Annotated in this window: 60 protein-coding genes, 1 tRNA gene, 2 rRNA genes and 1 pseudogene; 52 read left to right on the top strand and 12 right to left on the bottom strand. The window is 62.4% G+C overall.

Going from position 1 to position 46796, the window contains the following annotated elements:
* The 10 genes from ATB1_RS05310 to ATB1_RS05270 form a co-directional block, all read left to right on the top strand.
* Positions 1-668: ribosomal RNA gene (locus tag ATB1_RS05310) — 23S ribosomal RNA — on the top strand; the annotation flags it as partial.
* A 111-nt stretch (positions 669-779) separates the two neighbouring features.
* Positions 780-901: ribosomal RNA gene (gene rrf, locus ATB1_RS05305) — 5S ribosomal RNA — on the top strand.
* Positions 902-1077: 176 nt separating this feature from the next.
* A tRNA-Cys gene (locus tag ATB1_RS05300) sits at positions 1078-1154 on the top strand.
* Positions 1155-1223: 69 nt separating this feature from the next.
* Positions 1224-1556, top strand: a complete 333-nt coding sequence (locus tag ATB1_RS05295; protein ID WP_042662578.1) for a hypothetical protein — start codon at positions 1224-1226, stop codon at positions 1554-1556.
* On the top strand, positions 1553-5317 hold the full coding sequence (locus tag ATB1_RS05290; RefSeq protein ID WP_052367761.1) for a transcriptional regulator: 3765 nt from the start codon (positions 1553-1555) through the stop codon (positions 5315-5317). The genes ATB1_RS05295 and ATB1_RS05290 overlap by 4 nt, the downstream gene beginning before the upstream one ends.
* Positions 5318-5401: 84 nt before the next feature.
* Entirely contained in the window at positions 5402-5665 is a 264-nt protein-coding gene (locus ATB1_RS05285) for a MarR family transcriptional regulator (RefSeq protein WP_042662577.1), read from the top strand.
* Between the two features lie 137 nt (positions 5666-5802).
* Positions 5803-6318 carry a hypothetical protein gene (locus ATB1_RS05280; protein WP_042662576.1) on the top strand — a complete coding sequence of 172 codons (516 nt, stop codon included), beginning with the start codon at positions 5803-5805 and terminating at the stop codon, positions 6316-6318.
* 8 nt (positions 6319-6326) lie between these two features.
* Positions 6327-6551, top strand: a complete 225-nt coding sequence (locus ATB1_RS21400) for a hypothetical protein (protein WP_128081404.1) — start codon at positions 6327-6329, stop codon at positions 6549-6551.
* A 95-nt stretch (positions 6552-6646) separates the two neighbouring features.
* Positions 6647-7330 carry a hypothetical protein gene (locus ATB1_RS05275; RefSeq protein WP_052367758.1) on the top strand — a complete coding sequence of 228 codons (684 nt, stop codon included), beginning with the start codon at positions 6647-6649 and terminating at the stop codon, positions 7328-7330.
* Positions 7314-8675 carry a terminase large subunit domain-containing protein gene (locus tag ATB1_RS05270; RefSeq protein ID WP_052367756.1) on the top strand — a complete coding sequence of 454 codons (1362 nt, stop codon included), beginning with the start codon at positions 7314-7316 and terminating at the stop codon, positions 8673-8675. Before ATB1_RS05275 ends, ATB1_RS05270 begins: the two co-directional genes overlap by 17 nt.
* 54 nt (positions 8676-8729) lie before the next feature.
* On the opposite strand, the gene ATB1_RS05265 is transcribed toward ATB1_RS05270, so the two are convergent.
* Positions 8730-9734, bottom strand: a complete 1005-nt coding sequence (locus ATB1_RS05265; RefSeq protein WP_128081403.1) for a hypothetical protein — start codon at positions 9732-9734, stop codon at positions 8730-8732.
* Between ATB1_RS05265 and ATB1_RS05260 the strand changes: the two genes are divergently transcribed.
* The 15 genes from ATB1_RS05260 to ATB1_RS21965 all read left to right on the top strand — a co-directional run bounded on the left by ATB1_RS05260 (position 9724) and on the right by ATB1_RS21965 (position 17773).
* Entirely contained in the window at positions 9724-10206 is a 483-nt protein-coding gene (locus ATB1_RS05260) for a hypothetical protein (RefSeq protein WP_042662574.1), read from the top strand. The two genes, ATB1_RS05265 and ATB1_RS05260, sit on opposite strands and share 11 nt — an antisense overlap.
* On the top strand, positions 10206-10805 hold the full coding sequence (locus ATB1_RS05255; protein WP_042662573.1) for a hypothetical protein: 600 nt from the start codon (positions 10206-10208) through the stop codon (positions 10803-10805). Before ATB1_RS05260 ends, ATB1_RS05255 begins: the two co-directional genes overlap by 1 nt.
* Positions 10735-11061, top strand: coding sequence for a minor capsid protein (locus tag ATB1_RS20335; RefSeq protein WP_157837719.1), 327 nt, complete (start codon positions 10735-10737; stop codon positions 11059-11061). Before ATB1_RS05255 ends, ATB1_RS20335 begins: the two co-directional genes overlap by 71 nt.
* A gap of 10 nt (positions 11062-11071) precedes the next feature.
* Complete coding sequence (locus ATB1_RS05245; RefSeq protein ID WP_042662571.1) at positions 11072-12328, top strand: hypothetical protein; 1257 nt, start codon at positions 11072-11074, stop codon at positions 12326-12328.
* Positions 12329-12715 (top strand): hypothetical protein, encoded by a 387-nt coding sequence (locus tag ATB1_RS05240; RefSeq protein WP_042662570.1) that lies wholly within the window; start codon positions 12329-12331, stop codon positions 12713-12715.
* Between the two features lie 11 nt (positions 12716-12726).
* Positions 12727-13638 (top strand): hypothetical protein, encoded by a 912-nt coding sequence (locus ATB1_RS05235; protein ID WP_042662569.1) that lies wholly within the window; start codon positions 12727-12729, stop codon positions 13636-13638.
* Positions 13601-13978, top strand: a complete 378-nt coding sequence (locus tag ATB1_RS05230) for a hypothetical protein (protein WP_042662568.1) — start codon at positions 13601-13603, stop codon at positions 13976-13978. The genes ATB1_RS05235 and ATB1_RS05230 overlap by 38 nt, the downstream gene beginning before the upstream one ends.
* A gap of 3 nt (positions 13979-13981) precedes the next feature.
* The gene (locus ATB1_RS05225; RefSeq protein ID WP_042662567.1) at positions 13982-14359 is read left to right on the top strand and encodes a hypothetical protein; all 378 of its coding nucleotides are present in this window, start codon (positions 13982-13984) and stop codon (positions 14357-14359) included.
* Positions 14360-14361: 2 nt separating this feature from the next.
* A complete protein-coding gene (locus ATB1_RS05220; RefSeq protein WP_042662566.1) occupies positions 14362-14760 on the top strand; it encodes a hypothetical protein in 399 nt (132 codons plus the stop codon).
* The gene (locus tag ATB1_RS05215; RefSeq protein ID WP_042662565.1) at positions 14757-15149 is read left to right on the top strand and encodes a hypothetical protein; all 393 of its coding nucleotides are present in this window, start codon (positions 14757-14759) and stop codon (positions 15147-15149) included. The genes ATB1_RS05220 and ATB1_RS05215 overlap by 4 nt, the downstream gene beginning before the upstream one ends.
* The gene (locus ATB1_RS05210; protein WP_042662564.1) at positions 15139-15603 is read left to right on the top strand and encodes a hypothetical protein; all 465 of its coding nucleotides are present in this window, start codon (positions 15139-15141) and stop codon (positions 15601-15603) included. The genes ATB1_RS05215 and ATB1_RS05210 overlap by 11 nt, the downstream gene beginning before the upstream one ends.
* 7 nt (positions 15604-15610) lie before the next feature.
* Positions 15611-15793, top strand: a complete 183-nt coding sequence (locus ATB1_RS05205; RefSeq protein ID WP_042662563.1) for a hypothetical protein — start codon at positions 15611-15613, stop codon at positions 15791-15793.
* Between the two features lie 2 nt (positions 15794-15795).
* Positions 15796-17019, top strand: a complete 1224-nt coding sequence (locus ATB1_RS05200) for a hypothetical protein (protein WP_042662562.1) — start codon at positions 15796-15798, stop codon at positions 17017-17019.
* 2 nt (positions 17020-17021) lie between these two features.
* Positions 17022-17531 (top strand): hypothetical protein, encoded by a 510-nt coding sequence (locus ATB1_RS05195; RefSeq protein WP_042662561.1) that lies wholly within the window; start codon positions 17022-17024, stop codon positions 17529-17531.
* An 89-nt stretch (positions 17532-17620) separates the two neighbouring features.
* On the top strand, positions 17621-17773 hold the full coding sequence (locus tag ATB1_RS21965; protein WP_157837718.1) for a hypothetical protein: 153 nt from the start codon (positions 17621-17623) through the stop codon (positions 17771-17773).
* Here ATB1_RS21965 and ATB1_RS21395 read toward each other — a convergent pair.
* Positions 17760-18008, bottom strand: a complete 249-nt coding sequence (locus ATB1_RS21395; RefSeq protein WP_128081402.1) for a hypothetical protein — start codon at positions 18006-18008, stop codon at positions 17760-17762. The two genes, ATB1_RS21965 and ATB1_RS21395, sit on opposite strands and share 14 nt — an antisense overlap.
* 39 nt (positions 18009-18047) lie before the next feature.
* Between ATB1_RS21395 and ATB1_RS05190 the strand changes: the two genes are divergently transcribed.
* From ATB1_RS05190 to ATB1_RS21390, 12 genes are all read left to right on the top strand, one after another.
* The gene (locus tag ATB1_RS05190; protein WP_042662560.1) at positions 18048-20636 is read left to right on the top strand and encodes a phage tail tape measure protein; all 2589 of its coding nucleotides are present in this window, start codon (positions 18048-18050) and stop codon (positions 20634-20636) included.
* On the top strand, positions 20633-21091 hold the full coding sequence (locus ATB1_RS05185) for a hypothetical protein (RefSeq protein ID WP_042662559.1): 459 nt from the start codon (positions 20633-20635) through the stop codon (positions 21089-21091). The genes ATB1_RS05190 and ATB1_RS05185 overlap by 4 nt, the downstream gene beginning before the upstream one ends.
* A complete protein-coding gene (locus tag ATB1_RS05180) occupies positions 21091-24864 on the top strand; it encodes a fibronectin type III domain-containing protein (protein ID WP_042662558.1) in 3774 nt (1257 codons plus the stop codon). The genes ATB1_RS05185 and ATB1_RS05180 overlap by 1 nt, the downstream gene beginning before the upstream one ends.
* Before the next feature lie 69 nt (positions 24865-24933).
* Positions 24934-25518 carry a hypothetical protein gene (locus ATB1_RS22310; RefSeq protein ID WP_052367755.1) on the top strand — a complete coding sequence of 195 codons (585 nt, stop codon included), beginning with the start codon at positions 24934-24936 and terminating at the stop codon, positions 25516-25518.
* Positions 25519-26085 (top strand): hypothetical protein, encoded by a 567-nt coding sequence (locus ATB1_RS05170; RefSeq protein WP_042662557.1) that lies wholly within the window; start codon positions 25519-25521, stop codon positions 26083-26085. It begins immediately after the preceding gene.
* 84 nt (positions 26086-26169) lie between these two features.
* Positions 26170-26514, top strand: coding sequence for a hypothetical protein (locus ATB1_RS05165; RefSeq protein ID WP_042662556.1), 345 nt, complete (start codon positions 26170-26172; stop codon positions 26512-26514).
* Positions 26515-26765: 251 nt separating this feature from the next.
* On the top strand, positions 26766-28304 hold the full coding sequence (locus ATB1_RS05160) for a hypothetical protein (RefSeq protein ID WP_128081401.1): 1539 nt from the start codon (positions 26766-26768) through the stop codon (positions 28302-28304).
* Positions 28305-29009: a LamG-like jellyroll fold domain-containing protein gene (locus ATB1_RS05155; RefSeq protein ID WP_042662554.1), complete on the top strand. Its 705-nt coding sequence runs from the start codon at positions 28305-28307 to the stop codon at positions 29007-29009.
* Positions 29006-29458 carry a hypothetical protein gene (locus ATB1_RS05150; protein WP_042662553.1) on the top strand — a complete coding sequence of 151 codons (453 nt, stop codon included), beginning with the start codon at positions 29006-29008 and terminating at the stop codon, positions 29456-29458. The genes ATB1_RS05155 and ATB1_RS05150 overlap by 4 nt, the downstream gene beginning before the upstream one ends.
* A gap of 271 nt (positions 29459-29729) precedes the next feature.
* Complete coding sequence (locus ATB1_RS05145) at positions 29730-29984, top strand: hypothetical protein (RefSeq protein WP_042662552.1); 255 nt, start codon at positions 29730-29732, stop codon at positions 29982-29984.
* Positions 29977-30258 (top strand): hypothetical protein, encoded by a 282-nt coding sequence (locus ATB1_RS05140; protein ID WP_042662551.1) that lies wholly within the window; start codon positions 29977-29979, stop codon positions 30256-30258. Before ATB1_RS05145 ends, ATB1_RS05140 begins: the two co-directional genes overlap by 8 nt.
* A 398-nt stretch (positions 30259-30656) precedes the next feature.
* Positions 30657-31562, top strand: coding sequence for a hypothetical protein (locus ATB1_RS21390; protein ID WP_128081400.1), 906 nt, complete (start codon positions 30657-30659; stop codon positions 31560-31562).
* A gap of 12 nt (positions 31563-31574) precedes the next feature.
* Here the strand turns inward: ATB1_RS21390 and ATB1_RS05135 are convergent, their stop codons facing one another.
* Positions 31575-32183 carry a J domain-containing protein gene (locus ATB1_RS05135; RefSeq protein WP_042662550.1) on the bottom strand — a complete coding sequence of 203 codons (609 nt, stop codon included), beginning with the start codon at positions 32181-32183 and terminating at the stop codon, positions 31575-31577.
* Entirely contained in the window at positions 32176-32433 is a 258-nt protein-coding gene (locus ATB1_RS05130; RefSeq protein ID WP_128081399.1) for a MarR family transcriptional regulator, read from the bottom strand. The genes ATB1_RS05135 and ATB1_RS05130 overlap by 8 nt, the downstream gene beginning before the upstream one ends.
* Before the next feature lie 187 nt (positions 32434-32620).
* Here ATB1_RS05130 and ATB1_RS21960 point away from each other — a divergent pair, with 187 nt between their 5' ends.
* The 6 genes from ATB1_RS21960 to ATB1_RS05105 all read left to right on the top strand — a co-directional run bounded on the left by ATB1_RS21960 (position 32621) and on the right by ATB1_RS05105 (position 35330).
* Entirely contained in the window at positions 32621-32797 is a 177-nt protein-coding gene (locus tag ATB1_RS21960) for a hypothetical protein (protein WP_157837717.1), read from the top strand.
* A 1-nt stretch (position 32798) separates the two neighbouring features.
* Positions 32799-33176: a hypothetical protein gene (locus ATB1_RS05125; protein WP_052367751.1), complete on the top strand. Its 378-nt coding sequence runs from the start codon at positions 32799-32801 to the stop codon at positions 33174-33176.
* Positions 33173-33445 carry a hypothetical protein gene (locus ATB1_RS05120; RefSeq protein WP_042662549.1) on the top strand — a complete coding sequence of 91 codons (273 nt, stop codon included), beginning with the start codon at positions 33173-33175 and terminating at the stop codon, positions 33443-33445. The genes ATB1_RS05125 and ATB1_RS05120 overlap by 4 nt, the downstream gene beginning before the upstream one ends.
* The gene (locus tag ATB1_RS05115; protein WP_042662548.1) at positions 33445-33762 is read left to right on the top strand and encodes a hypothetical protein; all 318 of its coding nucleotides are present in this window, start codon (positions 33445-33447) and stop codon (positions 33760-33762) included. The genes ATB1_RS05120 and ATB1_RS05115 overlap by 1 nt, the downstream gene beginning before the upstream one ends.
* Positions 33759-34196 carry a hypothetical protein gene (locus ATB1_RS05110; protein WP_042662547.1) on the top strand — a complete coding sequence of 146 codons (438 nt, stop codon included), beginning with the start codon at positions 33759-33761 and terminating at the stop codon, positions 34194-34196. The genes ATB1_RS05115 and ATB1_RS05110 overlap by 4 nt, the downstream gene beginning before the upstream one ends.
* 69 nt (positions 34197-34265) lie before the next feature.
* The gene (locus ATB1_RS05105; protein ID WP_042662546.1) at positions 34266-35330 is read left to right on the top strand and encodes a Cdc6/Cdc18 family protein; all 1065 of its coding nucleotides are present in this window, start codon (positions 34266-34268) and stop codon (positions 35328-35330) included.
* A 5-nt stretch (positions 35331-35335) separates the two neighbouring features.
* Here the strand turns inward: ATB1_RS05105 and ATB1_RS05100 are convergent, their stop codons facing one another.
* A complete protein-coding gene (locus tag ATB1_RS05100; RefSeq protein WP_042662545.1) occupies positions 35336-35533 on the bottom strand; it encodes a CopG family ribbon-helix-helix protein in 198 nt (65 codons plus the stop codon).
* A 167-nt stretch (positions 35534-35700) separates the two neighbouring features.
* The gene (locus ATB1_RS05095; protein ID WP_128081398.1) at positions 35701-36084 is read right to left on the bottom strand and encodes a hypothetical protein; all 384 of its coding nucleotides are present in this window, start codon (positions 36082-36084) and stop codon (positions 35701-35703) included.
* A gap of 409 nt (positions 36085-36493) precedes the next feature.
* Here ATB1_RS05095 and ATB1_RS05085 point away from each other — a divergent pair, with 409 nt between their 5' ends.
* The 8 genes from ATB1_RS05085 (at position 36494) to ATB1_RS21955 (ending at position 40119) form a co-directional block, all read left to right on the top strand.
* The gene (locus ATB1_RS05085) at positions 36494-36718 is read left to right on the top strand and encodes a ribbon-helix-helix domain-containing protein (RefSeq protein ID WP_042662543.1); all 225 of its coding nucleotides are present in this window, start codon (positions 36494-36496) and stop codon (positions 36716-36718) included.
* A 301-nt stretch (positions 36719-37019) separates the two neighbouring features.
* Positions 37020-37238: a hypothetical protein gene (locus ATB1_RS05080; RefSeq protein WP_042662542.1), complete on the top strand. Its 219-nt coding sequence runs from the start codon at positions 37020-37022 to the stop codon at positions 37236-37238.
* A gap of 62 nt (positions 37239-37300) precedes the next feature.
* Entirely contained in the window at positions 37301-37720 is a 420-nt protein-coding gene (locus ATB1_RS05075) for a hypothetical protein (RefSeq protein ID WP_157837716.1), read from the top strand.
* Positions 37717-38676, top strand: coding sequence for a hypothetical protein (locus ATB1_RS05070; protein WP_042662540.1), 960 nt, complete (start codon positions 37717-37719; stop codon positions 38674-38676). The genes ATB1_RS05075 and ATB1_RS05070 overlap by 4 nt, the downstream gene beginning before the upstream one ends.
* Positions 38676-39221, top strand: coding sequence for a hypothetical protein (locus tag ATB1_RS05065; protein WP_128081397.1), 546 nt, complete (start codon positions 38676-38678; stop codon positions 39219-39221). Before ATB1_RS05070 ends, ATB1_RS05065 begins: the two co-directional genes overlap by 1 nt.
* A complete protein-coding gene (locus ATB1_RS05060) occupies positions 39214-39522 on the top strand; it encodes a hypothetical protein (RefSeq protein WP_042662538.1) in 309 nt (102 codons plus the stop codon). The genes ATB1_RS05065 and ATB1_RS05060 overlap by 8 nt, the downstream gene beginning before the upstream one ends.
* Entirely contained in the window at positions 39515-39880 is a 366-nt protein-coding gene (locus ATB1_RS19745; RefSeq protein WP_052367748.1) for a hypothetical protein, read from the top strand. The genes ATB1_RS05060 and ATB1_RS19745 overlap by 8 nt, the downstream gene beginning before the upstream one ends.
* 74 nt (positions 39881-39954) lie before the next feature.
* On the top strand, positions 39955-40119 hold the full coding sequence (locus ATB1_RS21955; protein WP_157837715.1) for a hypothetical protein: 165 nt from the start codon (positions 39955-39957) through the stop codon (positions 40117-40119).
* Here the strand turns inward: ATB1_RS21955 and ATB1_RS19740 are convergent.
* The 4 genes from ATB1_RS19740 to ATB1_RS22900 all read right to left on the bottom strand — a co-directional run bounded on the left by ATB1_RS19740 (position 40110) and on the right by ATB1_RS22900 (position 45084).
* Positions 40110-40637: a hypothetical protein gene (locus ATB1_RS19740; RefSeq protein ID WP_052367745.1), complete on the bottom strand. Its 528-nt coding sequence runs from the start codon at positions 40635-40637 to the stop codon at positions 40110-40112. The two genes, ATB1_RS21955 and ATB1_RS19740, sit on opposite strands and share 10 nt — an antisense overlap.
* A gap of 89 nt (positions 40638-40726) precedes the next feature.
* Positions 40727-41398 (bottom strand): hypothetical protein, encoded by a 672-nt coding sequence (locus ATB1_RS19735; protein ID WP_052367743.1) that lies wholly within the window; start codon positions 41396-41398, stop codon positions 40727-40729.
* 117 nt (positions 41399-41515) lie between these two features.
* The gene (locus ATB1_RS05045; RefSeq protein WP_241768070.1) at positions 41516-43975 is read right to left on the bottom strand and encodes a lipopolysaccharide assembly protein LapB; all 2460 of its coding nucleotides are present in this window, start codon (positions 43973-43975) and stop codon (positions 41516-41518) included.
* Complete coding sequence (locus tag ATB1_RS22900; protein WP_241768069.1) at positions 43972-45084, bottom strand: hypothetical protein; 1113 nt, start codon at positions 45082-45084, stop codon at positions 43972-43974. Before ATB1_RS22900 ends, ATB1_RS05045 begins: the two co-directional genes overlap by 4 nt.
* Positions 45085-45300: 216 nt before the next feature.
* Here ATB1_RS22900 and ATB1_RS05040 point away from each other — a divergent pair, with 216 nt between their 5' ends.
* Positions 45301-46155 carry a hypothetical protein gene (locus ATB1_RS05040; RefSeq protein ID WP_042662537.1) on the top strand — a complete coding sequence of 285 codons (855 nt, stop codon included), beginning with the start codon at positions 45301-45303 and terminating at the stop codon, positions 46153-46155.
* 12 nt (positions 46156-46167) lie between these two features.
* Here ATB1_RS05040 and ATB1_RS05035 read toward each other — a convergent pair whose 3' ends face one another.
* Together ATB1_RS05035 and ATB1_RS05030 are read right to left on the bottom strand one after the other, a co-directional pair.
* The gene (locus ATB1_RS05035; RefSeq protein WP_042662536.1) at positions 46168-46395 is read right to left on the bottom strand and encodes a hypothetical protein; all 228 of its coding nucleotides are present in this window, start codon (positions 46393-46395) and stop codon (positions 46168-46170) included.
* A gap of 48 nt (positions 46396-46443) precedes the next feature.
* A pseudogene (locus ATB1_RS05030) lies at positions 46444-46796 on the bottom strand (heavy metal translocating P-type ATPase); the annotation flags it as partial.

Below are 46796 nucleotides of genomic sequence, written 5' to 3'. Positions count from 1 at the left end.
ACACCGGTAGCCGGGCAGTTTGACTGGGGCGGTACGCGCTCGAAAAGATATCGAGCGCGCCCAAAGATTTCCTCACGCGAGTCGGGAACTCGTGGAAGAGCGCAAGAGCAAACGGAAGTCTGACAGTGACATTCCCAACGAGTGTCGCTGACGCGAAAGCGTGGTCTAGCGAACCTACGAGGTTCATTCATGGGACCCGTAGATGACAGAAAGCTACCTTAGGGATAACAGAGTCGTCACCGGCAAGAGCACATATCGACCCGGTGGCTTGCTACCTCGATGTCGGTTCCCTCCATCCTGCCTGTGCAGAAGCAGGCAAGGGTGAGGTTGTTCGCCTATTAAAGGAGGTCGTGAGCTGGGTTTAGACCGTCGTGAGACAGGTCGGCTGCTATCTATTGGGGGTGTTAAGGAACTTGACGTGAACGTTCGTATAGTACGAGAGGAACTACGAATGGGTGCCACTGGTGTACCGGTTGTCCGAGAGGGCAGATGCCGGGCAGCTACGCACCACGGGGTAAGAGCTGAACGCATCTAAGCTCGAAACCCACACGGAAAAGAAGTTCCACTGAGGACACTCGTAGAAGACGAGTTCGATAGACTCGGGGTGTACGCAACGAGGCAACGAGTTGTTAAGCCCGCGAGCACTAACAGTCCAAGCCACATTCATACGCACTGAGACCCGAGAACGGGTCCAGGCGCAAACTGGATTGCACGAACACATTGGTAAGACGGCCCGACCGATATTGGTATGGCAACGGTTCGATTCCGTTGGTCGGCATTAAGGCGGCCAGAGCGGTGAGGTTCCACCCGTACCCATCCCGAACACGGCAGTTAAGCTCACCTGCGTTCTGGTCAGTACTGGAGTGAGCGATCCTCTGGGAAATCCAGTTCGCCGCCCCTACTCATACAGAGCCCACTGGACTTCGGTCCAGTGGGCTTTTTTCATTTACAGCGAGCGGTAATCGCTCGCTCGCACTGCACAGACAGCGACCGCTCTCTCGGTCGAGACACCGAAAACGCCCGACTCAGGTCGCACACCGTCAGGCTTAAGCACAAGACAGGGATACCAGTAACTGCGCCAAGGTGGCAGAGTTCGGCCCAACGCATCCGCCTGCAGAGCGGAACCCCCGCCGGTTCAAATCCGGCCCTTGGCTTCCTACCGCTGGTTCACAATCCAAGATAAAAGCGACTGCTGTCGCGCGTGACCAGCGAGGTGTTTCGGCGTGAGCGCCGACACCGGCACTCGCGCGGCAGACTTCGACCACAAGGCCGCCTGTTTCACCTTCGACGCCCTCGAGAAGGTCATCGTCCAGGCGGTCGCAGCGGGCGAATTCGAAGTCGCTGCTGACTACGTCGACACGCTGTTCTTCCTCGCAGACCAACTTGACGAGTTCCACGACGAGTACCGCAGCGAGTCCGCGCGCCTCGCTGACCGCGACGCAGAGATCTCACACGAAGAGGCCAGCCTCCAAGAAGCGATTATCAAGGTCCACCGCTGGAGCGTCCAGCGCGACCACCCGGTCGCTGAGTGGTTCCAGGGAGGTGAGTCGGCGTGACGTCCTCGTTCGACTGGGAGAGTCTCCTCTGGGAGACGAGAGGGTTCCTCGGCCTCGAGGACGATGAGGCCGTCCCTCGTGGCGAACTCGTCCAGCAGGCGGTCGCGAACGGTTACCAAGAGCGGGAGACTCGGCAGGCCCTTCGCGACACGGATGCGCTTGAGCTCGCCGGCGACCTCGACGACCCGCGCGTTCGACTGGCAGATGCCGCTACAGACGCCGAGAGGCATCACTCGGCAGCCGATAAACCGGATGCCGCTTTAGATACTACTGACGACACGCCCTCCGACGACGTCGCCGAGCCCCAAGACACGACAACCACATCGTCGACGTGGGCCGACGCCGACTTCAGCGCGCCCGAGACCGGGGTGTTTCCCCCGGAACTCCTCGGGCGCGAGCAGTGGATGGGTCACGTTGAGAAGAAGCCCTTCGCACCGTGGGCTGACCGTGACGCCCCTGCACCGTGCTCGCGCGACAACCACGACGCGGAGACGACCGCGGAGTGTGACTGCGACGCCCGATGGAAGTGGGGCTTCACCGAGAACTACGTCGACGGCGAAACCATCGCGATGGCTGAGGTCGACGAGCGCCTTGATGGCCGCGCGTTCCTGCAGCAACCCGACGATCCCTACGTCTACGTCGACGGCGACGACGTTCGCGACGAGGAGACCGGGGAGATCCACCCGGCCTTCGCCGCGATCCTTGAACACCTCGGCCTCACCTACGCCGACATTTCACAGTCTGGCGCCGGGGCCCATGCCATCTACCGTGGGGACCTTCCGGACGGCGTAAAGCAGGCCGCATGGCAGCTCGACGACGAGCCTTGGGGTTCGAACGAGGATCTCCCATCGATAGAAATCTACCCCGGAAAGCGCGTCTGCGTGATGACGGGAGAGCACGTTCCCGGCACCCCGACTGAGGTCCGGAACTGGAACGGCGATGTCCTTGACGCGCTTCTGGAAGCGAACGACCAAACCACATCTGGCGGTCGGAAGAGCGTCTCGACCGCTCGCGATGACTACGACCTGGACAACTACGAGCCCGCGGCGACGACGGCAAACGAGACGACAGACGACATTCGTGATATCTTCGCAGCGCTTGACCGACTCGACGCGCGCCGGGTCGCTGACCGGACGATAGTCTTCAGTTGGAATGACGAAGCGTCGACAAGTCAGGGGAAGCGTGCTTTCGCTCCCACTTGGGGGAAGAACTCCAGCGGGACCGCTAACATCGTCGACGAGCGAATCTGGCAAGACACCGGCGACGAGGGAGGTTACGGTGGGCCTGTCATCATGGCGCTCATCGACGCCGGTGAGCTCTCCCACCGAAACGTCTCTCCTAGCGACGCCCGCGGAGAAATGTGGTTCAAAGGCATCGACCATCTGCGGGACCTCGGCTTCGACATCCCGAAGCTGGAGCGTTCATCAGGATCGTCTGACCGCGACGAGGACCTCCCCCCGCTGCTCGAGGACGCCATCGAGAGTGACGAGGACATCGACGCATCGCCGGAGTCAGCCCTTCCGCTGGCCCAGCTCGACGCGCTGTCGCCAGACGAGCGCCGGCGCGCAGCGAAGAAGCGTGGTCTCCGTTGGCCGTCGACGCGCGAAGCTCGCGACAAACTCTTCGCGAAGATCACCGAAGCGATGCGACACGAAGACGAGACAGTCATCGACGCGCCGACGTCGCTCGGGAAGAGCTACACCGTTGTCACCGAAGCGTGGGATTCCGAGCAGTACAAGAGCGTTACTGGAGGACGACCGGTTGTCCACCTCTCGGCGACGCGTGACGCGCGTGACGAGGCGATCGAGGCCGCTGACGAAGCTGGCATCAACTACTTCGCGCTTCTGAGCCGGCACGAAGCCTGCCCCGTGGCTGCCGGTGACCATGACCCCGAGCACGTCCAAGGCACCGACCGTCAGGCTGTCACGATCAACGGCGTGCCCGCTTCTGAGTGGCTCACTCGGATGTGCGAGGGGCGTGGAATCGCGTTCTCCGCGGCTCACCGTCACTTAGAGACGCACAACGACCAGAATTGCAAGCTTCCGTGCTGCCACGGGTCACCAACGACCTACGACGAGGAAGACGGTGAGTTTGAGGAAGGTGAAGCGTCGAAGTGCCCCGCGATCAAGCAGTGGGAGGACCTCCGGAACAAGGACGCCGAGGACCTCGCGGTGATCATCGCGACGCACAACTTCGCTCACGTTCCCGGGCTTCGCACGGGGAACAACGTCGTCATCGACGAGGAGCCCGACTTCACCGCCGACCTTTCGAAAGACCGGATTGCACGTGCGATCACGGCCTACCTCAAGGAAATCGACGCTCCGGTGAAGACATGGGAGTCGTTCGTCCAGCTCTCTCTCCACGAGGGGTGGGAAGGTGACGCTGCTCGCGAGCGCAACGCGCTTCGGGACCAACTTAATCGCGAGCCTGACCGCGAGTGGTACTTCGAAACTGACGGCGCTCACACGTTGGCTCCCGCGCTTGCCCGTGCGATCTTCCACGCGGAGGACCGTGGGAATGGTCGTCGCGTCGGGAAGACCCCGCACGAGCCTCCACGTCTCGATGCGCAGGTCTCCGATGACGACGGATGGAATCGCGAATGGGTGTCTGTCGTCCTCGACGAGGATAACGAAGTCCGAACAGTTCGAACGGCGCCGGACCTCTCACAGGCACGGTCGGTCATCGGTCTCGACGCGCACCCTGCCCGCCCGGTCTGGTCGGTTAACACCGTCCCTCACATCAACACGACCCCCGTTCTTGAGCCCGAAGAGCGCCAACTGTGGCGCCGGTTCGAACGCGGCCTTCGTGTCGTCCAGGTCGGAGATGCGACCCGCCCCCTTGCGAGCGGCGAGTACTTCAACGAGCGGCAGGTCGAGACCGTCGTCGAACATCTCCACGAGGAGTACGGCCACTACTTCCGGACTGCAATCACGACCGGCGCCGTCGAGCAACAGTTGAAACAGATCATGGCCGACACCGGCGTCCAGACCCCCGATACGATGCACTACGGTGAGGAGAAGAGCCGCAACGACTTCGCCCACGAGCGCATCGGGCTTATCGAAGGCTGCATCGACCCCGGTGACGACTTTGTGGTCGATCTTCTGGCCGAGCTCGACCTCGACGCGGCCCCGAAGATGGTCGACGTCGACGGCGAAGAGCAGCGAGCCCACGGTCGTGAGTTCGTCGGCGATGATGCTGATGTCGCTGGTGAAATCCTCGCATCGGTGCGGGAGAACCACACCGCACAGGCAGCTGGGCGCTACGCTCGGAACCCCGAAGACCCCGATAGCCACGCGACCGTGTTCGTACGAACCGACGCTGTTCCCACAGGGTTCGCTGACATCCAAGTCCCTGGTGTCGAGTGGTGCTTTACCGAGAAACAACGCGCTATCGTCGAACAGCTTCGGGAGTCCCCAACGACGACGTCGGCCCGAGAGCTCGCAGACGCAGTCGGCGTTTCGAAAGAGCATGTCCGAAAGACGCTGGGCCGCCTCGCCGACGGTGGGTCTGTCGATGCTTTCGACCGAGCAGGGCCGCACGGGGCTACTTTGTATGGGGATTCTGGACTCCCAGCGTCTGGAACTGTCGATTTCGGTGACAGTCAGACCGCCAACAACCCCGTATTGGACACCTATACGTGGGCGTTGGCGATATCCGACCCAGACTTCGTCGCAAACGCGGAAACGGATGAGGCTGCCACGGATGACACGGCTGACCCGGTCACTTGGGACTGGAAATCCGGGTCAACACACGGGGGATGACCCTCCGCTCACCGACGATCACCCGCTGTCGATTAGCCGAGGCTACGTCATGACTGACTATCGAATCGAGGGGGTAGGTGCAAAGTGACTCTCGCCGTCGACGACGCGGTCCGGCCTATCCTCGAGGACGAACCGGCGAACATCGTTGCCGTCTGGCTCGTTCTTCAAGAGGCTGACGAGCCCATGACGACCAACGAGGTCGCTGAAGCGTCGACGTTTTCGACGACTGCCGCCCGACGGGCCCTTCGTCGACTCCTCGATCACGGGCTTGTCACACGACGCCCCGACCCGAAAGATGGACGTCGCCCCATTCACGAGCCGAAAGTTCCGCCCACAGACGCACGGTAAGCGTAGGCTTATCATCTCACGCGACTGTCTGTTTTTCAGACTAGTACCGATTCTACTCAACGGCGTCGTACCCCACTTCGGGGAATGACCGGCGTCGGCCAGTAGCGACAGCAACTCCCAACCTCGCAGCTCGTCTTATGTCACTCACGCAGAACACACAGAGTGCCGACCGTCCCGTCCGTCCTGATCGTGCGTTCGAACGCTACGTCTGGCAGCAGCCGGGCGTCTGCAACACGTGCTTCCACCGGATCAAGCGCGACCACCGGCGGATTGCTAACGGAGTCGCCGGCCACGACGTCCACGTCCACGACCAGTTCGGCGAAGTGACCGTCCGCGATGAAACCGGCCGTGTGACTGGGACCGAACCCGTCGGCGAACACGGCGTCAACCGGACGTATGAAGCCCGAACGGTCTGTGACTATTGTGGCTCCATCGCCGGCCGGGCGCCGGACGAGACTCGATCCCGTCTTCAGATGGTCCGACGCGCCGCCGCTATCGCGGACCGTCTCGAGGAGGACGGCATTCGTGTTTCTCGAAAGGCAATGCGCCGCACGATCTGGTCGCTGAAGAGCGACGAACGGATCCAGGGCAAAGATCGGGAAATCTTCGAGCGGGCGGTGAAGCTCGCCGTCAAGCACGCCGGGCGGCACTAACTGGGCTGATGAGTACTTCTCCCGACGTCGTCGTCGAGACGCCTCGTGGGCACAGGCGTGCAGCGCACGTCGTGTCCGCGAAGCTGATCGCTTCACTCACGGGTGTCGACGAACGGCTCACCGTCGAGCTCGTGGGGGCGGGCGTCGAACTCACCGTGCTTGCAAGTGACTGCGAGCAGTTCGAAGAGCGCCGTCACGCTCGACACCACCGACCGACTTCTAGTGCAACCTGACAGACCAACGTCGACGTCGGCGTCGCCGACATCTCCGCTCACGGACCGTATTTAAAGTATAAACCACCCCGAACGCTGCAGAACGAATTCAACCGATGAGCAAGCGCGAACAACGAGTCACACGCGCCCTGAAGTGGCACTATCTTGACAACGACGACGTCGAGGCCATCCAGCGCCGCTTCGAAGAGACCGGCCACGGCTCGTTTGCAAAGTCGACCATCCGCAAGTACCTCAACGAGGAGCCCTCGGACGAGGTCATCCGGATGATCGAAGAAGAGCACGCGAACGCCCGTCTCCAAATCGCTGAGCGCGAAGAGCGCATGTGGCAGCGGGCTCGCGAAGCCGAAGACGAGGCAACTGAAGACGTCCCGATCAAGCGTGTCGTTCCGCAGACCAAGTACTGCTCGGGCGACCAGGGCGTCTTCCGGATGCCAGCGTGGGAGTTCGTCGACCCCGGTGACGACGACTGGCCAGAGTGGGCCGAGGAGGGCGACGTCATCATCCGGTTCATCGCGGCCGAGCGGACGGTCGAACCCGGCGACGAATACCCGCTACAGGCGTTCGATGGGTCACCGAAGTTCACGACTGAGTTTGTCGGTCTCAAACGCGACGAACCCGACTTCGATGGCGAGCGTGCGGCACGGATGGAGCAGTCCCAGCACCTCCAGGCGAAGGGCAACGCGCTCGGCGTCTACAAGGACCGCGTCGAGCTCTCGGGGTCGGATGGTAAGCCAATCGAGGTGACAGTCAGCCGTGAACGCTATGAGCCAGACGAGTGAGTCAATCCAAATCGGCGGGGAATACTGGAGCGCCCAACTCGAAACGTTCGACGCGCTCGAATCCGGCGACTACGACCTCGTTGTCTTCCGCGCAGGCTACGGTGGCGGGAAGACACTCCTTGGGAGCGACTTCGTCCTCGGCGAGGCGATGCAGATTCCGAACGGCCACTCGCTCGTCCTCGCACCGGACAAAACCAAAGGTGGCCCGGCGACGTACAAAGGCTTCTTCGACCGACTCCCCGGCGAGAACACAGTTCCGAACGACGCCGACGGCGACCCCGAGAACTCGCCAATCGTCGCTGGCTACCACGGGACCAAGCACCGCCTGACGCTCATCAACGGTCACATCATCCAACTGGGCGGGGCGGACATCTGGAGCCGATTCGCTGGGACCGAGTTCAATATCATCTGGTGTGACGAGGTCGCTCACTACGGCACGACTGACCTCTACGATCTCCACGAGATGTTGGTCACCCGGCAACGGACCGAACAAGGGCCGAACGTCACGCTCTGGACCTCGACGGGCAACGGCTTCAACCAGTTCTACGACATCACCGAGCGACAGATCGAGCCGGATGGGCAAGGCGGCGAACAACCGCTCCCATGGGCCGACCGCATGAAAGTTGTCGTCGGCGACACCCGCGACAACCCATTTCACAACGAACTTGAAAAGATGCGGGCTCAGTTCGAGGGGACTGAACGCGAGAAGCAAGCGCTCGAAGGTGGCTTTTCGTCTGCGAACGGGCTTGTTTACCCGTCGTTTTCCCGGGAGACTCATATCCGCCCACGGGATGAACTTGAACTCCGGGACACGCGACTCTACGGCTACGATTACGGGTTCAAAGACCCACGCGTCCTGCTTGAAATCGGGAAGACAACTGCCGGCCAGTACGCTGTCCTCGACGAGTACTACGTCTCGAAGCAACCAGTCGAAAAACTGGCCGGAACGTGGAACGGTCGCACGCTCGTTCGTGAAGGTTGGATTCAAGAACAGGACAAGACCCCTGGGCGCGTGTTCTGTGACCACGACCCCGAGCACATCGAGAAGTTCGCACGTGCTGGGTTCGAGTCTGAGGCGGCACAGAAGGACCTCGCCGAGGGTATCAACGAAGTTCAAAGCGTCCTCGAAACCGACGATGGGCGCCCCGGGCTCGTCATCATCGAGGACTGCGTCAACCTGATTCAGGAATTCCAATCCTACAAGGAGGAAGACGTCGGGACCGCGCGAGCCCAGGACCACGCACTCGACGCACTTCGCTACGCCATCATGGGCGATCGATACATCGAGACGAAGTCCACGCGTCGACGTGGTGGCAGCGCACCATCCAAAGGGAGCATCAGATAATTCATGAGTACCAACTCACTCACCGGTAGACTTCGCGGCGGCGTTGAGGCACTATCAACCCGGCTCTCCCAACAGGTAGAGTCCGTCACGCGCAACTCTCGAATCTTCATCGAGAACAGCGACGTCGACGACCTCAATCCCCCGGACGACATCGACGAGTACCACGACCTCTACCGCGAGGTCGGCATCATCCGGGCGAACATCAACCAGTTCGTCCGCGACGTGACGAAACCGGGCGTCCGGATCGAGGCCGACGACGAGACCACCCAGGCGTACTTCATGGGTGGCGAGGGCGCTCCGGACTTTGCGCCGACGGGCGGCTTCATCGACAACTGCGCGGTCATCGGCGGTGAGAAGCACAAGCCGTTCTACCCCTTCCTCGGCGTCACAATCGCCCAACGCTGGACCCGTGGCACGAACCTCATCGAGCTCCTCAAACAGGATGGGTCTGAGGAGGAGCCCGACGGCCCCATCACGGGATTCAAGCACATCCCGCCAGAGACGGTGTCGGCCCGGACCTACGCCAACACGAACATTCTCCTCGACCCCGACGACACCAAGATTGCCGGCGAGGTCACCAAGCGCGGCGAGGCAGCGGCGTACGTCCAGTTTGACGACAACTCTATCGTCGGGCGTCGGATCGGTGGGTTCGATAAAGACGAGATCGCGTTCTCGCAAAACGACATCCTCAAGCAGGTCCTCAACCCCGACATCGGGGGTGACGACGCGACCGAAGACGGCGTCTTCGGCACGTCCATCATCGAGTCCTGTGCGACGGACGCAGAGGAGTACCAAGAGATCAAGCGTGACCGGGCGCGAGCGGTCAAGACCAAGGCGTACGGCGTGTGGGACGCCCAGTTCAACACCGAGGTTACTGAGACGCCGGATGAGGTCATCCTGACCGAGTGGTCTGACGACGACCAAGACGACTGGCTGGATGGCGTCGAAGGTCTTGGGCCGGGTGACATCATCGGCCACGACGGCTCGATCGAACTGAACCAGTGGGAGCCGAGCGTCCCTGACCTTGACGACACGCTCAAGCACTACCGTGTCGGACATCCTCGCCCCGCTCCCAGCGCCGAAGTACGCGACGGCGTTCGGCGAGTCCATCGCGAATCACGTTTCCGACCGACAGGAGAATTCCTACCAGGACACGATCGAGGAAGAGCGCAAGTACCAATCCCGCTCGTGGACCCAAGCGTTCCGTGCGGTCGCCGAGCGCCATCCGGAGCTCGACCCCTCCGGCGTCAAGGTCCTCATCGAACCCGAAGAGGAAGCGTCGCCGGTCATGTCGCTCGACGACGACGACATCGAACGGTTGGAGCGATTCGCGAACGCCTTCGACAAGATCCGGGGCGACCAGCCGACCGACATGTTCGCCGACCCGGCGGTCCTCCTGCAGATGGTGCTGCAGCTCCCAGAGGAAGCGCTCCCGAGCGACCTCGACGCCGACGTCGACGAGTCGGACCCAGAGGTCCAAGCGATGGCAGAGCAGCTGACCGGGACATCCCCTCCAGGGGGTGACGACTGATGAGCGCGAGCGCGGCTGCAGACACGTCCACGACCCCGACCCCAACGGCGGCTCATGAGCGGTATGTCGAAAAGGCCCAAGAGCGCGAAGAGCCGTCTCGAACGCGGACGATTCGGGCGAACTACGCTCAACGTCTTCGGGGGCGGTGGGCGGCCATCATGGCGGCGCTCCGGCAGGGGATCGTCGACCTCGACGCGTTCGGGCTCCAGACCGAGGCGCTTGTCGAGCCGCCGCGGAACTTCGATTTCGAGACGGAGGCCCAGCAGGTGCAGGCGTTCAACCGGTGGCTCCAGCAGCAGACCGACCGCGAGATTCTCCAACAGTACGGCGACGACAACCAGTTCGTCAAGCAGGCGTACGAGCGCGGCGTCGGCGCGGCACAAACTGAGCTTCGGACGCTCAAGCTCGGGACGTCTGGTGAGGTAACGCGCCGCTCTGCAGCTCCCCGTCCACCGCGAGCAACTGCAGGCGCTCTACACGCGAAACTACGGTGCCCTGCAGGGGATGACGGACGCCACCGCAAACCAGATGCGGCGGGTCCTGACCGAGGGGCTTGCAAGCAGCCACGGGCCGAAGCGGATCGCCCGCGACCTCGCTGACCGCGTCGACCACGTCGGCAAGTACCGGTCGAACCTCATCGCCCGAACGGAGGTGATGCACTCGCACAACCGAGCTCGGGCCACTGAGTGGAAGCGGTCGGGCATCAAGCAGGTCGACATCATGCTGGCCCCTGGTGCGTGCTCGGAGTGCCGGGCGCTCGCAGCTGGCGGGCCGTATTCGATCGACGAGGCTCCAGGGCTTCTCCCGTTGCACCCACAGTGCAAGTGCAGCCTCTCGATTCATACTGGGAGGTAATTCGATTCCTATGACTGTTCACGAACTGTTCAACAGCGGTATCGCAGCCCTCGCCCACGACCCCGAGGACGCTCTGCGCGTCCATGGTGTCGTCCTCGGTGAGGGTGATGTCACGAATGGCCTCTCGGGTAAGCAGACCCGCTGGCCCGCTGACATCCTCGAATCGATGGTCGACTTGCTTGAGGGCAAGCCGATCACGATGGCCGACTCGCTCGATCCGGAGCAACACGTCGGCGTCGAGAAGACCGACGACGGTGCTCGAGCAACCGGCGCGGTCACGATGGAGGAGAAGGTCGGCGAGATCACCGCCGCAGCGTACGAACCCGGCGTCGGACTCCTCTTCGAGGGCTTCGTCTCCGACTGGGACGCCGAAGACGTGGTCGAGCGCGGGCTGGCGCAAGTGTCGCCGGTCATCGTTCGCGAGCTCGACCTCGTCGAGGGCGAGGCTGGCGAGGACGATGCGCTGTACGAGCCGACTGCGGTCTCGGCCGTGCGCGACCTCGCGATCGTCGCCGATGGTGCCGCACCATCGAACGACATCGCGCCCGGCCCGTCGGCGGACATGACGGCGACGGCCGCGGCGCTCACCTCGAACTTCGATGTTCGGGTGGAGGCGCTGGCGGACGGTGGTCTGGAGGTGACGAACACCGGGGGCGATGACGGCCAGGACGGCGGTAACGGCCAGAGCACCCCGGCCCGCGGATGGAGAGCATCCATGACAGAAGACAATCTCACTGACAAAGAGCGCGAGCTGCTCGCAGTCGCGGCGCAGGCTGACGACCCCGTCGTCGCCGAAGCCTCCGAACTGGAGCGACTCGACGTGCTCGACGACAACGAGGAACTGATCGAGACCGCGGCGGAACTCGACGACCCGAAAGTCGAATCCGCTGACGAACTCGAAGCGATGCGACGTCGGCTCGAAACGGTTGAGTCGATGTTCGACGAGGCGCTCACCGAACAGCGCGGACTCCGCGAAACGACGGTCGAAGCCATGAGCTTCGAGGCAAAAGCATCGGAATTCGAGACCGACGACGGCGACCTCGACGTCGAGGCGCTGACGCAGAACCCCGAATCGGGGAGTTCGTCCTCTTCTGGAGGTGGCAGCGGCGGACCGAGCGAGGAAGACCGCGAGCGCATCCAGCAGATCAGCGAGAAGCTCGACACCGTCGGAAACATGCTCCCCGACTCGCGTGTCGAAGCCCTGCAGGACGAAGCCGCCACGCTCGCCGGAACCGACGACTACGACGGCGCTCTGGAGGTGCTCTAAATGGGTACCAATCCGGGGCAAGGAGGCGGTGACAGCACGACGACCATCGGCTACAGCGACGCAAGCGACTCGACGTCCCCAGGCGACGCGGTCGGCATCACCGGCGGCGAGGTCGAGCCCGGGACGGACACCGAGAACCTGCTTGGTGTCCGGGCCCGTGGCCGCGCGACGGAGAACTCTGGGGTCGCCCCAATCCACGTCGGCGGCCCGTGTGTCGCCGCGGTCGAAGGCTCGGTCGCCGCTGGCGACGACCTCGACCTCGGAGCGACTGGCGCTGCGGGCGAACTCGAAACAACGGCCGGGGGGCCTGCCCACGCCCTTTCGGACGAGAACGGCACGTGGCAGGGACAGACTGCTCCCGCCGGCTACGCGTGGGTCCTTCTCTGAGGTGATCTGATATGGCACAAACTGCAGCCGACATCATCGACGACGCCGACGTTCGCGCGATCGTCGAGAAGATTCGCAACAAGAAGTACCAGAGTCGTACCGCGTTCCGCGACTACGACGCGACCAACAACGACAGCAACTCGGTCGAGTTCCCGATTTCCGACGGTGACTTCGACGGCGATGTCGCTGAAATCCCGCCGGGGAGCGAGTACCCCCGTGCGACGAAGGACTACGACAAGGTCCAGGTCGCCCACACGAAGTACGGGCTGGAAGTCGTGATTCCCGACGAAGACGTCGAGGACAACGTCATCGACATCACGATGGATCAGGAAGAGGACCTGATCCGCGCCGAGGAGACGCGCGTCGACGGCATCGCGTACAGTATCCTGTCGAACAACACCAACAGCGCCGGCGCGATCGACGCGAACAGCAACTCCAACGGCGTCATCGAGTACGAGGACATCACTCTCGCCCGACAGCTCGCGTTCAACGACGAACTGGACATGGCCGAGCTGCGCTTGCTCACCGGTGGGCAGAACATGAACGACCTGCTGAACATGGACAAGTTCACCCAGGCCTCCGATCTCGGTGATCAGGTCCTCCAGCAGGGTATCCTCCCCGGCGGGAACCTTGTCGGCCAACAGGCGTTCCTCGGCGTCGTCGGCGACATCCCCGTCTACCTCGACAACACGGGCAACTACGCCGACGGCGAGGCCTACCTCGTCGACCCGACGAACTTCGGCTGGGAGTCGACCCGGTCGCGCCCTCGACGTCTCGAGCTACTACGACGAGTCCATCGAGAGTACTGTCTGGCAGATCGACGAGCGTGTCGGCTTCGCCGCGACCCAACCGAGCGCGAACATCGCGATCGACACGTAACCGCCCATGCCTTACCTCAAACACAGCAGCGGCGGGCCGGTTGAACTCCGGAACTCGCAGATCCTCGGCAAGGACTCCCCGCTGGAGTTCGACGAGGACGGCTATGCGTTCGTCGACGACCCGATGGTCGCGAGTAAGCTGCTCGCGATGCACCGGCACATCGAGCGTGGGGGCGACGGCCCCGAAGACGCGGACACCGACGCCGCGTCGGGCGACCCAGAGGCGTTCGACGCCGAGGCGTTCGTCGACCGGACGCCCATGTCCGACGTGATCGACGACATCGAGTCCGGCGAGTTCGACGACCACCTCGGCGCCATCGAAGTCGCGGAATCGGACGGTCGAGACCGCGACGGCGTCCACAGCGCAATCGACGCGCGGGAGTAACCCATGCCAACGGCCACTCCCGACGACGTTCGCGCGGTGCTCGGGCTGGCCGCGCCGACCGATGACCCGCTTGCGCTTTCGGATGCTGACATCTCGGCGAAGCTCGACGACGCTGAGTGGGAAAACAACCGTGCGAACGACACCGACGACTGGACAGACGCACACAAGAAGCAGCTCGAGAAGTACCTCGCGGCGCTCAAAATCCGGTCGACGGTTGACCGCGCCATCGAAGAGGGGTCTCAAGAGAGTGGATCTGTCGTCTTCGAGGGCTCGTCGCTGTCCGAGCTCCGGAAAGAGGTCGCGAAGCGCGACCCCAGCGGAACGCTCGCGACCAGCGTGATCCGCGATTCCTCCCGGTCGATCAACACGACGGGTGAGTGACCATGCCGAACGCTGGCGTCACCATCATCGGCCTGAATCGCCTCCGGCACCGTTTCGACGACCTTCGCGAGACCTGGGGCGGGACTCACAGCTGGGTCGTCGGGTCCAGCGGCGTCGAGTACGCCGTCTATCTCGAAACGGGGACCAAAGACATGCCCGCGTATCCGTGGTTCCGACCGGCGGTTATCCACGTCATGCGAGCCCAAGCTGACGACATCGCAGACAGCGTCGACAGCATCGACGAACTGGTCGAAGAGCTCGCGAAGGCGATGATGAACCAGATGAAGAAGAACGTCAACGCCGGCGAGGCTGAAGACCGAAGTCCCGGAACGGACGACGAGCACCCGAAAGTGCAACTCGGAAACCTCCGGGCAAGCATCACCGCGAGGCGCATCCGATGACGTTCGAGAACCAGACATCGCGAGCGTTCCGGCGGCTCGGGAAAACCCTCGGTCGCCAGCTCACCGTGACGGTCACCGTCCCCGGCGAGGACGACCTCGGTCGCCCAGATGGAACGCAGACTGTCGAGTCGGAGACGACCTACCAAGGACGTCTCGAAACGTCGACGCAGTCCAACTGGATGCAAGACAACGGCGGGGGCGACGTGGAGATGGACGTTGAAATCTGGCTCCCCGACGACGTCGACGTCATCCCACGGGACAGCACCGGCAGCAAGAACATGACCATCACCGACGAGCGGACGGGGAAAACCTTCGTCCCACTCGACTACCACGACGAATCGAATTCGTGGGTGCGAATCGAGGCCGTGGAGGGCGCCAATGCCGAATGAAAACCCTCTGGATAGCATCGTGAAGCTCCTGCGTCGAGAGTTCGAATCGGCCGCCGTCTCTGTCCCGTTCACCCCAGACGACGATATCGCCCCGACCGACGACAGCGGGGCGAACCAACCACCGTACGTGTCGGTCTCGAATAAGTCCGAGAGCGTCGTCTCCGGTGGCGAGACGAACGCGACGGGCATGGCCGCTGACGGCTCGGGTGCCGTTCAGGTCATGCTCGGAACGTGCCTCATCGAGTGCAACGGCGGCCATCGCGAGACCGCAGGCGTCGCCCAAACCGTCGCCCACGAACTCGCTCAGGAGACGGGGCGCGTGCTTCGAGAGGCGACGACTGACGGCGAGCTCCGAATCTTCGAGCCGACGGGCCCGCAAGCGGTCCGAAAGACCGGCCGCGAGCCGCCGGAGCACGCCGAGCAGTTGTTCGCGACCTACGAGTACGAGGCCTGAACCTGAGATGTACATTCAGAACGACAACACCGCGACGCGGTCGCTCAAATGCTCGTGGATGGATGAGCCGGTCTCGTTCACCGAGGACGGGACGGGCCGCTGCCCACGCGACATCGGCGAGCGACTCGTCGACGAGTTCGACAGCATCCACGTTCACCCGACCAAACGAGAGAGCAGCTCTACTGAGTAACTATGACAGAACCAGACGAGGGAGGGATTCGTCTCCAACGGGGCGAGTTCGTCCGCGAGACCACTCGCGGCGAGGCCCCTTCCGATCCGAGTTTCGAGGCGTACAGCGATACGATCATGATGTATCCCGGCTGGGAGCCGGAAGCGAACATCGAAGCCCAGCGCGGCGTCGGCACGTACCGGCCCGAGGACTTCTTCGCCGGCCCCGAAGACCACTCCGGCATCACCATCGCCTACCACCTGCAGCGTGCGCTCGTCGACGGCAACGGCGACCCCGTCGACGCCATCACTGACGGCATCCAGCGCGATGCGGACAACCGACTGAAGAACACCCACACGTTCGTCGGGCGCGAAGAACACAACGCCGGTGGTGCCGCTGGCGGTGGGAAACGCATCTTCTACGTCGGCCACGGTGGGCTCGTCGCAAGCGGAGAGATACCGTTCGCGACGGACACCGCGCTCCCGATCGAGAACTCGCTGACGTACGACTTCGAGCGCTTCATGGTCTACGTCGTCGACCAGCCGTCGGGAAGCACGACCCTCGACGTCGAATCGACCGATCCCAGCGACACCTCGCAAACGCTCACCATCGAAGACGAGGGCGCTGGAACGACCGAAGATGTCGCCCTCAACGGGACGACGACCGAGACGACCACCGAATCCTTCCCCGGCATCGACGCACTCTCGCTCGACGCTGAAACGACCGGTGACGTCATCGTCAAAGACGGGAGTGGCAACGAGCTCGCCCGACTCGCTGGCTCCGACTCGTACGACCAGGGCGAAGGCGACCTCGGGATTCCAGCGCTCGGCGGCGGCTCGCACGCCGGCAGCGTCGGGACGCCCTTCGAGCACTTCATCGACGACTCGATCGAAGCGACGACGGGCTCGCTCGGCGGGACGAACGCCCGCATCGTCTCGTCGTCCTTCTCGTTCGACAACAACGTCGACGCCGACACCGTCGGTGGGCGCTTCCGCTCGCTTTATGAAAACGAGCAAACACTATCGCTGGACGCGGAGGTCTTCGGTCCCGAATCCAACGCGAGAGAGATCGAGGCCTACCTCCAGAACAAAGGTATCGACGTGCGGTGGACGGCCGACTCGTTCACGATGGACCTCACCGGAGGCACCCGAACAAGCTCTGGAGAGGCGAACAAAGAAGCGAACCAGGGGCGGGCGACCATCTCGCCGCAGTTCGAGTTCGCTGACATCAGTCTCGCGAGTGTGTGATCATGACTGAAGACATGCCCACGACGAACGACGGCGACGACCTCGAGCTGGCCGACCCGAACGACTGGTTCGTGCGGCGCAAGGACGGCGACAGCCGCCCCGAGCCCGTGAAGCAACGCATCCCAGGGACCGACAAGGCGATTCTCGTTCGCCCACCCTTGAATGGCCACCTGGAAAAATGGGACACCAGCCTCACCAGCGACGACCCCGACCCGGAGGACCTCGCAGAGATGTTCAACGTCTGTCTCCCACAGCTGGACTTCGAGGTCACGCCGGAGATGATCGAAGGCGACCTCGACGGCCACGAAGGCATGATCGGCTACGGTGTGATGCCGCTACGGGAGGCCATCAAGCACGCCGCGGGTTTTCGGGCCTTCCTCGGGTATCGGGAGAGCCAGGCCGAGCAAGTACGGGTGGCTCGCGGGATGGTCGAGTCGCTGGGGCTCGACGAGGAGGCCGAGAACGACAACTCGGACGATACGAAACCGCCGCTCTCCGAGAGTACATCCTGACGACCGAAGGGCCATGGGACTACGTCGGCGAGAACTCCTATCGAAACCTGACGCCACAAGAGGAGCGTCGCTGGTTCGAAGGCCGACGCGTGTTCCACGAACTGAAAAACGACCGGTCGACGTCGTCGACGCCAGAGTCGCCGTCGTCGAAGCCGACGTACGAACGCGAGCGAGAAGAACGGCGGATGCAGGCGATGCGAGAGTTAGAAGCGCAGGTTGACGACGACGTCACTCAGATTTGACCTGCTCTGTTGCAGGGACGATTTCCTTTGCGCGGTTTCTCTTTTTATTTCCAAAATAGACGAGAATGAGCCCGACTGGGCTCAGTAAAACCGAAAAGATGCACATGCTTCCAAGGATAATCATTGCACTTCCAGTTCTACTTTCAGACTTTCCAGGGTTATACCCACAGTTGGGACACACCGTCGCTTCAGCTGAAATTTCACTTCGGCACTTCTCGCAAACGTAGTCTGTCATAGTATCGGATAAGATACAAATTGTAATAAAATCTCACCCATGGTTTTCACAGGATCAGACACCGTCGAACAGCTCCGCGTCGAGATCGTCGGCGACGGCGACGGCCTCGAGACCGAGCTCGCATCGGTCGAAGGGTCGCTCATGTCGATGACGAGCGCCGCAGGCATCGCAGGTGGTGCCATTGCCGCCATGTCAGCGGTAATGGCCGGGCAGGCTGTCGATGCGGCCCGGCAGTGGGAGACTGCCCTCACTGACGTCGAAAAGGTCACGAGTGAAGCTACCGCGGACGAGCTCCGCGATAGCCTCCTTGCCCTCGGAAGTGACCTTGCTATCCCAACGAGACGTCTCGCCCAAATTGCCGAAATCGCGGGGCGTTTGGGAGTGACTGGGACGGACAACATCGAGGCCTTCACCGAGACCATCGGCAAGATGGCTGCGGCAACCGACCTTTCGGCGGAACAGGCCGCGAACGACATCGCCCGGCTGGCGAACGCGCTCTCGGTTCCCATCGAGGAGGCCGAGAACATGGGCTCGGCTATCAACGAGATTTCAAACAACGTCGCGGCGTCGTCGTCAGAAATCGTCTCTGCGATGTCACGCGCTGCCCCGGCAGCTGGAACACTCGGCGTCAAGTTCGCCGAGCTCGTCGCGATCAGCGGGACGCTCGTGGCCTCCGGTATGCAGGTGGAGCGCAGCGGGACTCGGACGAACGAGATGTTCAACCGGCTCGCAGAGAACGTTCCAGAGGTTGCGGGGGCCATCGGGATGACAGCCGAAGAGTTCCAGAGGCTCATCGAAGAAGACCCAACGGAAGCGCTCTTCCGCTATCTGGATCACCTGCAATCTATCGAGGGCTCGACCGCTCGCGTCACCGAAGCGACTGAGATATTCGGTCGGTCGGGTGGGAAGGCGGTCCTCACGCTGGCGCAGAACTTCGACTCGCTGGAGCAGTCGGTGCGGCAGTCAGAAAGCGCCTACCGCGACGCGACGTCTGTTCAGTCAGAATACGCGGCTCAGGCCGATACGCTCGATTCGCAGATCACCGAACTGCAGAACTCGGTGTTCGAATTCGGAACGACAACGGGTGAGCAGATGCTCCCGGCAGTCACGGACGCAGTCAGCGGGCTCGGCGACCTCGTCGACGCGGCCAACGATGCGAACAACGCGACCGATGGGCTGCTCGGGACGGTCGCGCTGACTGGAGGCATCTTTGGAGGAACTGCAGCCCCGATTGCTGCTTTCGTTTCCGGCCCGATTGGTTGGCTCATCGCTGGGGCCGGTGCGGCGTCGATTGCTTATCAGACGAACTTCGCGGACATCCAGACGACGGTTGACTCCTCGCTTGCTCGGGTGACGGACCTCACGCAGTCGCATCTGAGTGAGATGAACGAGATCACCGAGCGCGAGCTCGCGAAGAACAACTCCATCTGGGCGGAGGCGATGGAGAAAGGCGAGGGCATCGTCGACGTCGGCGTCCAGTCTATCTCCGGGCTGTTCATCACGGAACTTGACGCGATGCTGAGCGCGAACCGCTTCTCGCTGAGCGTGCTCACCGGCGATTGGGACCGGGCACTCGACACCGTCCAGGGCTTCACCGTCCGGGCGTTCGTCGGGCTGCTGGATTACATATCGTCGGTCGGCGGGGAGATTGGCGACGAGTTCGCGACGGGCATCCTCGACGGCGTCAACCAGTCGATCGAGGGCGTCGAAGCGTTCGTCCAACAGTATCGCGATGTGCTCAACATCATCTCGACGGCGACGGGGGTCAACGTCCAGATCTCGGAGGACTTCGAGATGGAGAAGCTGGCGCTGCCCGGCGAGGGCGGTGACTCGTTCTCGGTCCCGCGGTACGCACCTGAGACGGCGGCTCCGGGTGCCACGGGTGGGTCGTCGAACCCCACGGCTTCGGGTGCAACCCAACCGACTGCGGATCAGTACGCCGGATTCGTTGGCGGGACGGGGAGTCAGTCGGCCGGAATGCCGATGGCGGAGTTCACGCCGGCGATCGAGCAAGCGCTGACGCGGAATCGAGACACACTCCAGGAGCTCAAGGAACTCACCGAGGAGCGCAAGTCGATCAAGGAGGAGCTCAAAGAGACGCCGCCTTGGGAGGACTCTTGGGACGACCTGAAGGCCCGCCTCGAGGAGACCAACGAGCGGCGCCAGGAGCTCCAAGACCGACTCGACAGCCAAGGCATCGGTGTCTCGGGCTACGTGTCCGACCCGAGCAAGATCGAGAACACGTCGATGCAGATGACGCCAGAACTCTTCAGAGCACTCGCGAACCAGCAGGGCGGTGTCACGGCGTCCAAGGCGGGGCTCTCTGAAGCGGAGTTCGCTCGCGTCTCGAACATGGTGCTTGGTTCTGGGTTCGCTGGGGCGTCGTCAGGGAGCGTCAGCGCGACGTCGATGGGCGGGGCGACGCCGGCGGTCGCGTCGTCGATGCAGAAGCACGTCAGTTCGTTCGGCGACCACGTCACGGCGTTCGCCCGCGCTGTCGAGAACCTCCAGGCGACCGAGTGGCGCGTGACGGCGTCGGATGAGTTCGTTGTCCAGCAGCATGAGGTGGCTCGTGATGAGGTCCAAAACATCACGAGTCGGTACCGCCGGGGGGTCGGCCCATCATGACGTGGACGATTGGGACTGAACAGGGGAGCATCGCTGCGGATGTCCTGGTCGGCGAGACGATCTACACGCCGCGGGTGGCCGAGGAGATCAACCCGACGTTCCGCTTTGTCCCCAACGAGTCGTTCCCAACGCCGGAGACGCGTTTCGAGGCGCTGGCGCCGTACGTCCGCGAGACGGCGGACACGTTCGTTCGAGCGGGGCGGGCCCAAGGCGGGGCCTTCTTCCGAGAGGACACCGCCAACCTCGCGGACGTCGACTCGTTTTTGGTGTCGATTGAGGCACCGCTTCGGTACGATTTCGCGAGTGTCTGGGGCGTGATCGTCGGCGGTCGCGACGCCTCGAATCGGACTCGGACAGCGCTCCGCTGGGAGCTCGACATCGTCGTCCTCGCACCGCTGGAGGACTACGACAGCCGAGCGGATGTGAAGGCCGCACTTGAGGATGTGGTGCTCTGATGCCGACAGTATCGCACACGTTTGACAAGAACTCGGGGGCGCGGACGCAACTCACGACCGCCATCGAACTGGCTCGTGACTATCCGTCGTCGGACTCTCGGACGGTCTCGGTCGAATGGGGACGGACGGCGGCCAGCAACGCTGAGGTCTGCATCGACTACGCCGAGATTGACCAGCAAACAATCTCGGCCAGCAACGAGTGTACCATCTCGCAGGATGCCGGGACCTACGGGTCGGTTTCATACGACCCTGTCAACGACGACCTCACGCCGCTGCTCGAACTGGGAGCGGGCAACATCAGCGAGGAGTCCAACGGGACGACGCTCTATGGGCGCTTCGTCGACTCGAAGGTCGGGACGCTGTGGACCGGCTATATCGACACCGACAACGGCACCGCCTCAACCACGTACGACTACCGGCAGCACTACCCGTTCTTCAGCTCTGGCTCGTGGGACTCAGCGACGCACAGCTGGTCCGAGCCGGTTCTCTACGACTCGCTGGATATCTCGACGTCGAACGATGCAAACGGCACGATCGACATCACCGTCTCGAACGAGGCTGGCGATAGCGTCACGTTCTCGGACGTGTCGACTGGGTCGTACGACCTGTCGGGACTGGCGTTGAGCGGGAGCGTGTCCATCGACGTGTCCATCTCGACGACCGACACGTCGACAACGCCGCGGCTCGACAGCGTCTCGGTTACTGGTGAGCCGTTCCCCGCTCCGACCAACCTCGTCCCGACTGCGGCCAGCACGACGTCGATGGACTTGTCGTGGACGCGCCAGGACAGCCTCGCACGTGGGTCGTGGGAGATTTACCGCTCGACCGATGGGTCGCTCGGCTCGTTGGTCGCGACGATTGCGGACGAGACGGTCACGTCGTACACGGACTCGGGTCTCACCGAGTCAACGCGATACTACTACACCGTCCGGCGCGTCGTCGACGGCGAATCTCAGTCGACCGACCAAGTGTCGGAAGCGACAGTCGTCCCGTCGCCGACGAACATCACGGGGTCGCTCGGAACTCGTGAGATACCGGTCGGGTGGGACGATAACGCCACAAATGAAGACGGGTACCGTGTCCGGTGGAGCGATGACGGTGGGGCGACGTGGTCGTCTTCTGGCGACCTCGCGGCCAACGAGACCGGATACACAATCACCGGGCTGCTCGATGGGACCAGATACGATATCGAAATCGTCGCGTTCGGCGACGGCCGCGAGTCCGATCCACTAACTGGGTTCGCTACCACGCCGTCGGCGGCGGTCACGGACTTCGCTGCGGACGCGTCTGTCGAGGACGAATTCACCCTCACGTGGGACGACACGGCCAACGCAGGCATTTGGCACATCCAGCATCGCGTGACCGCTTCGGGTGACCCGTGGACGGATGACGGCACGGTCTCACACGATGTCACGCCGACGATCACAATCACGAATCTGTTAGATGGCGAGGAGTATGACATCAGAATCCGACACGAGACGCCTGACCGCGAGGGGTCGTGGACGACCATCAGCCCGGTCACGCTACTCCCCGCGCCAGGAAAACCCTCGATTGCGGACACCCGCCCAACGGCGTTCGACATCACGTACGCGGATACGATGGACAACGAGGACGCCGTCGACGTCGAGCTCGCGACCGGGACGACCCCGCTCGAAGACGGCCCGATGGGGTCGTTCGAGGTCGTCAAGACGCTCGCTCCGAACGACACGGACGCGACCGTCGACGGGCTCGACCAGAACACGCGGCACAAAGTCCGCGTGGTCGCGAAGACCGAGCACTCGACGGCAACCTCAGAGGCGACCGCGGTCACGACCGACTTCGAGGTTCCGTCGGAAGGCTGGTTCGCGACGTTCACCGACGACCAGGGCGAGATTGCACGCCTCGATGGATCTCGGATCGAGGGCTGGCCGATGATCCAGCCCGAATCATCGGCCGTCGGTGAGTGGCGCATCGATATTCGCCCTGACAGACGACTCCGGGAGTGGGAGCTCACTGAAACACGGATCTACCTTGGCGGGGACGTGGTCTTCCGCGGGCCGTTCCACACGTACCGGCTGAACGGCGGCGATGACGGTGTCTCCGACCGCCTCGTCGGCTTCGACGTGGTCGACAAGCTCCGTCACGGAGGCGTCGTCTACGACGTCTCCTCGGAGCGCGGCGGCGTCGCGTGGGCGGACTTCATCAACACCCACACGCCGTTCACCGCGAACGTGACGACGCCGACCGAGACGATCGTCGACGAAGACTTCCTCGCCCAAGACTCACCCGCCGACCTGTCGTTCGCGGACTTGTTCGGCGACCCCTCGAACACCGACCCCTGGAAGCGTGTCGGGAGCGGGTCGTCGGCGACGATCGTGCCGCTGCAGCGCTCATTCCTCATGGAAGGCGAGAGCGCGACCGGTTCCTATGGGACGTTCTTCTCGTCGGACTTCTCTGGCGGGGAGGCGGCGAACCTCGATACCGCGGGGCAGGCTGCCGAGTGGCCGTTTGAGCTCGACTACGACATCCCCGACGGTGAGTTCGGGCTCTTCCTCCGAATTCAGGGGACGAACGGTTCATCGCAGATCAAGTGGTCGCTCGACGGCACAGAACTCGCCAACCTCTCGATATCGACGAACGGGAGTGTGGAGTTTTACGGACTCCACACCTCTGGTGCGTGGGTCGACCCCGGCCAAGTCGACGCGGGGAGCCACACGCTCCGTGCTGAGGTGTCGTCAGAATTCTCGGAGAACTTCAACATCGACGCGGTCGACCCTGTCGACCTCCGGGCGAACCACACACTTCCGAACACACTCACGAACGGCCGCCTCGACGCCCCCGTCGACTACCCTGGCGTCACGATCCCCGGTTCGGCGTTCGACACGACGTTCAACATCGCCGCCGCGACACTCGACGTCACCGTCGACGATCCATCCGGCGCAGCCAGCCTGCAGGTCAGGAATGACGGGACCAACTGGTATCCGACAAACGGGTCCGAGACGGACACGTCGAGCGTGGCGGTCGACTTCGCAGCTCAAGACTCGCTCGGGTCGATCATCGAGGGGCGCATCACACTCGATGGCCACGGCGAGCGCGATGACGCCATCCCGCGGACGGGCTACCAGCCGAGTGAACTGTCGGACTGGGAGCTCCGGATCGACACGAATTCGATCCGCGTCATCGACGACGAAACGTTCGTCGGCAGCCCGTTCGAGATTGCCGACGCGATAGCCGAGGACTCCGGGCTCGTGTTCGTCCCTGACTACGCCGAGTCCGAGCTCGTGCTCAACGCCTTCGCGCCCGGCGAGGTCGTGAAGGACGTCGACTGGACCGTCGTCGGCCAGCCGGAGCCGGTCGACACTGATGAGGGCTTTGCGAACTCCGTGACCGTGTTCGGCCCTGAAGACGAGAACGGCGACCGGCCCGAGGTTGAGGCGGTGTCGCAGACGTCCGTCGACGACCGCGGGAAGATCGAAGCGGAAGCTGAGTTTCGACCGGATGCGAAGTCGAACGCCGAGCTCGAAAGCATCGCGCGGACCGAGCTCGCGAAGGCGCTCGCGAAGAGCACCGTCACGGGGCAGCTCGGAATCGAGGCGCAGATTCTGCAGCCAGGCTACGCGTACAAAGTCGACGCGTTCGAGGCCATCGACGACGAGACCGACCCGGCGTACGTCCTCCACGACGCCCGCTTCGAGTGGGGGACGATGAACCTCGACTTCGAGGGGAAGGACTCGCTTGCCCGAGCGCTCCGCGGGATCGAGACGATTGCCCGGACGACCAAACGCGCACTCTGAGCGGCGGCGTGATGACCCATCGGGGCGAGCGCCTTCCCAACCACCCACACCACCATTTCCAGTTATCCCATGCTCGAATCGAATCCACCCCGAGTCGCATCGCTCCTCGCGCTCGTCGCGACCGTCGCACTCCTCGCGTGGGCCGCCCGGCGAGGCGCGCTCTCAGACCCTCGCGTCGAGCGCGTCCTCGGTCGGACGTGGCCCGACCTCTGGTACGTCCGCCGCGACCTGCTTCCCCGGCTCGAACGCCGGCTTCCGTTCATCAAGTTCGAACTCCCGTTGCACGACGCCGAGATTGCAGGGGTGATCGACGACCCACCGTCTGTGGTTCGCGACCGGCTCCGGAGTCGGGAGAAGATCTTCCCGAACAACTGCGCCGCCCTGAAACGCTGGCATGGACGTCGTGAATGCGGGAGTTACGCCCATCGACCCTCGGGGTTGTTCGGACGCTGGCAGACCCATATCCGGTTGTTCCCCGGTCCCGACGGCGGGACTGTCGTCGCCGCACACGGGGAGCGCTCGCCGCTGGCCGGCCTCGACGAGAGCTGGCTCGCAGCGCTCCGGGGCGCGTGGCGTCACTACACCGGCGACGGTTGGTCGGCTCGAGACGGCGTGATGAAGGCCCGACGACTGCTCGACATGGAGGGCCCGTAGATGACCGATCCATTTGCACAGAAGCCAGCGACGGCAGACTACGTGCTCCGGGAGGGCGACTCAGCGCCCACACTCGACGCCACACTCAAGGACTTGGATGGGGGCGTGGTCGACCTCACCAACGCCGACGAGGTCCGGCTCTTTGTGAAACGGAAGGCGGACGACAACACCGTCCTCAACGACACGGTGTCGGTCACCGACGCCGCTGCTGGTGAGGTGAGCTACTCGTTTTCCGGCGGGTTTTCGACCACCGGCGCGGGGATGCACCTGCTCTACTTCCGGGTGGCGTACTCGGACGGAACTGACGCGACGTATCCACGTGGATCGGCGCTGTCGCTGTTCGTCCCCGAGCGCTTCTCTGGAGACATCGGGACCCTCTCGCTCGACGTCGTCGTCGATTCGATCGGCGTGCGGGAGACGCTCGACATGGAGGGCAACCCCATCTCGAATCAAGGCGTCACGTCGGTCGCCGATGCGACCGCACTCGCCGACGGCCAACCCGGATTTTATCGGCTCCAGGATACGGGTGACGTCATCTACTTCGACGGCGACGCCTCGACGAACTGAGCAACCGGTCCCGATGACCTCACCCGCGCCGCGGCGGGTGGGAAAGGGGACGACCGCGGCCTTCCTGCAGGAGGCGCTTTTCACATGGCACAAACACAGTCAACGACCAGACGTACCGACAAGCCGATCGAGACCGCCGACGCGGTCCTGTTGGCGATGAAAACGCCGGGCGACGCACTCGTCTCGCTCAACATCGAGGCGACTGCCGACGCCAGCTACGCACTCGACGTCCACCACAACAACGACACCAGCTCGCCGCCCACCGACGGGTGGTTCGAAGACGAGGCCGTCTACGACAAGGCCGACGTCGACGATCCCCAAGACATCCGCGACACGTTCTACGCGGCCGACGCGTGGCTTCGGGTGCGCGTGACGACCCCCGCCGCAGCGGGCGAGACAGCCGACGTGACCATCCAGGAGGCGCACTAATGGGAATTTTCAGATTCCTTCGGCAATGGAAAGAGAAGGCAAACGGTGTGCTGACGGGGCCGACGCTCGAGGCTGACGAGGTGACCGCCGAGACGGCGACGCTGACCGACCTCATCGCCTCCGAGTCGATCACGGTCCCGCAGTACGACGCGACCGCGAACGCGCCCCAGCAACCGGGTATCATCGAAGTCCCGCCGTCGGGCTCGGATACCGCGGGGTTCTACCGGTTCGACGCCTCGGCCGGTTCGTACGTGCTGCTCGACCAAAGCGGGGGCGTGAGTGCGGGTGACCTGTCGGGGCTCGCCATCGACACGGACAAGGACTGGGGCGGGTACGAGCTGACGAACGTCGGGAAAGACGGTGTGCGCGTGCCGTCGAGTGTCGACCTAACTATTGAGGATTGGGAGGGTGGACGCCTCCCGGACAATTGGACATTCAATGACGTGTTTTCTGTCCAATCTTCTGTTGTTGATAGTGGTAACTACTCACTCAAATCGGACGCTACGGGCGGCTCTTTTGAAATTGCCACGCTCATGTCCGGACAGAGAATAGAGCGCGGCGACTCCGCTACAATCCCGACTTATTTAGCTGGGGTGGATGCGGGAATAAATCTCTACCTCTCCGAAGGTACCGAATCAAGGTATGAAAACACGTACCGGGTGGAAATCAGAGAGGACGCAATACGAATGTCTGTGTTCTCTGATTCGGAAGAGGGCGGGCCAACAGACTCATTTGCTGAAACGTTCGGTGAATGGGTCGACGTTGATATAGAACTCTCCGAAACAACTGTCGTTGCGACGGCGATTGATTCATCCGGAACGGAACTTGGTTCCGTCTCGGTATCTGATTCTAGATTCAATCCAGATACCATATTCATTGAAACCTATTCAAGCGGCGGTAGCCCCATGTATATCGGCGAAATAGAGACGGTGCGTCGGACGCGTGAGTATCTCACCGACACGCAATACGGACCGGTTGAACTCGGGGGCGAAGTCGTCCGACCGAAGGGCGCGTTGGACGCCGGCCCGCATGAGGCGGTCGTCTCGGATACCAAGGTTCACGCCTACCTGCGGACGGACGACGCGCTCGCACCAGGCGACGACGTGTCGTTAGTCGAGTGGGACGCCGGGTACGGGAAACGCACGCTCAAGGCGAACGCAGACGGTGAGGGCGGGCTCTATGGGCTCCGACGCCCACGGGCCGCCCGTCTCACCGAACGCCTCATGTGGGAGTTCGAGACGTTAGCGGACGTTCCGAATTGGTCGTCGGCGTCGTCGGGTGGGAACTACACATTCAGCGTGACCGGACGCCCACGGCGGCTCCATGCCGAGCATGACGGAACGGGGAGTGGCGTTTTCGGTGCGATTTTTGCCTCGGCACTCACAACCCACGAGTCGCTTGGGCCGTTTCGAATCACATTCTCAAACGTCTCGTACAGCGCTAACGGGTCAGGGAAAGCAATCATTGGGATTTCCAACGAGGACCCGACAACGAGACTTGATACATCGGGGACGGGGATGTTGGCTGAGCTGGGTGGTGGTGCCGCATACTCCACGCTCGACAATGGAAACGTCACCTCAACCCCCACGACATGGGATTGGTCGACAACTCATGACATTTCCATAGAATACGATGGGTCCGAAGTAAGGTATCTCAAAGATGGAGTCCCGTTGGTTACCCATGACCACGCTGTCCCCACGGACTATCGTCCTATCATCCAGTTGCAAGACGGGAGCGACGGGAACGCCGAAACGCTCGAAGTCGGCGAGGTAATCGTGGAGGAACTGTAAATGTCACAACTCAACTTACAGGACGGGCTGGAGGCATGGTACACGTTTGACGACGTGGATTACGACGGCGGACGAAACGTCGTCCGCGACCGCTCGGGGAACGGGCGACATCTCGCGCTCAACGGCGGCGTAAGCATGGGGAAACCATCGCCGGTCGGGGAGGCGGCGTCGTTCGACGGGACGGACGATTACGGAGTCATCGGGACTGACCCGATATTCTACGACCAAACCGAATTTTCGATGTTTGCCGTAGTACGAGCTGACTCATTTACGACTTCGTCAGGGTCAGTCAACTCTATATTTGCGTTCGGTGGCGGGGCCAACGCGAGACAGTATCAGTTATCTGTCGATGATGACGGCTCAGGCTCACCGCAGCTTGAGTTCAAAATCACGTCGGGGTCGGATTCCCACATCCTGAGCAATGACAATTTGGAGCTTGGGCAGTTCGTCTCTGTCGTCGCTACATACGACGACGGCGAGATGTTATTTGATGTGTCGTCAGGCGGCCAGCGGAAAGTTACCACAGACACATCTCCGATCTCATTGGAGACTACTCCCCGACAATTCTTTGTTGGGGCACTTGACGGGGCATACGACTTCTGGAACGGACTGATGTCTTTAGCTGGACATTCCAGCCGGGTCGTCTCGGAGCAAGAGCGGGATTATATTCATGACATGACCGCCCGCCGGGTGAGCCTCCTATGAGTCATCTCGTTCTCCATCACGTCGTCACGCTCACGGTCGATTCGGACCCGGACACGCTGGACACGCTCCAGTCCGAACTCCCCGCCGACGGTGCGCCGTTTGTCGGCCCGGAGTACGACGGCCCACAACGGATCGATGATGACGATAGCCTCTCCGACGGAGAGGAGCGCCTCACGGCTCGCGTGACGTTCGTCTCTGGGACGATCGACGTCGACGGCACGACCTACGACGGAGCTACAGAAGCAGCGGACCTCTACAGCCGACTGGCAGCTGCAGTCCCGTCGGGCGCGACGCTCACTCACTACCAGAGCCCAACCGGCGGGGTGACGAGCAGCGATGTCCAGGCGTGGTACGAGGACCACCCCGAAGAACAGCCGACGGACGACAACGGCGACGCGTTCGTGCCGTCGTCGTGGGACCCGAGTCGGCACGTCGTCAGCGAGTTCTGAGTTCTATTTATCACCCCGTCGCTCTTTCTTTAGCTCTTTGAGTAACTCTGCTACAAGGTATCCAACGCAGCAGACACCCGCCTCTGCACATCCAACTATAATCGTGATTTCGAGATTTTCGACCATCTCTACTATAAACGTAGTCGGGGTTACCGCCCGCGATGACCTCCGCTGCGCCTCGCTGAGTCGCACGAGCGAGCACTACTGACATCACCGGGCCCGCGACGCCGAGAGGGGCCGTCGCGGCCGACCAGACACCCTCGAATCATGAATGCGCGTCGAAAACGCACGAGGATGGGCGGGGTTGATCTTCGCGCTGGCGTTCGCCATCGCGTTGCTCGCCGACGTCCTCTTCCCACAGACCGCACAGCTCACCGAATTCCATTACACCGCCTTCGGGACCGTCCTCTTCGCACTCTTCGGGATCGAGCTCGCTCGCTCTCGCTGGGGGCAGGCCGCGTCCATGCTCGGCGGCGCCATCTCCGGAGCGCTCGCAGCGCGCGACCAGGAGGACGCAGATGACTGAGCCCGTCATGTTCGTCAACTACATCTTCCTGTTCGTCGGGGCGTGTGGCTTCCTCGCCTATCCCGTCCTCGAGCACTTCTACGACCGCGAGGTCTCCGGTAGTCTGCTGGCCGCGCTTCTCGGGATCGCGTTCACGGCCGTGCTCTTGGGCGCGGGCATCTGGGTCGACGGCGTCGACCTCGTTCCCGTCCGGGCGCTCGCAGCGCTGTCGCTGACCGTCGCCGAGATTGCAGTCGTCCAACTCGCCGGGAGTTCGACCTCTGACGCGGCGTAGCTGTCGCTCACTTTTTGGTGCAACGTAGCTCAGAGAATCGAGACATTTCCATACTCAAAACTGAGGTTCTGACATAGCTACCGCCTACGGCCAGATCTCCGCTTGGACAATCGCCCCCGTCGGCGAGGCCGCGAATCTTCGTAAGACTGTGACCCGGACGGCGAAAGGGAGTTGTTCTGACACATCTCTCTGTGACACTGTACAAGGAAAAGAAGTAGATTAAAAAGGTCAGCTTCGATTCCTACGTTTATTACAATAATATCGGTTAACATCCTCACTAAGTATGTAATGCGGAGTAGGAGGCGGCCGAACTCGGTTGTTTAGTGCAAAAGCGGATACCTCAAAATGTTCAATAGAGAAATGGATTCATATCAGTCGAAATAGAACTACAGTACACTATGTCCGATTTTCGCAATGAAATCAAGGAACACATTGACAACAGCAAAAACAGGGAGGGATTGGTTGACAAACTAGAGGTCAGGCTCAAAAAGCGACCGACAAGTGTGAATCCACTCACCTTAGCAATGTTCGCCGAGCTTAGACCTGGGGCGAAGCCAATTGAATACGCCCGTGAGAGCGACTACTACGATGACGATATGTCTCTTAATGCAAGGAATGCTACCGCGCTGAAGAGACTGCTTCACGAACAAGTCGGGCGGCCATTATACGAGCCTGTGGGGAGGCTCAAAAACCAAGACTTTGCCGAGTGTATCGTCGCTATTGATGCTTTCCGTGATGGTTGTGAATACGGTGTCGGCCTCCACACACCAACGACACTTCCCCTAGATGTGTCCGGGTTTGTCAGCGAACCCCCGGATAGAAGTCAAACTCCAGACTCGCCTTTCGGTGTCACCGCAAATCTTGAATCGCCAACTGACATTCGGGAATTTGACTCACAGTTCAGCGCTACGGACTCGCCCTACCACGTGTATGTGTTGGATTGTACACCTACGATCGCTGATGAACCTGCCAAAATCTGGGATCGGCGCAGAGCTGTCCAAACAAAAGTTGAATCGGGAATTCCAATTGACACACTTGAGCCCAACGAACAGGCAACACACGAACTGAATCAAGGAGGCCGAGTCTACTATGTTGGCTCAACGAACGACGTCGTTGAACGTGTTCATGAACACCTAGTTGGGACTGACAAAAGCGGAGTGAACTTCACGAACATTCTGCCACCACGAACAGTCGTTAAAATAGAACCACGTGCCTCAGAACCGGCTGTAAAATCACTAGAGGGTGAGTTAGCTAGGCAGATTTCGAGGAAAAACGGACTATTTGCGTATTCTGATAAAAAATAGTCACATCGTCGCTCACGAGAGCATCGCCTCCTTCGCTTCCTGCAGCTCGTCGAACTCCTCGCGAGATCCGCCCTTGTCGGGGTGACGCTCTTGGATGAGATCGCGATACGCATCACGAACCACGTGGGCCGGCGCGTCGGGGGCGACCTCGAGGACGTCGTGCGGCGCTCGCGACGCCTCGGCGACGACGACGTCATCGTCCTGAGCCGGCGGGAGTCGGGCCGTCTCGAACGTCGACGACGCGGTCGTGACGCCGCAGCGCTCGGCGAGTCGCATCCGACGGGCGTACAGCGCAATCGCGCGGGCGTTCTCACGCTGGGTCGACCAGCGGTCACACGCGATCGCGTAGCCCGTGTCGGCCGCCTCCCCCTCGCGACGGAAGCGTGCGACCACGCCGACGTCGTCGGGCTTGTCGTGTTGGTGGGGGATGTTCGGCCGGTCGGCGTAGTGCTGGCTCGCCGTCGAGATGTCGACATCGGTCGCGCCCCAGCGCTCGAGTTCGTCGACGACGCTCTCGAAGGACTCCTTGCGCGTGGGCGAGAGGTCGCCAGGATACGGCTCGCGGTCTTCGGCGGCGGTGCGCGGGTAGTTCGGCGGCCAGTTGATGCCGTCGCTACTCATCTCTGTCAGGGACTTCAGATGCGTGAATTCGGTAGAACCCACGGCTCACCTTCTCGACGACGTCGGACATCGTCAAGTCCCGAAGCCGCTGATTCATCAACTGCCGACTCTCACCAGTCACCTCTGCGAGATGGCCTGGAGTTGCGTACCCCCACGGTTCGCCATCGTCGCGTCCGGCCAGCATCTCGTCGATAATCGCCCAGTGAAGGTCGTCGAAGTCGTCGGCGTCAACCATTCTTGGTGTACTCATTCTCTCACCACGTTCATAGTAGGGTTGCTTTTGACAAAAGCATTACTCCAACAAATACCATTGCCATTTACATTGTAAAAACAGTTAAGTGGGGACACTACGTACTGTAGGATAGAGCACGGGAGGTCGGCCAGAATGGCCGGCCAGGGTGCTGGAACACCCTGACCGTGCTTCGGACAACGAAGCAATGGCAGCTACGAACCCCCCAACAGAAACGGTTTCGGAAGTACCGACCACGACCACCCCAGCGAACGACTTCGCGCCCGACATCTATGTCGACGAACTCCCTGACTGGGACGTCTACCTGGCTACGAGCAACGCCATCCACGACGCAGTCACCGCACAGATCCCGGAGGAGCACTAAGATGACCGACGACAACACCCACGCCCGCCGCATCGCCGAGCAACTCAACATGGCCGAGGGAGACGCACTCCCCCGGCTCCACGTTGGCGACCACGTCACCGACCGTGATGCCGACGAAGACGAGGAAGACGATATCGCGACCATGCTCGTCGTCGGACTCGACACCCTGCGCGCGGACGCCTACGAACTGTCTGACGACGGCCCCACCGTCGCGGATGTAAACCCGGCGTACCCAGAGACGGACGACGTCGTCGAAGTGACCTTCCCCCAGCGCACCGATCTCGACGTCGACAAAAAGCGCTACGCCTACCCGCGCTCCCGGCTCCAGCTCGAACACCCACTCCACAACCGCGACACCAAGGAGAGTGAGTCCGAATGACGACCGCTGCCGATGCTCGCGAGGCCGCTGGCCGCTACGCCGAGGAGTTCATCAACGCTGACGACCCGCACGGGACCCACGCCGAAGAACTTTGTTCGGACGAGGTCTTCGGCGAGCTCGCGGTGGCGCTCAAGAACATCGACATCCAGCTGCAGTACAGCGACGACCTCTCCCAAGTGACCGAGCGTCGGATGGAGGAGTCAGCCGAGCAGATTCGAATGGCGATGGTCTCGCGAGCGACCTCCATCCTTCCGTGGGGTGACGACTGATGTCGTTCGTACACAAGCTGCAGTACGCTGGCTCCAAACCATACCAGCACGAACGCTCGCTCGTCGATGATGAACTGACCTACCACGAGTACGAGCAGCTCATCCAAGACGAGACCTACGTGCGGCTTGCGCAACTGAGATGGCTCACCTACGAACTGGAATCGAGCCTATCACGCGACGACGACGTCCCTCAAGAAACGAAGGACGAGTTATTTCGTGCCGTCGATGGGTCCGACGCGCATCTATCGACTGCGGTTGATGCGTACGTCGACGAATTTGTATCTAATCTCCACGTTGATGAGGAGGCAAACCAATGAAGGTCATTCGCGAGCGGCTGGAAGGTATCCAAATTCAGCGGCTGGTCGTCACCGAGCCCGAGGGTTCGAATCACTTCCGCGGAGAGTGTGTCGGTTACCTCTGTCCCGAATGCATGCAAGCTGACGAGACGCTTGAGCAGATCTGGCACGACGAAGACTGCTCTCTCGCTGGAGAACACGGTCGCGACCACTACGACGAACTCGCCCCTGATGTCCCCGGACGCCCGACACCTGAGTTCGATGCGGCCCACCCAATCACAGTCGTCAAGTTCGGGAAAACTGAGGGAAGGGGCGGCCTCCACGATGGTGAAGTCATCTCGTTCAAGTGCGAGTGTGGGAACCTCGATGAGGACGTCTTCGAGATCGTCCACGACGAAGCCTGTTCACTAGCGGGCCAGCATGGGCGGGCGGCAGGTGGTAAAAAACAAGTTTAGAATTCGTCAACCATCTGCCGGAATTGTCGCACTTGTTTTTATACCCAGTTTACGTCATTTTTGGACAACATGATAACTGATCCGCGGGTCTTCGAGGACGAGTACCTGCCCCGGGAGCTCAGGCACCGAGAGGGGGCGGTAGAAGAGCTTTCCCGCACGTTTGGGTCGGCGCTCGACGGCAATCGTGCCGACGATGTCCTCATCGCAGGGCCTTCTGGTGTCGGGAAAACTGTCCTCGCCAGGCACACGCTCGGGAAGCTTGAAGCGTTCGCTGCCGTCGACCACGCTCACATCGAATGTCTCGGCACCACCACCGGAGAGATTCTTCGAACAGCTCTTCGCGAGCACCACGTCCAGGTCGATGTCGCACTAAACACACCCGTCGAAGTTCTCCGAGAGCAATTGCGTGAAGCCGTCGACCAACCCTACATCTTAGTGCTTGACGAGGCCGACACACTCCCCAACACCGAGGCCTTAGAGTACATCACCCACGTACCCAAGGTATCTATCGTCGCGATCTGCCACGACGCTGATCGCTGGCTTGCTCGAGCCCCATCCACCGTGCGGCAGAATATCACCGGCCCAATCGAACTTGAGCGCTACGGGGTCAACGAGCTCTCGTCGATCCTACGGGCACGGGCTGATCAGGGCCTCTCTCGGGGTGCAGTCACGAACAACCAGCTCCAAACCATCGCTGACGAGGTTGCCGGCGTTGCGAGATTTGGGATTCAAGCGCTACGTGCTGCCGCCGAACTTGCAGACGAGCGGGGGCGTTCGAGCATTCACGGTTCCGATATCAACGACTCATTCGAGCGAGCCCAGCACCGAATCCGGAAATCAAACCTTCGGTCGCTCCCTTTCCATCACCACGTTCTCTACGCGTTAGTCCACGAAGCTGGTGAGCTTCCAGCGAGTGATCTCCATACTAAGTATGAGGAGGTCTCTCAGGACATCTACTATGGCCACGATCTGACACCAATCGGCAAGCGCTCACGTCGTAACAAGCTCGCGAAGCTCCAAGAATACGATCTTATTGAGTCCGAAGGACCCCCACAGAACCGCGTTTACCGTGTCCTCGATGAGGCAATTGAACTCCCCGATAGTATTAGTGCTCTTGACCCCGCAGAGCTGTAAAACAATCAGTCAATCGTCAGCTTCGGGGTCGTATTCAAGTTTCCCTCACCAAGCTCCTCTTTTGCGTACTCGTACATCAGCTCTCGAACCACCTTGCTCCGGTTGACCTTCGGAGGGAGTTCCCCTCGCGCGCTTTTTGACGCGAGCGCCCGGTCGAAGTCATCCAGGAGGTCGTCCGGGACGGTGAAACTCGGTCGTGCCATAGTGCTATAATCGCATATGTGCAATAAAAACCCCCGGTCGCTTCCCTCCCACCACCATATCCTCTACGCGCTGATCCATGGTGCCGGCGAACTCTCAGCAAGAGACCTTCACAGTCGGTAGGATAAGGTTTCTGAGAAGCTTTACTACGGCCACAACCAGACGCCGGTCAAGACTCACTCTCTGCCGCCAGCTCCCGAGCTCGTTCTAGTCGTTCGGACATCTTCTTCTGTGGGTCTCTTCCCAAACCCCGACACGCCTCGACGTACCTCTCAAGAATTTCCACTTCGTCCTGGTAGCGGCCGTCCTTACGATAGACGATACCAAGGTGCCGGTAATATGCGGGTGCAATGGCCGCATGGCCGTACTTTTGGTGTTTCTCGAACTCGGCTTCGGCCTCCACGTAGTCGATGCACCATAGAAGAAGCTCTTCAGCCTCATCGTGACGTCGCTCGCGCTTCAGTACGACGACCCGGTCGGACGCGTCTGTATAGTGGTCAAACGGCTGCTCGTCAACGCGGCCCCACCTCCAATCCTCTCCTGCGACGCCCATGTTGTCGCCATCGATCGAAGTACTGCTGTTTGAACTGAACAGCCCTCGGAGGACGCGAAAAATACCCATCTCAGTTACTTACTGGGACCGCTTCGGGTCCCCGATTCGGATTTCCCTCGTCGCCCTCAATTGGGTCTCCCAATTCCTTACGGAATTCTTCTGTGTTGATTCCCTCGCGCTCAAGACGCTGATAGACTGCCTCACGAATCCACCCCGCACGACTATCTCCGTATGAAAGCTTCCCGTCGATCTCATCAACTGCGTCTTTCGGTAAGGGGACTGTGACGTCTTTCCGATTGGCCATGGCCGAAAGTGGTCACATGGCTACATAATTACTTGCCCCTGTGGTTAGTTGGTTAGTCACCACAAGAACTATTATTACATCGAAACTACGTGGTTACGTGGTAAGATGGTGACTAACCGCTATCAAGCAACGATCACGATGGACGAAGAGATGCGAGACGACATCGATGGCCACCGACACCCTGCGACATCTCGGAGTGAATGGGTTCGTGAAGCCATCAAGGCACGTCTTGAGGCGGAGAACCGCAATGAGTGGGATGACTTCGCTCCTACTGGTAGCAAGCGAGAGAGTGAAAATTCAGCGGAGGACGGGACCCGCGCGGACGTCTGAACGATCCCCAAAGTACTGCCTATCGACTGAAAGGTCCCGGCGCGGGGGAGACGCGCCGGCCACGATCTACTAAAAACGCATGCACGAAAACGCGAGAGAACGGCTTAGTTACGCGGCTCGTAAGGCGCAGAACCAGCGAATAAGCATAGCTTTCCAAATACTTCCATTCTGCCGGAAATACAGCACCCTCCCTTATACGTCGAGTTCTAAGGGACGAAGTAGCACCGCGGGTCCCGCCGAGCGCGCTTGTCCTGGACAGATTGGGCGCGCCCGGCCTACCGCGGGTCACGACCTCAACCAAATGACTGAGAACGCAACCGAGTCGGGATTAGGCGTCCCGGCTCAAGAGACCACCGCTTCTGAGAACCGACTTATCACCGACGGCGGCATCACGACCGCGAACAACTGCCCCCACGAACACACCCGACGCTACGGGAAGACCGATTTCACCGGAAGCGCGGTGATCGAAAAACGGTGCATCGTCTGTGGCCGCACGCTCTCTCTGGGAGGGTCGCGATAATGGCGGGTCGCGAGTGCCGGAAGTGCGGACAACGAACGGGGCCGAACCGGCGGCTCTGTCAGATGTGTTCGCTCGACAAGCGCTACGGGAGCGATTTCGACCGCGCCACCGACGTCGACGACGAACCGGACGAGCTCGAGTACCGCTGCGTCAACTGCGGACACGAACAGACGTGCACGCTGTCCGACGACTGCGAGGAGTGTGGCGAGCGGCGCTGGCGGTACGTCGGCCCACTCCCCGGCGAAGACCGCGTCGCAACCGACGGCGGCGCTGTCGAGCTCGTCCCGGCGCGGATCGACTACGATGATCTGATCGGAGCCGAGTGTCCGATCTGCAGCGAAGAAATCACTCCCGGAGCGCTGCGCTGGAGCGGTCTCGCGTGGGAGCACAAATCCGAAGAAGCCCATCCCCAGGCCGGCCACCACCAGATTTCCGAGACGGTCGACGAAGACGCCAACGACGAGGGTGGTGACTCGAGATGAGCTTCGTCGCCAAGTGCAAGCAGTGCGGAGTCATCGAGCGCGGCGACATCGAACAGGTCGGTGACGCCGCCGAAGACCACGAGCAGTTCCACGACGTCCGCGTGTCTCGCGTCGCGACGGACGGCGGCGTTGAGATGCTCCAAGCGTGCCCCGAATGCAATGAGTCGAACGTCCGCACACGATCGCCAGGGACGCGCGGCGCGATTGGCAACGACGAGGCTCACTACTGCGGCGAATGCGGGGCGAGTTTCGACGACCCCGTCGAGCGCCCGCGCGACCCCAAGGGCGGTATCCCCGGCCACACGCTTGCCGCGCGTCTCGAGGCCGCCGACCCGGAGGACCTCGGACTCTCACCACGCGGCGAGCGGCTCGTCACCGACGGTGGTCGCAACGAATCAGCCGGCTACGAGGTGAACGTCGACGGTTCAACCTGGAACGCACCAAGCGAGTACGCCGTCTACGACGCGATTCACGCCGTCGCTGGTGCACTCCTTGCCGGCGCGGACGAAGTGATGGTCACCGCTGCAGATGCCGAGCCAACGACGCCCGAACGGACGAGGCTCGGGCCAGGGTTCGCAGTCATTCGCATCACAGAACCCGAGACCGGGCGGTCGAAGGTGCACACTCTGGGGACCGGCGACCGGATCAACGTGACTGTTGGCGACCAGACGGTTCTCGTCGATCCCGTTGGCGTTGAGGAGCTCGATGACGCAGAAAAGAGAGCCGACGAGTGCGAGCCTGTCACCGACGGTGGACAGTACGACCCCTCCGCGGTCGCTGGTGAACGCGGCGCTGATCGCTACCATCACCAATGCGCTGACGCCGTCCGAACCCACGCCGGCATCGCCGATCAGGACGACTCCTGCGTCAATGGCACGGTGGGGTGTGTGGGCCCGAACTCCGGGACCGGCGAACTCCCGTGCTTGGAGTGTCTTCTCGGGGGAGGTGGTGACTGATGATGGCGAGTGACACCGGCGCTATCGACTACGAGTCACCGTTCCCGGAGTGTCGGGTGCTCGCGACAACCGACCCGCACGCGCTGGTGCGACTCGATATGAATCGCGACCAGGCCGCATGGTTCGCGAAGCAGTGCCAGCGCGCCACCGACCGTCACAACGGAGACGGTCTCGTCACACTCGGCCTCACGATGCAGGAACCGACCTACCGCGTGTTCGCCAAGCAGATCGAGAATCTGGTCGACCTCTCGTCCAACGTCGATGGCGACGAGGTCATTTCCGCTCAGGTCGTCACCGACCGCGAGCTTGATCCCGAGGACTCTGAGGGGATTTCGGTCTCGGTGCTGCTCAACGAGAGCCAGCTCCACGACGTCCACGGCAACGCCCAAGACGCGCTCGCACAGTCGGCTGGCCATCTCCATCGCTGGGAGTTCGGCGTGAGCCAGAACGGCGCGGAGATGCTCGTCCAGCAGTTGGTCGCCGCGGTGAAGGGCGCCGACGAGCCTCTCGACCACGTCGACATCGAGGAGGTGGACGATGCGTAGCGTCATCACCGTGGTCCGGACGCTCTTCCAGCGCCTCCATGCGACTTCCCGATGGGGCGGCCGGTTCCTCGCCGACCCTCGTGGTATCCTCGAGGAGTTCCGGATCCGGCGCCGGCGTCACAAGCTGGTGATGGTGTACGCGAAGGAGGCCCGCGTCCGGCACGGCCTTGGGCCGGGGGTCTCCCCGATACTGTACGCCTACGACCGGCTCTATCGGGAGGGACTCACGACCCCGACCGAGGACGGTCTCGAATGGCACTGGCCCGAAACCACAACAGCAGGAGAGAGACACGATGAGTGAAGACCCTATCTTAATCAAAGGCTACGCTGACTTGATCAGCGACCGAAAGCTCTCCGGTGACGACCCGGATACCGTCGCCCGAGAGCTCCAGGCCAACGGCGGTGACGACGACTACCTTGTCGCCTGGCTCCCGAACTGGCTCGTCGACGAGAAGGACGTCGAGCTGCTCGGCCGCAGCGACAACCTAGTCAGTGGCCGGGTCGACCACGAGACCGAGAAGGCCTACCTCCTGCTCGCCGACGGCGACGAGGTCTGGCTCCCGAAAAGCGTCATCCGGGTTTACCGCGTTGCTGGTGGCGGCGATCTCGAGATTCCCCAACACGGGCTCACCGACTTTGCCAACGGAGGGGCGCGGTGACGCTCACCACCCAACTTTGCGAACTCGAAAAAGAGCGAGAGCGTAGCATGACAGCCAAATTGGAGAACTAAGCTATGGCAACGACACAACCGACGGACCCGATCGACATCATCGAGCAGCACGAAGAGGTATTTAAGACGATCCGGGAACAGGCGACCGATCCCGATGTCGCAGAGCGGTTTGGTGGCCAGCCGCTTGAGCTCTTGGAGCTTGACCGCGAGCGGGGTGATCAGCTTTGAATCTGCGAGTAGAGTTCTTCGACCTCGATGTCGTCGCCGACGACGTTGTTGAGCGCGGGGTACTCTTCGAGGATCTTCCCGAGTTCGACGAGCGCGCTGGCCGCATCGCCGTCCTCGGTTTGGATGGCATCGAGGAGCTCCATCGTCTGGTTCTTCTGCTTTCGGATGGAGTCGTGCGAGAGCGGCTGGCCGCACCACATGCAGTCAGGCCGCTCCCGCGGGGTCTCCCTTTGACAGCGGGGGCAGTCGATCGGCGCCGTCGGTTCGGGGTCGTCGTCTTTGACGTCCATCCCGTGAGCCTTCGCGACGGCGCGATCATTCGCGTCGCCGAAGACTGCGACGTAGTGAGAGGCGACGTCGGAACCGCGCTCCCACCCGTGGTGGTCTTCGAGGTGAGCTTGGGAGACGTTCTGCGAGGCGAGGAACGAGGCGGAGCTCTTGCGCATCCGACGCCAGGTGATATCGGTATGACGGATTTCCGCGCGGCGCGCAGGCTTCTTCATCATCTTCAGCTTCATCTTGTACGAGACATCGCGACCGCTGTCGAGGTCGCACCAGAGCGGTGCTGTTGGGTCGTTGCCCTTCGGATGGTCTGCGAGCCATCGATTCAGATGTGGGACGGCGTTGATGATCGTCGCGACCGCTGGCCGGTCTTGCCATCGAGAGAGACTTGGAGGCCGTATTTGTGGTCGGTGACGTCACCGACGCGGAGCTCGCGCATCTCGCCGCTGCGGGCGCCGAGGTCCCAGGAGACGGCGATCATCGCGGCATCGCGGGAGTGCCGACAGTTCTGGAGCATGGGCTCGATGTGATCGTCCCACCAGAGCATCTTCGCGGGGTCGGGACGGGGCTTGAAGCTCCGTGGGAGGGTTGTCTTGATCTCACGCTTCATGACGGGTGGAATGACGTCTTCCTTCTCGCGCTGCTCGACCGCGAGTTTGTGTCCGAGAGTCCGCTTTCCGAAGATGCGGACGGCAACACGGTAGTCTTGGTTGGTGTACGGCGTTTCGTCGATGTCGTACTTGTCGTGAATCCAGTCGACGAGCTGCTGGCAGGCGTCGGGGTCTTCGCGAGCGTCGACGAGGTCAACGGGAGCCTGCTCGCTCGCGATCGTCGAGTGGCGGAGAAGCTTCAGGTGACGATGCCAGGTGTACTCTTCGCGCATCCGCTTGAGACGGTCGGAGAATTCGAGGAGTGCGTCGCGGTCGGTATCACTTCCGCCGCGTTCGCCCGTATTGAGCTGTTCTCGGAGGTGCTGAGCCTGTTCCTTCTCGGTCATGCTCTATTCATATACTTTAACGGTTGGAACTTGAACCAGTGGTACAATTCCGGCCCTTGGCTTTTCTCTTCGAACGCAACCCCCGTGAGCGACGCGTCTCGGTATCGAATCAGCGACTTATCGTACGAGCCGCTGTTCGAGCGCGCTGACCGCGTCGTCGTCGCCCAGTTCGTGTGCGAGTTCGAGGGCGTCGAGTGCGGCCTTCCGCGCTCGAACCCCGGCTTCGACGGAGGAAAAGCACGCTGCAGCGCGTCGTAATTCGTCGAGTGCATCCGAACCGTCTCCGGTCTCACAAAGCGCCGTAGCGTACTGTCGGCGACACCGACCTTCGAGGACCGCCGTCGGCGCGGATTCGATTGCAGTCCTGAGCAGCGAAATCCCGTCGTCGGTCTCTCCAGACCGCACGTACACGTCTCCGAGCGTCACGCTCGCGAGCGTCCTCGGCTCGTCGCCGAGTTCGGACGCTCGTTCGTGGGCGCGTTCTGCGACCGTTCGCGCGTTGTCGAAATCACCGCGGTCCAGGAGAGCGCGGGCGCGGACTGTTTGGAGTTCGGTTCGCTTCGACTCGTTTTCTTCGAGGAGGTCGATGGCACGCTCGGCGTATTCGATTGCGGTCTCCGGTTCACCGAGTTCAGAGAGCGTTTGGGCGAGACCGTAGTACACGTCCCGTCGAATCCAATCGAACTCCGGGTCTTCGACGTCGTCGAGAAGGGATTCGTAGCGCTCGCGCGCGTCGTCGAGCGCCCCGCGGTCGAACGCTATCTTCCCGAGGTTGTTTGACGTTGACGCGACGCCGATGGAGTCGCCGATTTCGACGCGGATATCGAGCGCGAGCCGGGCGTATCGCTCCGCTTCGTCGAGCGTCCCGTTTTCGAGTTCGATGCGGCTGAGAACGGCGAGGCTCAGCGCTTCCCCCCACGGATACTGAATCTCTCGGCGAATCTGGAGACTCCTGCGGGCGTGCGCCGCGGCTGACTCGAACTCTCGGAGCGTTACCTCGACGAGTCCGAGGTTCGCGAGCGTGCTCGCAACTTTCGTACCGTCTCCGAGGTCGCGGCGGAGTCCGAGCGCACGCTGGTAGTAGACTTTTGCGGCCTCCGGATTGTCGGTCTGTGCCTCGATACCTCCCAGCGCGTTCAACACGTCGCTGCGGCCCACAGTGTCGTCGATTCGACTGAATCGGTTCAGGGCTTCCTGTGCGTGTTCGCGGGCGCGCTCGAACGAACCGCGGTAGCGTCCGACCTCGGAGAGGCCCGCAAAGCCGTCGGCGCGTGCGCGGACCAGTGCCGCGTCGTCGAAGTTTTCGTCGTCGAGCGACGCGAGCGACTCGAACTCCCGCTCGGCGCGTTCGAGTTCGCCCCCGTTGACGAACATGCGGGCGCGCCACCGACGAACGTCGAGTCGGAGCGTGTCGTCGCAGGCCCGCGGCACGCCGACGTCGGAGTAGTCGGTCTCGGCGTACAGCTCGGAGAGTGTGGGCGTGTTGACGCCGAGTTCGAACACGCTGCGGACGAGTCGGTCCCCCCACGTCGAGGGGTCGCGCTCGATAGTGCGAACGATATCGGCGGTCCCGCCGAACACCGATTGGACGGTCTGGCGCGCGTCGTCGTCGTCGACGAGCGAGCAGAGCGCGTCGAGACACCGCTCGAACCGGCGGCGGGCGCGGCGCTCGGATTCGAGGTCGAGTAACCGCTGGAGGAAGCGAGCGGACCACGTCTCGTGGACCGCGCGAACCCGCTCTCCGTCGGACTCGTCGTCGCCGAACGCGGAGTAGAGGACGGTCCGTTCGAGGGTGTCGAGCGATTCTTCGACGACGGACTCATCGCGCTTCGACTCGGTGAGTGCGTACGCGAGCGGCGGCGAGACGCCGATTCCCGAGGCGTTCAGGAGATTCACGAGAACGCCGACGTCGACGCCGAGTCGCTCGTCGACGCGTTCGAGGTCGGCGTAGACGGAATCGATGTCGTCGAGGAGGCTCGTCGGGGCGGCGTTCCCTCCGGCTGCCGGCTCGGCGTGCCGGGCGAGTCGATGCAAAAAGAGATACATCTCTCCTGGCTCGAGGTCTCCGCCCTCGTTCGGGGTGAGTTCCTCGGGGTCGATATCGACGTTCGTTCCGACGGTCATCTCGAAGTGCTCGACCAGTCTGGCTCGCTCGCGGGCGTCGATGACGGGAACGGAGACCACGTCTATCGACTGGGTCCGGTGGGATTCGAGGCGGGCGGTGCCGCGGAGCGAGTCGTCGCGCCACTCGCTTTCCCGACTGTCGAGGAGGAACGTCACGCGGTCGTCGTCGTCGAACTCGCGGACGAGTTCGAAGATACTGTTCGCCTCGGTCCGGGTCGCGTCCTCGACGACGACGAGGACGTGCCCGCTGGCCTCGGCGAGGTACGACCCGAGGTGCGCCGCGGAGGTAAACGGGTCGTGCTGGCCGGACTTCCGGTAGAGGACGGTACCCTGCTCGTGGTCGTACCATCGACACGCGACGGACATACAGACCGTGCTCTTTCCCGCGCCGGGCGGCCCCGTCACGACGTGGTCGGTTCCCGAGCGGAGCCGAGAGAACAGGTCGTCGGTCACGTTCTCGCGTCCGTCTTCGGTCGGGCGCTCGCGGTCGAGGGCGTAACCGGCGCGGACCTCGCCGAGGTCGAATCCGGCGCGCCAGCACGCCAGCGGCGGCGAGACGCCGACGCGGTCGAAGTACGCCGGAGCGAGTCGGACGAACCCCTGTGACCGCAGCGCCGTGGAGAGCGCCGGGCCGCGAATCGTTGCACTTGCACCGCGGTCGTCAGTTGCGGTGGGATCGGCCGCCGTCGCTTCGGCGTTCGCGTCGTCTGACGTGGCATCCGTGTCATCCGCCTTGCGTCCGCGTCGTCCGCTTCGGTTTCGGGAGCATCGCCGTCGGCGTTTCCGTTGAGGTCGAACGGGCTCGCGGCTTCCCAAATCGACTGCACGCGACTCCGGGCCCACGCCACGGCGCGCTTGCTCGTGTTCTCGATGACGCAGCTCGCGCGCGCGTCGTCGTCGTAGGCGACCACCATCGTGTGGGGCGTCCCGTCGAGCGTCGTCTGCGCGATGGCGAACGGGGGCACCTCGCCGACCCGAAGCTCGCAGTCCGAGACGGTCTGTACGGTTTCGAGAAACGCCGGGTACGCCCGCCAGATAGCGGTGACGACGGAGTCGGGCGCGACGAACCGACAGGAGTGTCCGTCGACGAGCCAGGTTGTACACCGGTCGACGAACGTCTGACTCGGCAGGTACGGGAGGACGAACGTCCCGTTGTTCGTCGCTTTGAGTCTGTTCCCGAGCGCATCGAACGGGTGTGAGACGCGCGGGTCGGTCCGCAGTTCGTCGGCTCCGACGACGGCCTCGACCGGAAGCGGGTAGTCGGCGGCCGCTCCGGCGACGAACGAGTCGAGTTCGAGCACGTCGGCGGCGGCGGTTCGGGTGGAACGAAACAGGGAGATGAACTGTCCGCCCTTCAGCGACGTGGTGTAGTCGCCGTCGTCGAGGACGAACCCCGCGGCGGTCAGGTCGCGTATCGCGCGGTCGACCGTCGAGCGGGAGTACGGGAGCGCCTCGGTCAAATCTCGCTTGTCGAGGCGCGCGCCGTCCAACGCGTTGAGGAAGTCGAACCGATCGGCGGCGAGCTCCAACTGTTCTGTGACGAGGTCGTCGTCGCGCGTCACGACCAACTCCCGGTTCGGCACGGTCGGACGACTGGTCGGTATCTCATTGGAGGGTGGTTCGGCCAATAGTTTCAAAAACCCTTGTCAATCCACAGCTTCGACTGTTCGTCTACACCGTCGTATTGGGGGCGGGAGTCGCGGCCGGCGGTCGCGCGACGCGGTGACACGCTCCGAGGAAAAGTAATCGTTATACGCCGCGTGGCCCATGCCGAAACCATGCAACGACGCGCCGCGGTCATCTCCGTCGTGTTCTTCCTGGTCATCGGTGCCGGTGCATACTCACTTATCGCGACTGCATCGACGCCGTCGGTCAGTTTCGAGAACCCCGAGTACTCGCTGGCACAGGGGGACGAGTTCTCCGTCCCCGATAGCGACCAGGCGTACACAGTGTCGTCGATAACCGAAGAGGAGGAGTCGGGCGGTCACGGTGGTGGGACCACGCTGGTCCGCTCCGGTGAACTCACCTACGTGAACGACTCCGCTCGCTTCACCGAGACGTGGGACAACGAGAGCACCGTCACGCTCGACGGCACGGACTACCGTGTCGAAATCGCCAACGTCTCCGACCCCACCGAGGCGACGCTGGTCGAACTGTACAACGAGACCGCAATCCTCCAAGCTGACTCGAACGCCGACAACGAGACCGTCACCCGGGACGGCGAGCGCTACGTCGTCGTCAACGACTCGACGCTCGTCTCGGTCGACGAGTACTTCCCGGCCAACGAGACGCGCACCGTCGCCGAGGGTGACTCCTTCGACTACAACAACCAGTCTGTCACCGTCGACGCCGTCGAGACCTCCGGCGTGACCCTCGAGTGGTTCGCGGCCGAGGAGAACACCGTCACGGTCGACAACGAGGCGAACCTGACCCTCTCGGGACAGCAGTACCTCGCGTACTTCCCGGACGGCGAGACGCTCGTCCTGACGCAGAACTACGACAGCTACCAGGCACAACTCTCCGAAATCGAGCACTTCCACGAGACCGAAAACGGTCTCTGGGGCGTCACCATCGTCTCGTTCACTACGGTCATTCTCCTCATCGGCATGGCGTTCCTCCCGTCGCGGTACTGAACGCCTCGCTCGTCACCGTTTTTCGCGCGCCTCACCCGCCCCGAGCCACGCGGCTCCGGCACCAATGACGACCGCCGACAGCGACCCGAGTATCTGGAGCGCCGCGACCGCGACGACCGACTCGGCGGCGGCGTAGCGCCACGGGGCGCTCGCGAGCGTTCCGAGGCCGACGAGGACGAGGAACACACCGACAGCGACCAGGAGCCACGGCTCTGTCGGCACGGGAGTCCGAGTGGACATACCCTGAAGAATCGCCGCGCGAGGAGAAAAGCGAGACGGCGAAGCGGACTACCGCCGGAGGAAGTCGAGGAAGCGGTAGTCGTGGTCCGGCGTGTAAGTCCGGAACAGGAGGCTGTTCGTGAGGACGGACACCGACGACAGCGCCATCGCGCCCGCGGCGAACACCGGCTGGAGGAGGCCGAGCGACGCGAGCGGAATCATCGCGGTGTTGTAGCCGAGCGCCCAGAACAGGTTCTGTTTGATTTTCGCGAGCGTTCCGGCGGAGATGCGGATGGCCTTCACCACGTCGAGCGGGTCGTCGCGCATGAGCGTCACGTCGGCGGCCTCGATGGCCACGTCGGTCCCGGAGCCGAGCGCCGTACCGACGTACGCGGCGGCGAGCGCGGGCGCGTCGTTGACGC

This window comes from Haloferax sp. ATB1 (assembly GCF_000730175.1).
Note: the sequence above shows the minus strand (reverse complement) of the source record. Positions and strands in the feature narration are given on the sequence as shown.

What these genes read in the sequence shown, in the direction of transcription:
- ATB1_RS05080 (WP_042662542.1), top strand. Translation starts at nt 37,020, where the DNA reads ATGACTGAGAACGCAACCGAGTCGGGATTAGGCGTCCCGGCTCAAGAG.
- ATB1_RS19745 (WP_052367748.1), top strand. Translation starts at nt 39,515, where the DNA reads ATGAGTGAAGACCCTATCTTAATCAAAGGCTACGCTGACTTGATCAGC.
- ATB1_RS05240 (WP_042662570.1), top strand. Translation starts at nt 12,329, where the DNA reads ATGGGTACCAATCCGGGGCAAGGAGGCGGTGACAGCACGACGACCATC.
- ATB1_RS05220 (WP_042662566.1), top strand. Translation starts at nt 14,362, where the DNA reads ATGCCGAACGCTGGCGTCACCATCATCGGCCTGAATCGCCTCCGGCAC.
- ATB1_RS05205 (WP_042662563.1), top strand. Translation starts at nt 15,611, where the DNA reads ATGTACATTCAGAACGACAACACCGCGACGCGGTCGCTCAAATGCTCG.
- ATB1_RS05110 (WP_042662547.1), top strand. Translation starts at nt 33,759, where the DNA reads ATGAAGGTCATTCGCGAGCGGCTGGAAGGTATCCAAATTCAGCGGCTG.
- ATB1_RS05130 (WP_128081399.1), bottom strand. Translation starts at nt 32,433, where the DNA reads ATGAGTACACCAAGAATGGTTGACGCCGACGACTTCGACGACCTTCAC.
- ATB1_RS05145 (WP_042662552.1), top strand. Translation starts at nt 29,730, where the DNA reads ATGCGCGTCGAAAACGCACGAGGATGGGCGGGGTTGATCTTCGCGCTG.
- ATB1_RS05270 (WP_052367756.1), top strand. Translation starts at nt 7,314, where the DNA reads ATGAGCCAGACGAGTGAGTCAATCCAAATCGGCGGGGAATACTGGAGC.
- ATB1_RS05095 (WP_128081398.1), bottom strand. Translation starts at nt 36,084, where the DNA reads ATGGGCGTCGCAGGAGAGGATTGGAGGTGGGGCCGCGTTGACGAGCAG.
- ATB1_RS21395 (WP_128081402.1), bottom strand. Translation starts at nt 18,008, where the DNA reads ATGACAGACTACGTTTGCGAGAAGTGCCGAAGTGAAATTTCAGCTGAA.
- ATB1_RS21390 (WP_128081400.1), top strand. Translation starts at nt 30,657, where the DNA reads ATGTCCGATTTTCGCAATGAAATCAAGGAACACATTGACAACAGCAAA.
- ATB1_RS05230 (WP_042662568.1), top strand. Translation starts at nt 13,601, where the DNA reads ATGCCTTACCTCAAACACAGCAGCGGCGGGCCGGTTGAACTCCGGAAC.
- ATB1_RS05115 (WP_042662548.1), top strand. Translation starts at nt 33,445, where the DNA reads ATGTCGTTCGTACACAAGCTGCAGTACGCTGGCTCCAAACCATACCAG.
- ATB1_RS05105 (WP_042662546.1), top strand. Translation starts at nt 34,266, where the DNA reads ATGATAACTGATCCGCGGGTCTTCGAGGACGAGTACCTGCCCCGGGAG.
- ATB1_RS05085 (WP_042662543.1), top strand. Translation starts at nt 36,494, where the DNA reads ATGGTGACTAACCGCTATCAAGCAACGATCACGATGGACGAAGAGATG.
- ATB1_RS19735 (WP_052367743.1), bottom strand. Translation starts at nt 41,398, where the DNA reads ATGACCGAGAAGGAACAGGCTCAGCACCTCCGAGAACAGCTCAATACG.
- ATB1_RS05165 (WP_042662556.1), top strand. Translation starts at nt 26,170, where the DNA reads ATGGCACAAACACAGTCAACGACCAGACGTACCGACAAGCCGATCGAG.
- ATB1_RS05125 (WP_052367751.1), top strand. Translation starts at nt 32,799, where the DNA reads ATGACCGACGACAACACCCACGCCCGCCGCATCGCCGAGCAACTCAAC.
- ATB1_RS05185 (WP_042662559.1), top strand. Translation starts at nt 20,633, where the DNA reads ATGACGTGGACGATTGGGACTGAACAGGGGAGCATCGCTGCGGATGTC.
- ATB1_RS05255 (WP_042662573.1), top strand. Translation starts at nt 10,206, where the DNA reads ATGAGCGCGAGCGCGGCTGCAGACACGTCCACGACCCCGACCCCAACG.
- ATB1_RS05170 (WP_042662557.1), top strand. Translation starts at nt 25,519, where the DNA reads ATGACCGATCCATTTGCACAGAAGCCAGCGACGGCAGACTACGTGCTC.
- ATB1_RS05100 (WP_042662545.1), bottom strand. Translation starts at nt 35,533, where the DNA reads ATGGCACGACCGAGTTTCACCGTCCCGGACGACCTCCTGGATGACTTC.
- ATB1_RS05065 (WP_128081397.1), top strand. Translation starts at nt 38,676, where the DNA reads ATGATGGCGAGTGACACCGGCGCTATCGACTACGAGTCACCGTTCCCG.
- ATB1_RS05235 (WP_042662569.1), top strand. Translation starts at nt 12,727, where the DNA reads ATGGCACAAACTGCAGCCGACATCATCGACGACGCCGACGTTCGCGCG.
- ATB1_RS19740 (WP_052367745.1), bottom strand. Translation starts at nt 40,637, where the DNA reads ATGAAGCTGAAGATGATGAAGAAGCCTGCGCGCCGCGCGGAAATCCGT.
- ATB1_RS05060 (WP_042662538.1), top strand. Translation starts at nt 39,214, where the DNA reads ATGCGTAGCGTCATCACCGTGGTCCGGACGCTCTTCCAGCGCCTCCAT.
- ATB1_RS05155 (WP_042662554.1), top strand. Translation starts at nt 28,305, where the DNA reads ATGTCACAACTCAACTTACAGGACGGGCTGGAGGCATGGTACACGTTT.
- ATB1_RS05200 (WP_042662562.1), top strand. Translation starts at nt 15,796, where the DNA reads ATGACAGAACCAGACGAGGGAGGGATTCGTCTCCAACGGGGCGAGTTC.
- ATB1_RS21960 (WP_157837717.1), top strand. Translation starts at nt 32,621, where the DNA reads ATGGCAGCTACGAACCCCCCAACAGAAACGGTTTCGGAAGTACCGACC.
- ATB1_RS05225 (WP_042662567.1), top strand. Translation starts at nt 13,982, where the DNA reads ATGCCAACGGCCACTCCCGACGACGTTCGCGCGGTGCTCGGGCTGGCC.
- ATB1_RS05070 (WP_042662540.1), top strand. Translation starts at nt 37,717, where the DNA reads ATGAGCTTCGTCGCCAAGTGCAAGCAGTGCGGAGTCATCGAGCGCGGC.
- ATB1_RS21400 (WP_128081404.1), top strand. Translation starts at nt 6,327, where the DNA reads ATGAGTACTTCTCCCGACGTCGTCGTCGAGACGCCTCGTGGGCACAGG.
- ATB1_RS05190 (WP_042662560.1), top strand. Translation starts at nt 18,048, where the DNA reads ATGGTTTTCACAGGATCAGACACCGTCGAACAGCTCCGCGTCGAGATC.
- ATB1_RS21955 (WP_157837715.1), top strand. Translation starts at nt 39,955, where the DNA reads ATGGCAACGACACAACCGACGGACCCGATCGACATCATCGAGCAGCAC.
- ATB1_RS05180 (WP_042662558.1), top strand. Translation starts at nt 21,091, where the DNA reads ATGCCGACAGTATCGCACACGTTTGACAAGAACTCGGGGGCGCGGACG.
- ATB1_RS22310 (WP_052367755.1), top strand. Translation starts at nt 24,934, where the DNA reads ATGCTCGAATCGAATCCACCCCGAGTCGCATCGCTCCTCGCGCTCGTC.
- ATB1_RS05035 (WP_042662536.1), bottom strand. Translation starts at nt 46,395, where the DNA reads ATGTCCACTCGGACTCCCGTGCCGACAGAGCCGTGGCTCCTGGTCGCT.
- ATB1_RS05275 (WP_052367758.1), top strand. Translation starts at nt 6,647, where the DNA reads ATGAGCAAGCGCGAACAACGAGTCACACGCGCCCTGAAGTGGCACTAT.
- ATB1_RS05195 (WP_042662561.1), top strand. Translation starts at nt 17,022, where the DNA reads ATGACTGAAGACATGCCCACGACGAACGACGGCGACGACCTCGAGCTG.
- ATB1_RS05135 (WP_042662550.1), bottom strand. Translation starts at nt 32,183, where the DNA reads ATGAGTAGCGACGGCATCAACTGGCCGCCGAACTACCCGCGCACCGCC.
- ATB1_RS05265 (WP_128081403.1), bottom strand. Translation starts at nt 9,734, where the DNA reads ATGTCCGACACGGTAGTGCTTGAGCGTGTCGTCAAGGTCAGGGACGCT.
- ATB1_RS05215 (WP_042662565.1), top strand. Translation starts at nt 14,757, where the DNA reads ATGACGTTCGAGAACCAGACATCGCGAGCGTTCCGGCGGCTCGGGAAA.
- ATB1_RS05040 (WP_042662537.1), top strand. Translation starts at nt 45,301, where the DNA reads ATGCAACGACGCGCCGCGGTCATCTCCGTCGTGTTCTTCCTGGTCATC.
- ATB1_RS20335 (WP_157837719.1), top strand. Translation starts at nt 10,735, where the DNA reads ATGCGGCGGGTCCTGACCGAGGGGCTTGCAAGCAGCCACGGGCCGAAG.
- ATB1_RS05150 (WP_042662553.1), top strand. Translation starts at nt 29,006, where the DNA reads ATGAGTCATCTCGTTCTCCATCACGTCGTCACGCTCACGGTCGATTCG.
- ATB1_RS05120 (WP_042662549.1), top strand. Translation starts at nt 33,173, where the DNA reads ATGACGACCGCTGCCGATGCTCGCGAGGCCGCTGGCCGCTACGCCGAG.
- ATB1_RS05140 (WP_042662551.1), top strand. Translation starts at nt 29,977, where the DNA reads ATGACTGAGCCCGTCATGTTCGTCAACTACATCTTCCTGTTCGTCGGG.
- ATB1_RS05075 (WP_157837716.1), top strand. Translation starts at nt 37,301, where the DNA reads ATGTGTTCGCTCGACAAGCGCTACGGGAGCGATTTCGACCGCGCCACC.
- ATB1_RS05210 (WP_042662564.1), top strand. Translation starts at nt 15,139, where the DNA reads ATGCCGAATGAAAACCCTCTGGATAGCATCGTGAAGCTCCTGCGTCGA.
- ATB1_RS05280 (WP_042662576.1), top strand. Translation starts at nt 5,803, where the DNA reads ATGTCACTCACGCAGAACACACAGAGTGCCGACCGTCCCGTCCGTCCT.
- ATB1_RS05245 (WP_042662571.1), top strand. Translation starts at nt 11,072, where the DNA reads ATGACTGTTCACGAACTGTTCAACAGCGGTATCGCAGCCCTCGCCCAC.